Origin of the sequence: Streptomyces filipinensis (assembly GCF_014649495.1) — a bacterium.
GTDB classification, from domain to species: Bacteria; Actinomycetota; Actinomycetes; order Streptomycetales; family Streptomycetaceae; genus Streptomyces; species Streptomyces filipinensis.
In genome coordinates this window covers 57,672-113,062 of the sequence record NZ_BMTD01000005.1, presented here as the reverse complement: position 1 = coordinate 113,062, position 55,391 = coordinate 57,672, and the positions used below count along the sequence as shown (strand labels likewise).

Sequence of the window (55,391 nt, the reverse complement as noted above, 5' to 3'; positions counted from 1 at the left end):
GCACTGCCGGCCGGGCTGCAGGTCTCGGCCTACCGGGTCGTCCAGGAGGCGCTGACCAACGTGGTCAAGCACGCCGGTCCGGTCGGCGTGCGGATCGCCGTACGCGGTGACGAGTCGCGGCTGACGATCGAGGTGGAGAACGACGCGCCTGCCCCGGGGCACCGGCCGGTGCCCGGAGCCGGCCGCGGACTGGTCGGCATGCGGGAACGGGTGGCGGCCTTCGAGGGCGCGCTGCACGCCGGGCCCCGTGCGGACGGCGGCTGGCAGCTGCGCGCCGTGCTGTCCGCGCGCGGTCCCGGACCGGTACAGGGGGACGGATGAGCGTACGTGTGCTCGTCGTGGACGACCAGGAGATCGTGCGGACCGCGCTGCGTCTCGTGATCGACCGCCGCGAGGGTCTGTCGGTCGTCGGGGAGGCGGCCGACGGCGAGCAGGCGGTCGCCCGGGCCGTGGCGCTACGGCCGGACGTGGTGCTGATGGACGTACGGATGCCGGGCATGACCGGTGTCGAGGCGACCCGGCTGATCGTCCAGGAGTGGCCCGGCCCGGGGCCGGTGCCGCGGGTGCTGGTGCTGACCACCTTCGACCTGGACGAGTACGTGCACGCGGCGCTGCGGGCCGGGGCCGTCGGCTTCCTGCTGAAGACCAGCCGGCCCGACCAGCTCGCCGAGGCCATCCGCGCCGCGGCCGACGGCGAGGCGGTGCTCGCCCCGAGCGTCACCCGGCGGCTGATCGACACGGTCACGGCGCTGCCCCCCGCTCTCCTCGCCCCCGCGCCGGCTCCGGCACCGGAGGCCGGCATGCTCACCGAGCGCGAGATCCAGGTGCTCGTGCTGGTCGCGCGCGGACTGTCCAACGCACGGATCGCCACGGACCTCAGGCTCAGCGAGGCGACGGTGAAGAGCCGGGTCAACCGCATCCTGACCCGGCTGGGTCTAGAGAACCGGGTCCAGGCCGCCCTGTTCGCCCATCGCGCCGGTCTCGTCGCGGACGCGGTGGAGGTCAGGCCGCCCGGTCCGCCGGTCCGCGCCGATGGCTGAGAGAGCGGCTGCCGGACCCTCCGGGGCGGGCCGGGCCCGCTCGCCCAAACCATGTCCCCGGTGCCTGTGACACGCCTGTGACAGTCGGCGGACAGCGCCATGACGTCCGGAGAGCAGCCTGGAGCAATCAGGGCAAAACGCCCCAAACGGCAAGACATCTCGCCGGAGGACCCACCATGAGCCCCACTCTCGCCCTGCCGCACACCGAGGCCCCCGCCCCCGTCGCGCTGGCTCCGCGCGAGCGGGAGACGCTCCGGCACATCGCCGCCGGCCGCACCTATCTGCAGACCGCCCGCCACATGGGACTGTCCACCCACACCGTGGACGCCTATCTGCGCCGCATCCGGGCCAAGCTCAACATCACCAACACGGCCGAGCTGACCCGCATGGCGATCGCCCTGGGCCTGTGACGCACAGGGCCGTACGGCGGCGAATTCCTCCTCCGGGCCCACGCGCCGGCCGTGCGGAACGGGCGGAGGGGCAGCCGGCCACGAGGTTCCGTGGACCGGGCCGCTCCGCCGGGCAGCGGCGCGTGGCCCGTCTCCCGCGGGGGGTCAGCCGACGGTGAGGGAGAACGGTCCGGCCAGGACCGAGTAGCCGTCGTTGGCGAGGTAGTACACGTCGTACGTGCCCGCGCCGCTCAGTTTGCCGGTGGACAGGGTGACGGCGCCGCTCGCGTTCGGGGCGTAGGACCAGGCGAGCGAGGACTGCTTGCCGGGTGTGACGCCCGCGGGATAGACGCCGATCCAGTTCTTGGCACTCACCTGCGCCGCCGACGGCACCGAGTAGCGGAAGGTGACGTTGCCGCCGCCCGCGACGGCGTTCAGGTCGCCGGCGAGCGCCGGCACGGTCGCGGTGGACGGCGCGAACGCGGCGTTGAGCGGTGTCGCGTAGGTGTCGTTGGCCGTGAGGCCGGGCAGGCCGAGGGCGGCCTCGATGGTACGGCCGATGCCGTAGTGGTCGTAGTGCAGGGGGCTGCTGGTGCCGGCCGGGACGGTGCCCTGGGAGCCGACGAGGGTGGTGGCGATGTGGTTGTAGCCCTCGTTCGCGCTCTCGTCCCAGGTCAGCACGAGCAGCGAGCGCTGCTGGGTCCAGGCCGGGGAGGCGAGGACCGGGGCGAGGGTCTGCTTCAGCCAGCCGTCCTGGGTCTTCAGGCTGGTGGCGTTGCCGTTGCCCGAGGCCTCACCGTCGTAGTAGTCGTCGGCGGCGATCCAGGAGAAGTCGGGGGTGGTGGCCGCGGACTTCAGGTCGGTGGTCAGCTGGGTGGTGTCGAACAGGTGGGCCGCGCACCGCGAGGCGTCACCGCTGACGTCGGTGTAGTTGATGAAGGGCGCGTCGTCGGGCTCGTAGTAACTGTCGTTGTTGTTCTTGGTGTTGCAGGGCGTGCCCATGCCCTGCTCATAGGCCTTCCAGCTCTTGCCGGCCGCCTCGATGGTGTCGCCGAGGTTGCGCTGCGGGGAGTTGATGTCGGGCCAGTAGGTGGCACCCTTGGCGTAGGTGTCACCGCCGGCGACGGCGAGGTAGTTCTCGTCGCTCGGGTGGTAGACGCCGTGGAAGTCGGTGAGGGTGGCGCCCTGGGTCATGAGGCTGTGCATGTACGGCGTGTCCGCCGGGTCGTTCATGACCTCGGAGTAGTCCGTGTTCTCCATCATGACCATGAACACGTGGTCGTAGCCGGGGACCTTGGAGACGGGCGGGGCGAGCGGGGCCGGTGCGGTGACCGGGGTGTCGAGGCTGAGGGAGAGGTTGTCGAGGTAGCCGGTCTCGCTGCTCGTCGACAGGAACTGCACCTCGGCCTGGATGGACCGGGTGCCCGCCGGGACCGCTCCGGTGGTGCTGCGCGAGAGGAACTTGGTGGCCAGGCCCCGGTCGCTCGCGGACACGGTGGGCAGCTTGGCGGTGGCGCCGACCGGGCGGCCGCTGCCGTCGTGGAAGTGCAGGCTCACCGCGACGTATCCGCTGTGGGTGGTCCAGCCGCCGAGCCAGCCGGAGAGGTCGTAGTGCACGCCACCGCCGTCGATGGCGGAGGCGGCCGAGGAGACGTCGACGGTCTGGCTCATGGAGCCGTCGCCGAAGTTGCCGGGCCCGAAGAACGCCTTGCCCGGTGTGCCACCGTCGCCGGGCAGCCCGAAGGAGGCGACGCTGTGGCACATGACGTCCGGTCCGCCGGCCTGGGTGGTCCAGCCGGGGACCGTGGTGGCCGCCGACCAGTCCTGGGTGCAGTAACCACCGCTCTCCGCATCGCCGTTGACGATGAGGTTGCCGCTGCTCCCGGCCGCCCGGGCGGGGGCGGGAGCGACGACGATCAGTGCGCCGAGGAGGGCCAGGAGCCCGCCGAGGGATCTCCAGCGCAGTCGCATACGTGGTACCTCGTCCTGTGGGTGAGGATGCCGTGAGGGTGCTGGCCTCACGGCCTGACTGTGCGCAACGAACGGGACATGAGTACGGGACGCCGCTGTCGAGCGGAAGAACCACGACCAAACTTGACCAGACAAGTTCGCGGCGGACAGCGCTCGGTGCACGGCGGTGGCCGCGCCGGGCTTTTCGGTCGCGCCGGAAGGGGCACGCGGTGGGGGTACGACTCCCGAGCACAGGGGCGGTGACACCATGACCGAGTACGAATCGTCCCGCACGATGCCCGCACAGCCCGAGCACGTCTTCGACCAGGCGGCCAACCTCGGCCAGCTCGACGCGTGGCTCCCGGACGCCCTGCACGTGGACGCCGAGGATCCGCCCGCCGTGACCGTGCACGAGGACACCTCCGGCCACGACACCCCCGCGCTGCTGCGCGCAGCGCCCGACCAGATGCGCCTGGAGTGGGGCACCCGGGAGCAGGGCGGCTACGCCGGGTGGCTGCAGGTGGCCGGCCTCGGCAGCGGAGCCAGCGAGGTGACCGTGCACCTGTCGTTCTTCGACGCCGCTCACGATCCCGGCGAGGAGGCGGTGTGCGACGCACTGGACGACAGTCTGCGGCGCCTGGAGGAACAGGTGCGCCTACGCGTGGACCACACGGCCGGCTGAGCCGCCGGGCCCGGCGTACGACGTGGGCGCCGCGGTCCCACAGGGCCCGCTCGCGGGGCTGAGCCTGCGACGGCCACCGGGACCGAGCCCGCCACGGGAGGACTCCGCGCGGCGGGCGGACGGGCCCACCGACATGCTGTGCGGCCATGTCACCGAACCGCTGCAACACGGGCCTGTCTGTTGAGTCTTGAACCGGTCACGCGCAGGGCGGGCGGCGATCACCCCTACATGTTCCTTATTTGCCATACGCCCCATTTGTCCGACTATCCTGGGCGGCCTTGCCTGATCGGATACGGAAAGGGGACGGACGGGACATGCAGCGCGCACGGTTGCCCGCACTCATCGCCCGGATCGGACAGGCCGGCGGCGCCGAGGCCGCGCGCGCCACCGTGGCGGCCGGTCTGACCTGGCAGACCTGCGCGACGCTGCTGCACATCTCCGATCCCTACGCGGGCGCCGTCGCCGCTCTGCTCATCGTCGAGACGACGGTGGTCGCCACGGTCTCCGCCGCCGCCCGCTACGCCGCCGGCTGCCTGCTCGGCGTCCTGGTCGCCGTACCCGGCGCGCTCTACGCGGAGCCCGGCATGGTGGGCCTGGCGCTGGTCGTCTTCGCCTCGGTGCTGCTGGCCCGGCACGGCTTCCTCGGTCACCACGGCCTGCACGTGCCGACGACCGCCCTGATCACCTTCGCCCTGGTCCGTGGCCGCCACCCCGGTGAGCTGGCCGTCCACCTGGCGGAGATCGTGCTCGGCATCGGCTTCGGGCTGGCGTGCAGTGTGCTGCTGTTCCCCGCCGTGCGCGTCCGGTCCGCCGAGCGGGCGCTGGACGACCTGCGGCTCCTGGTCGCCCGGTACCTCGACGGCCTGGCCGACGCGGTCGTACGGCGCGAGCGGCCACGGAACAGGCTCGGTGCGGCCTGGGAGGACGACCTCGGTACGGCACTGAACCGGGCGCGCACCGCCGTGGACGAGGCGCACGAGAGCATGCGCTGGAACGTCCGGCCGACCGCCCGGCGCCGCCGCTGGCACCTGGACGACCGGGTGCTGTGCACCCTGTCCGACGTGGCCGTGCAGGTCACCGCGACGGGCCGGCTGCTCGACGCCCACCCCGAAGCGGCCGCGGGCTGCCGCCCCGGCTCCGGCTTCGCCCAGCCCTACGCCCGCCTGCTGCGCACGACCGCCCTGTGCGCCTACTCCTGCCGCGGCGGCCGGCCGCACCCGGCCCTGCCCGCCGCGCGCCAGGCCCTCGCCCGGCTCGGCACCCCCGGCTGCGATCCACCGGGCACCGCCGCCCCGGACCGACGTCTCCTGCGCCCCCTGGAGTCGGCCCTGACCTGCCTGTCGGCGCCCGCGCCCGCCCCGCCCGCCCGAGCCCACCGGCTCCTCGACCCGCTACGGCCCGCACCGCGACGATGACTTCTCACACCACCGACGTCCCGGACACGACCACGCAGCGGGCCGCCGCACCCGCGCCCGGGAAACCGCGGCGGCGGCTCCCGGCGCGCGGGACCCGGCGCCCCGGCTCCCGCGCGCTTCTGGCCCCGGCCCCCGTGCTGCTCATGGTGGTCGTCGCCCTCACCGACCTGTTCACCCCGGACTGGCTGCACGTCTCACCGGCGATGGCCGCCGTCCCGGTGCTGGCCGCCGCACTGCTGCCGTGGCGGGCGACGGCCGTGCTCGCCTGCGCCGTGCTCGTGATCACGGGGCTGCTCCAGTGGGACGCCGGCAGCTACGGACGCCCGGACTCCGACGTCACCCTCGGCAGTCTCTTCGTGGTCGGGCTCGCCTCACTGGCCGCGTGCTCCCTGCGGCAGCGCCGGGAACGGCAGCTCCATCAGATCCGTTCCGTCGCCGAGACCGCCCAGCGCGCCCTGATGCACCCGCTCCCCCACCGGATCGGCTCGCTGGCCCTGAGCGGTGTGTACCTGCCGGCCGAGTCGGAGGCGCGCATCGGCGGCGACTTCTACGAGGCCCTGCGCACGCCGTACGGAACGCGGATCGTGATCGGCGACGTACGGGGCAAGGGGCTGGAGGCCGTCGGCGCGTCGGCGACCCTGCTCGGCGCGTTCCGGGAACTGGCCTACCGCGAGCCGTCGTTGACGAGGGTGGCGGAGCAACTGGACGAGCGGGCCCGTCGGCACATCGCGACGCTGGACCGCGCGCCGGACGCGGACGGACCCGACGACGTCGGCACGGCCGCCCTGTTCACGGAACGGTTCGCGACGGCGCTCCTGGTGGAGTTCCCGCCCGGTGAGCCCGTGGCCCGCATCGTGCACTGCGGCCACCCCGAGCCGTACGTCGTCCACGCGGGCGAGGCCAGACCGCACCTGCCCGCCCGGCCCGGCGCGCCGCTCGGTCTGGGCGATCTGCTGGGGACGGAACCGGTCGCCCAGACCCTGCCGTTCGTTCCGGGCGACCGTCTCGTGCTGTACACCGACGGGTTCATCGAGGGCCGCGACCGCAGGGGCCGCTTCCACGACCTGGCCGCCCCCGTGCAGGCGCACGCCGGCCGGCCGCTGGAGGCGATGGTGGCCGCGCTGCGCCGCGGCCTCGTGCACCACGTGCACGGCGACCTGGACGACGACGCGGCCCTGGTCGTCCTCGAACGCCTGCCGGGCGAGGACGACCGGTGCGCGTGAGTGGTGTCCCGCGCCGGTCACCGGGTCGCCGCCAGCACCAGGGCCCCGGTCGCCGACGCGAGGAAGAGGCCCGGGAACGCGATGTTGTGGAAGACCCGCGCCCGTACATGGACGGTCACCGCCCCCAGGTGGAACAGCACCAGGCCGACGCCGGCCGCGATCCCGAGCGGGCGTACGCCGAGCAGACCGAGGAGCAGCCCGGCCGCTCCGGCCGCCTTCAGCAGCGCCAGTGCGGGAATCCAGGAGCGGGTCACGCCGACCTCGGCCGCGTTGGCGAGAACGAACGGCGCCTTCGCGAGGTCGGCCGCCGCGACGCCCGCGTTGGCCAGGACGGCGACGCAGGTGACGGTCGCATAGACGGGTTGCACGACAGCAGACCTTCCGGGCGGGGGGCGGGCCGGCGGGGTGGCCCCGGCGGGCGTGCCCCAGGTGGTCACAGGGCGCCCCCGGGGGCTCCCAAGGGGTGGCTCCAGCCTGCTCGGAAGGTCGGTGTGACGTCCAATACCAGTGTCTATAACCTGTTGGAATGGATGTCGACACGCGTCTGCTGCGTTCTTTCCTCGCCGTCGCCGAGGACGGCAGCCTCACTCGTGCGGCCGAGCGCGTGTTCGTGTCCCAGCCCGCCCTGACCAAGCAGATCCGGCAGCTGGAGACCCAGCTCGGGGTACGGCTCTTCGACCGCTCACGCACGGGCATGGCGCTGACGGACGCCGGCCGCGCACTGGCGCGCCGGGCCCCCGAGGTGCTCGCCTCCTGGGACGAAGCCCTGCGCGCCACGCAGGCCACCGGCCGGCGGGCCGCCCGGGTACTGCGCGTGGGATTCCTCGCGAGCGCGGCCAACGAGGCGACCCAGGAGATCGTCGCGGAGTTCGCCCGGCGGCGGCCCGGCTGGCGTGCCGAACTGCGGCAGGCGGCCTGGAGCAACCCGAGCGCCGGGCTGGCCGACGGCGACGTGGACGCGGCGCTGCTGCGCCTGCCCTTCCCCGGCCAGGCCGCGCTGCGGGTGGAGGTGCTGTTCAGCGAGGCGCGATGGGTGGCGCTGCCGAGCGGGCATCCGCTCGCCGGGCGCACCGGGATCGCCTTCCGCGAGCTGTGGGACGAGCCGTTCGTCGCCGCGCCCGAGGAGACCGGGGCGTGGCGCGACCACTGGCTGGCCGCCGACGAGCGCGAGGGCCGCCCGGTGCGCGTCGGCGCGGTCACCGAGCAGCCCGACGACTGGCTGAGCGCCATCGCCAACGGGTACGGCTCGCCCTGGCCCCGGAGTCCGCGGCGCGGTTCTACTCCCGCCCCGGCGTGGTCTACCGCCCGGTCACGGGAGTGAGCCCGACGCGGGTGGGTGTGGCCTGGTCGCCGGCCGGCGACCGGAATCCGGCCGTCCGGGACTTCGTCCGCTGCTGTCTGGAGCTCGCACGACCTGCCTGACGGGACGTCCTCGCGCGGCTCGGCCCGACACACGGACCCGGGTCCGTGTGTCGGTGTCAGTGTTCGGCGCCGTTCTCGCCCAGCTTCCGGACGAGGTCCTGCGCCTTGTCGACCGCCGTGTCGATCGTGTCGCTGTGCTTGCCCTCGGTCTTGTCGTCGATGAGGTCACCGGCCTTCTCCAGGCCGTCGGTGATCTTGTCTCCGTGCGCCTCGGCGATGTCCTCGGCCTTGTCCTTGAGGTTCTTCAGGGCGTCGAACACGTCCGGCTCCTCTCCGTCGGTCGTGTGGGCGGACCATGACCATGATCCCCGCGGGTGGGCCGACGGGGAAGGCGGCTCCGGGCGGCGTGCGAGGCGTCGGGGGGCGGCCGGAGGGCGCGAAACCCGCCGGGAAGGCCCGCCGTCCCCTGGTCGGCCCAATGGCAGTGCGCCGGAGGGGCGAGGAGCCGTGACGGGTGTGACCGTGGTGGAAGGAATCCGCAGGTGCACCGGTGACGAGGAGGCGGCATGGCGGACGGAGTCGGCGTGGGCGGTGGCGCGGTGGGTGCCGCCCTGGTGGACGGCGACGACGCCGGAGGGCCGCGTGACGCATTCGAACAGGTGGGAGCCGTAGCCGACGCCGTGCTCTACGAGGGGTACCTGCTCTACCCCTACCGACGGTCCTCGCCGAAGAACCGGGTCCGCTGGCAGTTCGGTGTGCTGCTGCCCCGCGCCTGGGTGGAACGGGACGGGCCGGTCACACCGGGGATCTCCGGTTCCGCGGACTCGTGGTACCAGCAGACCGAGTGCCTGGTGCGGGCATCGCGCGCCGACGCGGTCGTCCGGGTCCGGGTCCGCTGCCTGCAGATGCAGGACAAGCAGGTCGAGCAGGCCGACGGGGACGGACGGCACCGCCCGGTCGAGTCGTTGCGGACCGCCGACGGCACCGTGCACCTCTCCTTCGAGGAGGCGGTGCCGCGCGAGTCGGAGCTGGTGCTGCCGCTGGCGGAACTGCTGCGCGGCGGCCGTACCGCCCCGGTGGACGCGGCCGGCGGTGTGGAGTCCGAGCCGCTGCCGGGCGGTGCGGGGCGAACGGTACGGCGGCGCCGGGAGGTGCGGGCCGCGGTGACGGTCACGGCCGAACCGGTCGCGCCGGAGCTGTACCGGCTGCGGGTGCGCACCGAGAACACCGGGGAGGCTGTGGACCCGCGGGCCCCTCGCCACGAGGCGCTGCGGCAGGCGCTGATCGCCACGCACACGCTCGTGGGCGGCGACGGCGTGGAGTTCGTGTCCCTGATCGACCCGCCCGAGGGCCTCGCGGAGCCGGCGCGGCAGTGCCGTAACGCCTTCACGTTCCCCGTTCTCGGCGGCCCGCCCGCAGGGTCCGGGAGCGCCGGTGTCATGCTCTCCGCCCCGATCATCCTGCCCGACCATCCGCAGGTGGCGCCGGAGAGTCCCGGCGACCTGCACGACGCCGCGGAGATCGACGAGATCCTCACGCTGCGGACCATGCTGCTGACGGACGAGGAGAAGGCCGAGGCCAGGGCCACCGATCCGCGGGCCGCGCGGATCCTCGACCGGGTCGACACCATGCCCCGGGAGGTCTTCGAGCGTCTGCACGGCGCGATCCGTTCCCTGACGCCGGTGCCACCGCCCGCCGACCGGCCCGCCTGGTGGCAGGAGGGCGGCGACGACGGACTGTCCCCGGCGACCGACACGGTGTCCGTGGCCGGGGTGGCCGTCGGCGGCGGCAGCCGGGTGCGGCTGCGCCCGCGCGGCCGGGGAGCCGACGCACAGGACATGTTCCTGGACGGGCGGACGGCGCGGGTCGCCGGGGTCTTCCACGACGTGGACGGCAGCGTCCACCTGGCGGTCACGGTCGACGACGATCCGGCCGCCGAACTGCACGGCTGGTACGGCCGTTTCCACTACTTCCGGCCCGACGAGCTGGAGCCGCTCGGCCACTCGGACGTGCTGGAGCCCTCGGGCCCGGCGGGCTCGCCCGGGCCGCGGTCCCCGCGGTCACCGGGCCCGGCCGACCGGCCGCAGGAGCGACGGTCCGGGGGACGCCCCTGAGACGACGGCCCACGGCCGGCGCATGCCCGAGCGGCTGCTCCGCGCCTGCGACGCGACAACCCACGATCCACTCCGAGACCGGCTGCGACGGAGGTTGCAGACATGACCACACAGAGCGGTACCACCGAAGTCGGCGGCGAGCCCGGCCGGGCCGAGGCGCGGGAGGGCTTCGACGAGATCACCATCCTCTGGATCTCGGAGGGCATGAGCTGCGACGGCGACACGGTGTCGCTGACCGCCGCGGGCCAGCCGTCCATCGAGGACGTGGTGCTCGGCCTCATCCCGGGCCTGCCGAAGGTGAACCTCGTCAACAAGGTCCTCTCGCCCAGCCTGGGCGGCGAGGACTTCCTGGCCCCGTACCGGGCGGCGGCCCGCGGCGAACTGGAGCCGTTCATCCTCGTCATCGAGGGTTCGGTCCCCAACCAGAACATCATCGAGGGGGACGGCTACTGGACGTCGTTCGGCAACGATCCGGACACCGGTGAACCGCAGACCCTGAACTGGTGGATCGACCAGCTCGCCCCCAAGGCCTGGGCGGTGGTGGCCGCCGGGACCTGCGCCACCTTCGGCGGGATCCACGCGATGGCGGGCAACCCGACCGGCTGCATGGGCCTCGCGGACTACCTGGGCTGGGAGTTCAAGGCACGCTCGGGGCTGCCGATCGTCAACGTCCCCGGCTGTCCCATCCAGCCGGAGAACTTCATGGAGACCCTCGTCTGGGTGCTCCAGCACGCGGCCGGTGCCGCTCCCGCGCCGCCGCTGGACCACATGCTGCGTCCGCAGTGGCTGTTCGGCAAGACCGTGCACGAGGGCTGCGACCGAGCCGCGTACTACGAGCAGGCCGACTTCGCGCGGGACTACAACTCCCCCAAGTGCCAGGTGAGGGTGGGCTGCTGGGGTCCGGTCGTCAACTGCAACGTGCCCAAGCGCGGCTGGATGGCCGGCATCGGCGGCTGCCCGAACGTCGGCGGCATCTGCATCGGCTGCACGATGCCCAGCTTCCCGGACGCCTTCATGCCGTTCATGGACGAGCCGCCCGGCGGCACGCTGTCGACCCTGCTCGTCAAGCCGTACGGCGCGGTCGTCCGCCGACTGCGCGGGCTGACCAACGACGTGGTGAACCACGAGCCCAAGTGGCGTCACAACAAGCGCAAGCTCACCAGCGGTTACGACCCGCACTGGCGTGCCTGACGCCTGCCCACACCGTCCCGCCAACGAACCGCCCGACCCGAACAGCGAGGGGCAGTACCGCAGATGACCACCACCGAATCGCGGCCGACAGGACGCAAACCCGCCCAGATCGTGGACATGTCCTGGGATCCGATCACCCGGATCATCGGCAACCTGGGTATCTACACGAAGATCGACTTCGCCAACCAGGAAGTCGTGGAGTGCCACAGCACCTCGTCGCTGTTCCGCGGCTATTCGGTGTTCATGAAGGGCAAGGACCCGCGTGACGCCGGGTTCATCACCTCGCGGATCTGCGGCATCTGCGGCGACAACCACACCACCTGCTCCAACTACGCCCAGCAGATGGCCTACGGCGTCAAACCGCCGAAGCTGGCCGAGCACATCACCAACCTGGGCGAGGCGGCGGAGTACATCTTCGACCACACGATCTTCCAGGACAACCTGGTCTTCGTGGACTTCTGCGAGGCGATGGTCAAGGCCACCAACCCCGGCGTGCTGGCGCGCGCCGAGCGCACCGACGCGCCCCGCGGGGACGTGCACGGCTACCGCACCATCGCCGAGATCATGAAGGCCTTCAACCCGTTCGAGGGCGAGGTCTACAAGGAGGCGCTGAAGGTCAGCCGGATCACCCGGGAGATGTTCTGCCTGATGGAGGGGCGGCATGTGCACCCCTCCACGCTGTACCCGGGCGGCGTCGGCACGATGCCGCAGCCGAGCACCTTCACCGACTACCTCAGCCGCCTCATGCGTGTCATCGACTTCGTCAAGAAGGCGGTGGCGATGAACGACGACGTCTTCGACTTCTTCTACGAGGCGCTGCCCGGCTACGAGGAGGTCGGCAAGCGCCGCATCCTGCTGGGCTGCTGGGGCGCCTTCCAGAACCCGGACGTGGTCGACTACCGCTACGCGACGATGAACGAGTGGGGCCGGGCCATGTACGTCACCCCGGGCATCGTCGTGGACGGCAAGCTGGTCACCAACAACCTGATCGACATCAACCTGGGGCTGCGCATCATGCTGGGCAGCTCCTTCTACGAGGACTGGGTGAACGAGGACCCGTTCGTCACCCACGACCCGCTCGGCAACCCCGTCGACATGCGCCACCCGTGGAACCAGACCACGGTCCCGGTGCCCCAGAAGCGGGACTTCGACGGCAACTACAGCTGGGTGATGAGCCCGCGCTGGTACCACCCGGACACCGGCGACCACCTCGCCCTGGACACGGGTGGCGGGCCCCTCGCCCGGCTGTGGTCGACCGCGCTGAGCGGCCTGGTCGACACGCCGTACGTCAAGGCGACCGGCGGCGGCATCCGCATCACCCTGCCCAAGGGCGAGAAGCTGCCCGAGACGACCCTGGAGTGGCGCCCTCCGAAGTGGAGCAACACCCTCGAACGCGACCGTGCCCGGCCGTACTTCATCGCCTACGCCGCCGCCATGGCCCTGCAGTTCCTGGAGGAGGCGATGGGGATGCTCAAGAGCGGCGACACGAAGGTGTTCGAGAACTTCGAGGTGCCGGACGAGTCGATCGGCTGCGGCTTCCACGAGGCGGTGCGCGGCGTCCTCTCCCACCACCTGGTGATCAGGGACCACAAGATCGCCAACTACCACCCGTACCCGCCGACCCCGTGGAACGCCAGTCCGCGTGACATCTACGGCACGCCCGGCCCCTACGAGGACGCCGTGCAGGGCCAGCCGATCTTCGAGGAGAACGGCCCGGACGACTTCAAGGGCGTCGACATCATGCGCACCGTCCGCAGCTTCGACCCCTGTCTGCCCTGCGGTGTGCACATGTACATGGGCAAGGGCAAGACCCTGACCACCGTCCACTCCCCGACGTACGGGGCCAACCATGGCTGAGCCCGCCGGGCGGCTCGCGGATCGGGCGGTGGAGGCCCGGCTCGCCCGGCTCGACGAGGTGCTGGCCGGGCTGGAGGCCACCCCCGGGCCCGCCCTGGAGGCGGTGCGGCTGCTGACCGAGGTCTACGGCGAGGCGCTCGCCCGGGTGCTGGACCACGCGGACGAGCCGCTGCGCGAGCGGCTCGCCGACGACGAGCTGGCCGGGCATCTCCTGGTCCTGCACGGGATCCACCCCGAGCCCCCGGAGCGCCGGGCCGCCCGTGCGGTGGAGAAGCTGCGGCCGGCGGTCCGCGAGCGCGGCGGCGACCTGGCGTGGGCCGGTGTCGACGGGCAGGTGGCGCGGGTGCGGCTGAGCAGCGGTGGCGGGTGCGGCTCCGGGTGCGGTGGGGGCTCCTCGGACGTCACCGAGGCGGTCCGGGCGGCCGTACTGGCCGTGGCTCCCGAACTGACCGGGGTGGAGACGGTGCAGGACGAGCGCAGGGCGGCACCGGCGTTCGTACCGCTGACCACGATCAAGCGCCGGGCCGTGTCGCAGGAGGCGCGGTGAGCGCGGCCGGAGCCCTCGGCCGCGTCATCCGCTCCGCGGCCGACCGCGCGGCGACGGCCGGGTCCGAGGTCTGCGAGCTGTGCGCGGCCCGCCTGGCCGGGGAGCACCGCCACCTGTACGACACCGGGACGGCCGAGCCGCGGTGCGTGTGCGGCCCCTGTTCGGTGCTGTTCGCCGACGACACGGCGGGCCGCTACCGGCTGGTGCCCCGGCGGCGGCTGCGGCTGCCGCCGGTCGACACGGCGGTGCTGGGCGTCCCGGTGGGACTGGTGTTCTTCGTCCCGCGCTCCGACGGCACGGTCACCGCGCAGGGCCCGAGCCCGGCCGGGGCCATGCGCTGGGAGGTGGACGCGGCGGCCTGGCGCCGGCTGGCCGGCACGGTGCCCGAGCTCGCGTCCCTGGCACCGGACGTGGAGGCGCTACTGGTGAACACCGTGCGCGGCTTCGACGCACACTGGATCGTGCCGGTCGACGACTGCTACCGGATGATCGCCCTGGTCCGCCGCGAGTGGCGGGGCCTGTCCGGTGGCGGCCGGGTCTGGCCGGCCGTAGAACAGTTCTTCAAGGAGCTGACCGAGCGGTCGTGAGACCCGGAAGGAGAACCGACATGGGCAGCATCCGCGTGGGCCGCCCCCAGGCGAAGCCCGACACGCCCAGCCACGTACGGGGACTTCACCAGGGCAACAAGGGCCCGTACAAGCATCAGACCGGGCACCACAAGGACGGCACCTCCGATGCGCGCCGTTCCACGGGTATCCACTGGAAACGGCATGACGCCCTGGTGAAGGACATGCCGAACATCTCACCGGGATGAGAGAGCTGAACATGACAGCAATGAGCATTGGCATGCGCAGAAGGCCCCGACGAGCGGCGATGTCGGGACGGCAGCTCCTCGCGGCCCAGGCCGCGGTCGTCGGCAGCCTCGTGGCCGCCTTGATCGTCACGGAGCTCCCGAGCATCCTGCGCGAAGTGCGTATCTACCGGATGACCGGTGGGCTGCGCGCCAACCGCCGGTACCCGTGAGCCGCTCGTGCACGAGCTGTCGATCGCGACCGCGATCGTGGAACAGGCCGAGGAGATCGCCCGCGCGGACGGGGCGGACCGTGTGACCGCGGTGACCGTCCGCGTGGGCGAGCTGGCCGGTGTCGTGCCGGACGCGCTGCACTTCGCGTTCGAGGTGGCCCGCGACGGCACGGCGCTCGCCGGGGCGGACCTGGTCGTGGAGGAGGTCTCGGCGCGGGCCTGGTGCGGCGGGTGTGCCGAGGAGTTCGCGGTCGGCTCGCCGCCGTTCTTCTGGTGCCCGTCCTGCGACCGGCCCTCGCAGGAGCTGCGCAGTGGCCGGGAGTTGGAGATCACGGGTGTCGAGGGGTGACCCGGCCCCGCTCTCGGGGCGGGGCCGGGTCACCCGTTCAGCAGATCCGGGGCAGCTGTTCCCCGAGCGGCAGGTCCAGCACGCGGGTGCCGCCGAGGCCGGTGGCGACGACGACCATGCCCGGGTGGTCGGCGACGCACTCGCCGACGAGGGCGGCGCCGTGGCCCTGCGGGTGCGCCCGCATCGCCGCCAGGACCGCCTCGGCGTCCCGCGGTGGCACGAAGGCGACGAGCCGGCCCTCGTTGGCGACGTACAGCGGGTCCAGGCCGAGGAAGCCGCAGGCGTTCGCGACCTCCTCGGGGACCGGGATGGCCCGCTCGTGCAGCCGCACGCCGGTACCGGAGGCGCGGGCGATCTCGTTCAGGGACGCGCCGAGTCCGCCCCGGGTGGGGTCGCGCAGGACGTGGATGTCCGTCGTGACCGCCAGCATGGCAGCGACGAGATCCGCCAGGGGCGCGGTGTCGGAGACGATCTCGACGCCGAACTCCAGGCCCTCGCGGACGCTCATGATCGCCACGCCGTGCAGCCCGATGGGGCCGCTGACGATGACGGCGTCGCCCGGCCGGGCGCGCTGCGGGCGGATGTCGACGCCGTCCGGTACGAGGCCCACGCCGGCGGTGGTGACGTAGACGCCGTCGCCGTGTCCGGACTCGACCACCTTGGTGTCGCCGGTGGCGACGGTGACCCCCGCCGTCGAGGCCGCCGCGCCGATGGCCTGCGCGACGCGGCGGACGACGTCCAGTTCCACGCCCTCCTCCAGGACGAAGGCGGTGGACAGGTAGGCGGGCCGGGCTCCGCTCATCGCCAGGTCGTTCACCGTGCCGTTGACGGCGAGGTCGCCGAGGCTGCCGCCGGGGAAGAACAGCGGCCGTACGACGTAGGAGTCCGTGGAGAAGGCCAGGCGGGCCCCGCCCAGGTCGAGGACGGCCGAGTCGGTGAGGGCGGCCAGGGTGGGGTTGCCGTAGGCGGGGGCGAAGACGTGTTCGATGAGTTCGGCGGACAGGGCGCCGCCTCCGCCGTGGCCCATGACGACCACCGGCTGGTCGCGCAGGGGCGCGGGGCAGGTCCAGTTCGCGGGGTCGACGGCCTCTTCGGTAGCCAGGTCAGCCAACGGGGTTCATCTCCTCCTGCTGGGACTGCGGCACGCGGGGTCCCTGTGCTGCCGGGGCGTTGTTCATCCGGCGGTACAGGTAGTAGGCCGCGCAGGCGCCCTCGCTGGAGACCATGGTGGCGCCGAGCGGGGTGCGCGGGGTGCAGCTCGTGCCGAACGCCTCGCACTCGGTGGGCTTGATCAGCCCCTGGAGGACCTCGCCGGCGCGGCACTCGGCGGGCTCCTCGGTGCGGATACCGGCGACGTCGAAGCGGTGTTCGGCGTCGTAGGCCCGGTAGGCGTCGGACAGCCGCCAGCCGCTGGCGGGGATGCGGCCGATGCCGCGCCAGTTGCGGTCGTTGACCTCGAAGACCTCCTCCAGCATGCGCAGGGCGGCCGGGTTGCCCTGTTCCCGTACGGCACGCGGGTAGGCGTTCTCGACCCGGTGCTCGCCGCGCTCCAGCTGGTGGACGGCGAGGCGGATGCCCTCCAGGATGTCCAGCGGCTCGAAGCCGGTGACGACGATGGGCACCCGGTGCTTGTCGGCCAGCTCCGGGTACTCGGCCGTGCCCATCACGCTGCACACGTGTCCGGCGGCGAGGAAGCCCTGCACCCGGCATTCGGGTGCCGTCATGATGGCCTCGATCGCGGGTGGGACCCGCACGTGGGAGACCAGCAGGCTGAAGTTGTCCAGGCCGAGGCGACGGGCCTGGTGGACGGCCATGGCGTTGGCGGGTGCGGTCGTCTCGAAGCCGATGGCGAAGAACACGACCTGGCGGTCCGGGTTCTTGCGGGCGAGGTCGAGCGCGTCCAGCGGTGAGTACACCACGCGTACGTCACCGCCCTCGCCCTTGACCCGGAACAGGTCCCGGTCGGTGCCGGGCACGCGCAGCATGTCGCCGAAGGAACAGAAGATCACCCCGGGGCGGGCGGCGATCTCCAGGGCCTGGTCGATGACGTCGAGCGGCGTGACGCACACCGGGCAGCCGGGTCCGTGGATCAACTCGACCTTGTCCGGCAGGAGTTGGTCGATGCCGTGCCGGATGATGGAGTGGGTCTGGCCGCCGCAGACCTCCATCAGCGCCCACGGCCGGGTGACGATGGCGTGGATCTCGTCCAGCAGCCGGCGCGCCAGGTCGGGGTCGTTGAACTCGTCGATGTACTTCACCGGGCCTCACTCCCGCTCTCCTGCCGGGCCGCCTGCTCCCAGGCGTCCCCGAACTCCTCCTCCAGCAGCCCCAGTTGCTCGAACAGCTCCAGGGACGCACGGGCCGACGCCTCGTCCAGCCGCTGCAGGGCGAAGCCGACATGGACGATGACGTACTCCCCCACCCGTACGTCGGGCAGGTACTCAAGGCACGCCTGCTTGTGCACCCCGCCGAAGTCGATCATCCCGGTCAGGGGGTCGGCACGATGGTCGATGGACACGACCTTGCCGGGCACTGCCAGACACATGGGTCACTCCGTCTCGTGGTTGTTCGCTGTTCCCGCGACCATGAGCTGACCGAGCGCCAACCCTCCGTCGTTCGGGGGCACGGCGCCGTGCCGCAGGACCGTGAAGCCTGCCGCGGCCAGCCGCGCGGTGCACTCCTGTTCCAGCAGGCCGTTGGCGAAGACACCTCCGGTGAGGGCGACCGTGGTCAGTCCGGTCTCGGCGCGGGCGCGGTCACAGATCCCGGCGACGGCCGCCGCGACGCCCCGGTGGAAGCGGGCGGCGAGGACCGGTGCGGGGGTGCCGCGCCGCCGGTCCTCCAGGAGTGCGCGCAGCATGGGCGCCGGGTCGATCTCCCGCTGCCGCTCGAACCCGAAGGGGTACGCCACCTCGTCCGCGTCCCGGGCCTCGGTCGCCGCCGCCTCCAGTTCCAGCGCGGCCTGCGCCTCGTACCCCGCCCGGTGGCACACACCGGCCAGGGACGACACCGCGTCGAACAGGCGGCCCATGCTGGAGGTCGGCACACACGCCGCCTGCCGGTCCAGCTGCCTCCGCAGTACGGCGCGTTCGACGTCCGTGCAGGCCCGCGCGCTCGCCAGATCCGGTTCCCACGCCACGCCCGCCGCCCACAGCCGGGCCAGCGCCAGCCGGCACGGGTTGGCCACGCCGGCGTCGCCGCCGGGCAGCGGGGCGGGGCCGAGGTGGGCGTAGCGCCGGTAACCGGCGTAGTCGGCGAGCAGGATCTCGCCGCCCCACACCGTGCCGTCGTCGCCGTACCCGGTGCCGTCGAAGGCGACGCCGATCACCCGGGTCGTGCCGTCCAGGCCGTGCTCGGCCATCGCGGAGGCGATGTGGGCGTGGTGGTGCTGGACCAGCCGCAGGGAGCCGTCCGGCAGCCGGGAGGCGCGGCGGCGGGCCCGGCGGGTCGAGTGGTAGCCGGGGTGCCGGTCGGCGGCGACGAGGGCCGGGCTGACTCCGGTCAGGCCGGCCAGGTGCCGCTCGGCGCGCTCGGCGGCCTCCAGGGCGGCCAGTTCGCCCATGTCACCGATGTGCGGCCCGAACCAGGCGTGCTCGCCCTCGCCCAGGCACGGGACGTTCTTCAGGTCGCCGCCGACCGCGAGGACGGGCCGTACCGGCACCGGGAGCCGCACGGGGCGGGGGACGTAGCCGCGGGAGCGCCGCAGGACCTGTTCGGTGCCGTCGGGGCGGACCCGCAGCAGGGAGTCGTCGCAGGGCGCGGCGATGGGCCGGTCGTGGGCGAGCCAGGCGTCGGCCAGTCCGGCGAGCCGGGTCAGCGCCTCGGCGTCGTCGGTGACGATGGGTTCGCCGGAGCGGTTGCCGCTCGTCATGACCAGGACCCGGGGGCCGGGCGGGTCGCCGGGCAGCCCGAACAGCAGGGTGTGCACGGGGGTGTAGGGCAGCATCACTCCCACGTGCGGGCTGCCCGGGCAGACCTGGTCGGCGAGGAGCGGGCCGGCGGCCGGGGTGCGCCGGCGGAGCAGGACGATGGGGCGCCGGGCGCTGGTCAGCGCGGCCCGTTCGGCGGTGGAGAGGACCGCGAGCCGCTCGGCGGTGCCGAGGTCGGCGCACATCACCGCGAAGGCCTTGCCACCCCGTTCCTTGCGGTCGCGCAGCGCGGCCACGGCCCGGGCGTCGGTGGCGTCGCAGGCCAGGTGGTAGCCGCCGAGGCCCTTGACCGCGACGATCTTCCCGGCGGCCAGCAGCGCCCGCGCCGTCGCCAGGGCGTCCGCGTCCCGGGCCGGGCGGACGCCGAGGCCGTCGGCCGGGACCAGGGTGAGCCGTGGGCCGCAGTCGGGGCAGGCGACCGGCTGGGCGTGGAACCGCCGGTCGGCGGGGTCGCGGTACTCGTGGGCGCAGGACGGACACATGGGGAAGCCCGCCATGGTGGTGGCCACGCGGTCGTACGGCATCCCGGTGGCGATGGTGAAACGCGGGCCGCAGTGGGTGCAGGTGACGAACGGGTGCCGGTGCCGGCGGTCGCCCGGATCGGCCAGTTCCCGCAGGCAGTCGGCGCAGGTGGCGGTGTCGGGCGGGAGCTGGGTGCGGCCGCCGGCCCGTTCGGTGGAGCGGATGGCGAAGGCACCGGTGTCGCCGGTGGCGGGCAGGACGGCGTCCTCGACGGCGGTGACAGTGGCGAGCGGCGGCGGCTGTTCGGCGAGCAGGACGCAGAAACGGTCCACCTCCGGCGCCGGGCCCTCGATCTCGATGTGCACGCCGTCGCCGGTGTTGCCGACGAACCCGGCCAGGCCGAGTCCGGCGGCGAGGCGGTGCACATACGGCCGGAAGCCGACGCCCTGCACGGTGCCCCGCACGGTGAGGGCGCGTCGCACCGGTCCGGTGACGGGGGCGGTCATGTGACGGGAGCGGACGCGGTGTGGTGGTGGCCGTGCGGATGCGGGGCCAGGGGGGGCCGGTGCGGTACGCCGTCACGGGCGCCGAGGGCGCGCTCCAGGAGGGTGTCGACTCCGGCGCCGGTGCGGGCACAGGTCCGTACGATCTCCACGCCCGGGTTGACCCGGTGCACGTTGGTCCGGAAGGCGGTCTCGTCGAAGCCGGCCGGCTCGGCGAGGTCCGTCTTGGTGATCACCACCAGATGGGCGGAGCCGAAGGCGGTGGGGTACTTCAGCGGTTTGTCCTCGCCCTCGGTGACCGCCATCAGCACGACCCGCAGGGTCTCTCCGAGGTCGTAGGCGGCCGGGCAGACGAGGTTGCCGACGTTCTCCACGAACAGCACCGAGGTGTCCGCCGGCAGCCAGCCGTCCAGCCGGGCGCGCACCTGACGGGCCTCCAGGTGGCACAGTCCGCCGGTGAGCAGCTGCTGGACCGGGGCACCGGAACGGGCCAGGCGTTCCGCGTCGTTCTCGGTGGCCAGGTCGGCGGTCAGCGCGGCCACCGGCACCCCCTGCTCGACCGCACGGCCCAGGACCTCGCCGAGGAGTTCGGTCTTGCCGCTGCCGGGGCTGGACAGCAGGTTGACGACGGTCACGCCCCGTCGGGTGAGGTCGCCGCGCAGGTCTGCGGCCAGGTCGTCGTTCTTCGCCAGGACGGCCTGCTTGACGTCGGACCGGCACATGGGCGCTGCTCCTCGGGTACGGCGGTGGAGCCCGGGCCGCGTCTCTGTGGCCCGGGCTCCACCGATCTTCCGCTCAGCCGGCCGCTGTGCCGGGCAGCGCAGCCGGGTGCGGGGGCCCGGATTCCACCGGGCGGCCCAACGGGGGCGGGGGCGCCGCGGGGTCGGCGAGCAGGGCCGGGATCAGGGTGTGCAGCGTGTCGACGGCCCGGGGGACGGCTTCGCGGACCGGCGTGCTGAGCCCGGGCAGCAGGTCCTCGTCGGCGGCCGGCAGCACCTGCGGCTCGCAGGCCAGCACGAGGACGCGGGGCAGCGGCTCCTCGCCGAGGTGCGCGGCCAGGGCCAGCACCTTCGCCGGGTCCATGCCGTGGGCCTCGGGGACGACCGTGCCGTCGGGTGGTTCGGCCTCGATCAGCGAGAGGGTGCCGGGGCGGTGGCCGCGCCGCGCGGTGTCGACCAGGACGGCGGTGGCGCAGCCGTCCAGCAGGGCGTAGGCGAGGTCCATGCCCCGGATGCCGTAGTCGTGCACCCGCACCTCGGGCGGCAGCGGGCGTTCGCCGAGTGCGCGGATCACCTCGGGGCCGAAGGCGTCGTCGGCGAGGAAGATGTTGCCGACGCCCGCCACCAGCAGGCGCGGCGTCACCGGACGTCTCCGGCGGGCGCGGCCAGGGGCCGGGGGGAGCCGGACGGGGTCTTGCGTACGAAGGCCGAGCGCAGCTCGTGGTAGGGGGCCCGCGGGTCGAAGAAGATGGCGTGCATACGGGCCAGTTCGGCCGCGCGGTACTGCGCGAGGGGGCGCTCGCCTTCGTCCGCGGCGCGGGCGGCGGCCTTGGCGGCAATGCGCTCGTCCAGGCGGGGGTCCGCGGCGAGTTCGGCCGCCAGCCGTCCGGTCTCGGCCGGGAAACCGGCGGGTGTGGCCGGTACCAGCCGGTCCACGAGCCCGAGCCGCTCGGCGCGGGCGGCGCTGACCGGCAGGGCGTCGCCGGTCAGCCGGCGGGCCTGTACCGCCCCGGCGCGGCGCGGCAGGCTGTACGTCCAGAACTCCGAGCCGTACAGGCCCATGCGCCGGTAGTGCGGGTTGAGGACGGTGCCGGTGCGGCACCACACCTGGTCGGCGGCGAGGGCGAGCATGGCGCCGCCGGCTGCCGCGTTGCCGGCGAGGGCGGCCACGACCAGCCGGTCGGTGGTGCGCAGCACCGCCTCGACCAGGTCGTCCATGGCGTTCAGGTTGGTCCACGACTCCTTGGCCGGGTCAGGGGCCGCCTCGATGACGTTCAGGTGGATGCCGTTGGAGAAGAAGTCGCGGGACCCGCCGAGGACGAGGACGCGGGTGGGCCGGGCGAGTGCGTAGGCGTAGGCGGCCAGCAGGCGGCGGCACTGGTCGGTGCTCATGGCGCCGCCCGGGAAGGAGAAGCCGAGGAAGCCGGTGTCGCCGCGCTGCCGGTAGCGGATGTCGGTCCAGGTGCTGCGGCCAGGTGGCAGTTCCAGCGGGGCGGCGGCTTCCGGAAGCTTGAGGGAGGGTTCCCACGCGGTGAGCACGGAGGCGGCCGGGCGGCGGAAGGGCGCGGGGTCGCCGGAGTTCTTGCGGGGGCGCAGCTCGGGGATCCAGACGGCGCCGTCGCGGGTGGCCCGGCAGACGGCGCCCGTCCGCTGGGCCAGGAGTTCGCCGGGGCGGCCGCGCAGCTGGTCCTCGGGGTGCCCGCCGTGCAGGAACACCTCGTGGCCGAGGAGTTCGTCGAGGACGCCCGGCTGTGAGTCGGCGCCGCGGAGTTTACGCAGGACCGTTTCGGTGTCGTCCCGCTCCCAGTCGATGCGGCGCCGCTCCTGCCGGAAGGCGTCGCGCCAGACGACGCGGACCGAGTCGTCCGTCTGCGACTGGGGCTTGCAGGAGCCTTCGGCGTACCGGCGTACGGCGGTGAGGACGGCGGTGACGGCGGCGTCGGAGGCCTCGTTACGGTACAGGTCGCTCTTGCCGACGGGCGCCACCTCGAACGGCTCCGCCGCCCAGATCGCGCCCGCGTCCATCGCCGCCTCGGCCTGCAGGACCGTCACCCCCCAGTGCGTCGCGCCCTCGGCGACGGCCCAGTCCAGTGAGGACGGGCCGCGGTCACCGGGCGGCCCGGGATGCACGATCAGGCAGGTGTGGTCCCGCCACACGTCCTCGGGCAGGGCGGTCCTGAGCATCGGCGCGATGACCAGCTCCGGCCGCAGCTCACGCACGGCGGCCCGGACCGGGTCGGCGCCCTGTGCGGCGAGGACGACGTCCACGCGGTGCCCCAGGTCCGACAGTTCGGCGTACACACGCTGGGAGAGGCTGTTGAACGCGCTGGCAACGAGCAAAATGTCCATGACACGGCATGGTCGTCCCTGGCCGGGGTGCCGTGAAGAACCGGCGCGCGGTTTTGTCCCTCTCTGTCAGGTCTCTTCCTCCATACGGATCGCATGGCGCAGATCCTCGAAGGCCTGGCTGCGGTCGTCGGAGTGGGACTCCAGCAGGGCCCCGGCGATCGCGTCGAGCTTGCGCTGGATCGCGTGCTCGGCGCGCATCTCGGCGTTCTTCAGCAGCGCCAGGAGCAGCAGGGTGACCGCGGTCATGGACTCACCCGCGAGCAGCAGCAGTTCGATGCGCAGATGCGCGAGGTGCGCGGCGACGAAGAAGCCGACGAGCAGCAGGCAGAAGAGGAAGAACACCGGGGAGCTGGTGAAGTTGGAGGCGTACTCCGCGAACTGCTCGAACCGGCCGCGGCGCTCCCCGCCGCGGTGCACGGGATTCTTGAAGGTCATGACCGGGTCTTCCCCGTCGGCCGGCACCGCCGGCGCACCGGCCGCCGGCCGAGGCCGAGAGCCCGGGCGGGAGCGAGCCGGGGGCGGCCGGGAGGGTCGTGGGCGCCGCCGGGCGCCGCTGCCTCGTCGCCTTGCGCGCGCATCGACTTCTCCTGCCTGCCGTCGCTCGGGACCGGCCGCCGTCGGCGAACGGCCCATGGATCAGCTCCGCAGTACCCCTGCGGGGGCGTACGACACGGGCGCCGGCCGGGCGGGGCGGGAGGCGTTCGGGGCGACGGTGCGGACGGGTGCGACCGAGCGTTCAGGCGGCGAGGGCGCGGCCCGGTCCGAGACGGTCCACGAGCTGGTCGAGGTGCAGCTCGGCCACGGGGGCGAGGAGGTCGGGGTGGCGCAGCAGCGCGGCGGCGCGCCGGTCACCGTCGTCGGGCGCGAGCAGCCGCCGGAACTCCGCCGGTGGGGTGCCCGGGGTGTGCTCGCCGTCGGCGAGTGCGGCGACGGCCGTTCCGGCCAGCTCGGGGTCGGTGAGCAGGCCGGCCGCCCAGCTGGCGACGACCTCGTCGACCCAGGTGCGCCAGGCCCAGTCGTCCACGGGGCCCTCCTCGCCGGCGCGCTCGGTGCCGGTGATCCAGTCGAGCCGCGCGGCGCCGCCGGGACCGGCCATGGTGACCAGGGCCGCGTCGATCTCGGTGGGGTAGCGCAGCCACGCGGCGACGGTCACGGCCTGCCGGGCCTGCGCCTCGCACAGGGCGGAGGCCAGCGCGCCGCCGCTGGGCGGATAGGAGACCGTCAGCCAGCGCGCCGTCGCGGCGATGAGGGGGGACAGATCAGTGAGCACAGCCGGGCCGTCCGAGGGGCGAGGGGGAACAGGGGCTCGACGCAACGGTAGCCCGGTACCAGGCGCGAGGGGAGGCGTTGCGAACCAGGTCATATGTGGCATCGCACACGTCGTACCGGCATCGCCGTCTCCCGGGGGGTGCCGTTCGGGCGCGTGTCGCCGCCTAGGTCCGGGGAACTCGGGACGGGGCCCGGTGCGGGCCGGGTGCGCGCCCTGGGCAGGTATGGGAGGTCTCATGACGACGGACGCCGCGCGGTACGACGACCAGGGCGACGTCCCACTCGCCGGATACGCCGCTCTCGCCTCCCTCTTCACGGCGGGCACCGGCGCGTTCGCGGTGCTGGCCAGGCGCCGGGGTGTCCCGCTGCCGTCCGAGGTGCCGCCGTGGGACGTCGTCCTGATGGGCGCGGGGGCGTACAAGGCGTCCAGGCTGCTGACCCGGGACAAGATCACGAGCTTTCTGCGGGCGCCCTTCACCCGTCGCACGGACGCTGGCGAGGGCGGCGAGGTCGTCGACGAACCGCGGGGGCACGGTGTCCGGCGGGCCGTCGGAGACCTGCTGGCCTGCCCGTTCTGCACCTCGGCCTGGGCCGCCGGCATCCTGGTGTGCTCGTACGCCGCGGCACCCCGGCCCACCCGCCTGGTCTGCGCGGGCCTCGGCGCGCTGACGGTCTCGGACTGGCTGCAGTACGCCTGGACGTGGACACAACAGGCGGAGCAGGCAAAAGGAGGCTGAGCGGACCGGCGACCGCTGACCGCGGAGCTCAGCGGACCGCCCCACTCCAGCCGAGGCGATCCGGGCCGGGCAGGCCTGGTCACCCCTGCTGAGCTCAGTGGTCCGAGGGGCGGTTTCCGCCCGGTGGCCGTCGCACCACCTGTTCGTCTATTCGTCGTCCGCCGCGGCGCTCACCTCGACATCGAGCACCCCCGCGTCCTGGAACAGCTCCGACGCCAGCCCCGACGAGTCCCCGGTGCCCTCCAGCCCCAGCAGCACCCGGGCCGCGTCGTCCGCGCGGCCGGGCAGCCGTTCCACCTTGACCTGCACGATCCGGAAGCCGCTGCGGGTGCAGGTCTCCATCAGGCGCGGCAGAAGTGCCGCCCCGGTCCGGTAGGTAAGGCGCGCCTCGAAGGTGCCCCCGGCCGTGGCGGGGATCAGACGGGACGTCATGAGCGGATAGCCCCGCACCACCAGGAAGTGCAGGGCGGTCACCGCGAGCGCGAGGATGGGCAGCCCGCCGCCGCAGGCCATGCCGACCGCGCAGGTCAGCCAGATGGTGGCGGCCGTCGTCAGGCCCCGTACGGCGTCGCGCCGGACGAAGATCAGGCCGCCGCCGATGAAGCCGATGCCGGACACGATCTGCGCCGCGACGCGGGAGGGATCGAAGGAGACGTTCTGCAGCCCGAGCACCGCCGTGAACCCGTGCTGGGACACCTCCATCATCAGCGCGCTCGCGATGCCGACCAGCGTGTGGGTGCGCAGCCCGGCGCTCTTCTGCTGTGCCGCCCGCTCCCAGCCGATCAGGCTGGACAGCAGCAGTGCCAGCCCCAGCTCGGCCAGCTGCCGCAACCCCTGGCCGTTGTGCACGTCCCACAACGGCGCCGCAAGCCCCGCTCCCGCCATGAACACCTCACATCCCGGTCCGCCGGCGTCCACTTGTCCGATGGTCCGCTTCCGACGCCTACCCCGCGACGGAAGCGCGACTCCACCGGCGGCGGCCGGCCGTGACCGGGTACGCGGCCGCGGCATCCGGGTACTCGGCACGCGCAGGCACGCGGCCGGGTCGAGGCGCGTGGCCTCACCCGCGGCGAGGGACATACCGGACCGTCACGACTTCGTGAGGAAGGATGCGACCTCATGCGGCACGACGAGATGATCGGAAAGGTGCAGGAGCTGGCCCACCTGCCGGACCGGGGTTCGGCCGAACGGGCAGCGCACGCTGTCGTCAGCACGCTCTCGGAGCGGCTGCCGTCCGGACTGGCCCGGCATGTGGCCGCACAGCTGCCGCCCGACATGGCGACGGCGATGCGGGAGGCGGCCGACGCATCGGCCACCTCAAACGCCGGCGCGGCGGGCGAGCGGTTCGGGCTGACCGTCTTCGCCGGGCGCATCGCCGACCGGGCGGGCACCGACGAGGACACGGCCCTGCGGGAGGCCGCCGCCGTCATGGAGGTGCTCGACGCCGCGCTCGCCCCGGAGCTGACCGAGCGGATGGCCGGCGCGCTGCCCGCGGACATCCGCGACCTGCTGCCGGTGGGCCGGGCCACCGAGGACGCCGAGAGCACCCGCCCCTGGATCCAGGAGGGTTGACACCGGGGCACCCGCGCGACACGGACCGGCCGGCACCGGCGCACGGATGTACGGGCCGCGCGGCACGGGCCGTGCGACGTCACGGTGTCCCGCGTCGCTGGTTCAATCTGTGTGCCGGCGCCCGCCGAGGGCAGATGTAGCAGTGACGTCCCGACCTCGCAAAGGTGCTCCATGGCCTTCTTCACCCTCTCCCGGCACCAGCCGCTGGCCCTTCTCTCGTCCACCGACCTGGCAGCGGAGTACGACCGGCTGACGACCGAGAACCAGCAGTTGCGGCGTGCCGTGTCCTCGCACGCCGTGATCGACCAGGCCGTCGGAGCCGTCGTCGTACTCGGGCGGATCGCCCCGGAAGAGGCCTGGCGGGCACTGCGGGACGTCTCCCAGCGCACCAACACCAAGCTGCGGGCGGTCGCCGAGCACATCCTGGAGTACGTCCAGGGCGGGGCGCTCCCCGGACCGGAGCGGCTCGAACTCGGGCGGGCGATCGTGCGCTACCGGCGCTGCGCCGGCCTGGACGAGGCCGCGGCGACGGATCAGTGACGGTCCGCCTTCGCATGGCGAAGCCGGCGGTGCCTGCTGCGGCGGGCGGCCGGCGGCCGCAGGATCCATCGGTCCTCGACCTGGTCGAGCCCGTACAGGACGATGCTGAGGACGGGGAGCAGCAGTAGGGCGATGATGATCACTGGCGCATCCCTCTCTGCCGGCGACACCTGCCGAGTGCCCTGGCCGGTCCGGGCACACCCCCAGCGGCTGTGAAGGTCCTGTGACCGCTCTCCATCCGCGCCGGTCGTCGGCGTGAACGGCCGCGTTCCGCCGCCTCTTCACCCACTCCGGTCACATCCGCCGGCCCTTTTCCGTCAGTACGGCGGAGGACGGAGTCGACCACGGGTCAGGAGGTCATGCGGGTGGATGTGTACGAGGCGGTGCACAGCCGGCGGGCGGTGCGGGCCTTCACCGAGGAGCCGGTGCCCCGCGCGGCGCTGGAGCGGGTCCTGGCCGCCGCCGCCCGCTCCCCGTCGGGCGGCAACCTCCAGCCGTGGCACACGTACGTGCTCACCGGCGCCCCGCTGGCCGAGCTGAAGGAGCGCGCGCGCGAGCGGGGAGCGACCGGTGATCCCGGGGACGAGCGGCAGTACCGGATGTACCCACCGGAGCCGAAGTCGCCGTACCGGGAGCGGCGGTCGGCGGCGGCCGCCCAGCGGTTCGGCGCGCTGGGGATCCGGCGCGGGGACACGGAGGCCCGGCGGGCGGCCGTGGGCGAGAACTGGCGCTGCTTCGGCGCCCCGTGCCTCCTGCTGTGCTACATCGACCGCGACATGGGCGCGGCGCAGTGGGCCGACCTCGGGATGTATCTGCAGACGGTGATGCTCCTGCTGCGCGCCGAAGGGCTGCACAGCTGTCCGCAGATGGCGTGGTCGGTGTACCACCGGACGGTCGCGGACGTCGTGTCGCCCCCGCCGGAACTGGTCCTGTTCGCGGGCGTGTCGATCGGCTTCGCGGATCTGTCGGCGCCGTACGCCCGCGTCGACCGGGCACCGCTCGGCGAGACCGTCACGTTCCTGGACGACCGCGACCGCGGCGGGCCGCGTGAGCGTGCTTCGCCGTAGCCCTGCGCGCCTCCCGGGTGGTGCGCGGCTCGGTCCGCTGCGAAACGTCGCCATCCGGGGGACGCCGCAGGCGGCGCATTCCGCGCGCCCCACCCTCGACGTGCGCTTACGGTGCTGTACAGGTGACCGACCGTCATCAGGGATGACGGAGAGGAGTCGGAATCGGTGGTGGGCGATGCGCGTCGGCGGGCGGCCGGACCGGGCGGCCGGCGCCGGGCGAGGCAGGTGCTGGGCAGCCGGCCGGCGTACTCCGTGCGCATCCCGGTCGGCCTGCGGCCCGAGACGGTGCCGGTGGCCGTGCCCGTGCCGGTGGCCGAGCGGACGGTGCCATGGCTGCGGGTCGGCGCGGCCTACGCCTGGCGGCTCATCCTCGTCGGGCTCGTCGTCTACGGCGTCTTCAGCATCCTCGGCAGCTTCCAGCTCATCGCCGTCGCCCTCTTCCTCGCGCTGGTCGTGACCTCCGTCCTGCGCCCGCTGACGGACCTGCTCAGCCGGATCCTGCCGCGGTCGCTGGCCGTCGCCATGGCGCTGCTGGGCAGTGTGCTGCTCCTGCTCGGACTGCTCGCCCTGGTGGGCAACGCCGTGGCGGGCGAGTCGGCCCGGCTGACGGGCGAGTTCCGGGGCGGGGTGCACCGTATCGAGGAGTGGTTGCAACGGCCGCCGTTCCGGCTGAGTCCCGGCCGGCTGTCCGAGCTGGAGAACCAGGTGACGCATTACCTCTCCGCGCACCGCTCCAGCCTGCTCAGCCGAGCCGTCAGCGGGCTGAGCCGGGTGGTCGAGCTGGTCACCGGGGCCGCGCTGGCGCTGTTCGCCTCGGTGTTCTTCATCTATTCCGGTGAACGCCTGTGGGGCTGGATCCGCGACCAGTTGTTGCCGAGCGGCGCCCGTCCGGCGTGGGACCGGGCGGGGCACGCGGCGTGGCGGGCCTTCGCCGGGTACACGCGCGGCATCATCATCGTGGCCGCCACCAATGCCGTACTGGTCGGTGTCGCGCTGGTGGTGCTGCGGGTGCCGTTGGCGCTGCCGCTGACGTTGCTGGAGTTCTTCGCCGCGTTCGTGCCCCTGGTGGGCTCCCCCGTCGCCCTAGGCGTCGCCACGGTCGTCGCACTGGCCGGACGCGGGCCGATCACCGCGCTGGCCGTGCTGGCGCTGATCGTCGTCATCGGCCAGCTGGAGGGGCATGTGCTGCATCCGGTCGTGATGAGCTGGGCGGTACGGCTGCATCCGCTCGTCGTCGCGGTGTCGGTGATCGCCGGAAGCATCATCGCGGGGGTGATCGGCGCGGTGGTGGCCGTACCGCTGGTCTCTGTCGTCTGGGCGGTGCTGCGCGCCCTGCGCGCGGTACCCCCCTGACGGACGAACGGCCGCCGTCCCCCGGCCTCCGCCTCCGCGCCCGTCCAGGCAGGCCGCGCCGGCGTACCGCTCAGCGCAGAGCCGCTGCCACGAGCCCGCGTACCTCCTCCTCGCAGACGCTTCCGCCGTTCACGAGGCGGTCGAAGACCAGGCCGTCCACGCAGGTCAGCAGCGTCACCGTGCGGGCGTCCGGGTCCGCCACGCCCTGGGCGGCGAGAAAGGCGCACACCGCCTGCCGAGCCAGGTTCTCGCGCGGCACCAGGATCTCGCGCAGTTCGGGGTGCCGCGCGCTCTCGACGGCACAGGCGTAACGCGCCAGAGAGCGCGTACGCCCCTCCCCCGTGAGCCGCACCGCGGCGAACCCCACGATTCCGGTGACCAGTTCGGCGGCGGTGCGCGGCACCGGCACCCTGGCCCCGATCTCCTGCAGCTCGGCCTGGTCGAGTTCCACCAGGCGCCGGACCAGCGCGGTGAGCAGGGCCTGGCGGGTGCGGTAGTACGCGGACGTGGTACCGGCGGGAAGCCGCGCCGCCCGGTCCACGGCGCGGTGCGTCAGCCCCCGCATCCCGGTGTCGGCGAGCACGGCGATGGCCGCGTCGGCGAGGACTGTACGTCGGTCGGTCGGCATCCTCTCTTTCTACACCCCGCCTCTACACCTGTAGAAAACCCGCAGTAGGGTCTTCTACATCTGTAGAAGACCCTGAGGCGGCCACTTCTGCGGAGGACCGATGCGAACCGAGCTCGAAGGGGGACCGGCGTGGGCGGTACGGCAGTGGTGGTCGGGGGCGGCATAGGCGGGCTGGCGGCGGCGATCGGACTGCGCCGGATCGGCTGGGACGTACGGGTGGTGGAGCGGGCCGCCACCCTGGCCGACGCGGGCGCGGGCATCTCGTTGCACGCCAACGGACTGCGCGCCCTGGACGCGCTCGGCGTCGGCGCGGCGGTGCGCTCGGCGGCCCGTCCGCAGTACACCGGCGGCACCCGCACCCCGGGGGGTGGCTGGCTGGCCCGGATGGACGGCGCCGCCCTCGAACGCGCGCTGGGCACGCCGATCGTCGGCATCCGGCGCGCGGTCCTGCACCGTCTGCTGCGCGCGGCCCTGCCCGCCGAGTGCCTGCACACCGGTGTCACCGTGCCCGCGCTGGACCGCTCGGCCCCCGACCGCGTGGGGGTGCCGGTCGGGGACGCCGTCCTGGACGCCGACCTGGTCGTCGCGGCCGACGGGGTGGGCAGCCGGCTCCGCGGACTGCTGTTTCCCGGCCATCCCGGCCCGGTCTACGCCGGCTCCACGGTGCTGCGGGCCGTCACCGACCGGGCGCTGGAGCTGAGCGGGGACTTCGAGCTGACCTGGGGCGGGGGCGCGGAGTTCGGCCACATCGCCTTCGCCGACGGCCGGGCCGAGTGGCACGCGGTGCTCACCGCTGCGGCCGGTGTCCGGCACGACGATCCGCTCGGCATGCTGCGCCGGCGCTTCGGCGGCTGGCACGATCCGGTCCCCGCGCTCCTGGACGCGACCCGGCCGAAGGACGTGCTCCACCACGACATCCATGAGCTGGCCACGCCGTTGCGGTCGTTCGTCGCGGGCCGGGTGGCGCTCCTCGGGGACGCGGCGCACGCCATGACACCGAATCTCGGCCAGGGTGCCTGCCAGGCGCTGGAGGACGCGGTCACGCTGGCCGCGGCCGTCGCCACCGAGCCCTCGGTGGGCTCGGCGCTGGCCCGCTACGACGCCGAGCGCCGCCCGCGTTCCCAGGCGGTCGCCCGCGCCGCCCGGCAGGCCGGCCGGATGGGTCAGCGGCTGTCCCATCCGCTCGCCGTGGCCCTGCGCAACACGGCGCTGCGGCTCGCGCCGTCGCGGGCGACGACCCGGGCGATCCTGCGGCACGCCGACTGGACGCCGCCCAGCCTGGGGTGACCCGCCGACCGGGGCCCAGCGCTCATCGGCCGCCGCGTCCCGCTGCCCAGCCCTGCCATGCCCCGCCGACCGCGGCCGCCGTGCCGGATGACCGGGGCCGGTGGTGACGCCGCGGGCGGCGCAGAGGCCTGGCGGCGGTGCTGCGGCTCCCGGGCGGCCGGGCCCGTGCGACGCGTACGGCCGGCATGGGGTGGTGTCCCGCGTGGCACCCGGGCGTCGTGCGTGGCATGCGAGTGACGTGGCAGGCGCTGTGGTGTGAGGTGACGGCCGCGGCGCGCGGTGCGGCACGGGCCTGGGCGGGGCCGTGCCGGGAGCGGGACCTCGCCTTCCAGGCGGTCAAGGCGGCCCTGGCCGCGTGGCTGGCCTGGGCGGTGGCGGGCTGGTGGCTGCACGCGCCGGTGGCGTTCGTCGCGCCGTGGGTGGCGGTGGTCCTGGTGGAGTCCACCGTGTACCGGTCGATCGCGCACGGGCTGCAGCAGCTCTCGGCGATCGCGGCCGGCACGATCGTGGCCACCGCGATCGCGCTGCCGCTGCACGACACCGTGGCCGCGATGGCCGTCGTCCTGCCCCTCGCGATGCTGCTCGGGCAGTGGCGGGGCCTGGGCAGCCAGGGCATCTACGCCGCCACCGGGGCCCTGTTCGTGCTCACCAACGGGTCCGTCACCGTAGCCACCTCCGCTGCCCGGCTCGCCGAGGCCCTGTTCGGAGCCGTGGTCGGCATCACGGTCAACGCCCTGGTCCGGCCGCCGCTGTATCTGCGGGACAGCCGGGCCGTCCTCAGGGACGCGTCCGAAGAGGCCCACGCCATCCTGCGGGCCGTGGCGGAGGGGCTGGCCGAGGGGCGCTGGGACGCCGAGGAGGCCGGCGCCTGGCACGAGCGTGCCCTGCGGCTGCACCGGCTCGTGGAGCAGGCCCGCTCGGCGCTCGCGTGGAGCCGGGAGAGCCTGCGCGGCAATCTGCGCCGCCGACACCGACGTGCCCAGCCGCCGCCCGGCCAAGGGTACGACGACGCGATCGTGGTGCTGGACTACGCGGCCGTGCACACGGCGGGGGTGACCCGCACGGTGCTGGAGGCCGCCGCGCAGGAACGCCCGGCACCCCGACCGCACCCCGAACTCGCCTGCCGTTACGCCGAGTTCCTGCGCCGCACCGCACACGCGCTGCGGCTCTACAGCCACAGCCGGTTCGGCCACGAGGCATGCGAGGACGAGCTGGGCACGGCCGTCGCGCGGTTGCGCGAGACGTTGGAGGAGCTGCGCCGCGACCTGGTCCGCGCCACGACGGACGACCCCGACGAGGTCGCCACCTACGGCGCGCTGCTCACCCAGGCCCACCGGCTCGCCGACCAGCTGGCCGTCTCGGGCCCCTGACCGTGTCGGACTCGTCGAACGCCGTCTGTTCCATCCGTCCGCTCCCCCACAGCACCACCACGGCGACACAGCGCTGCAGGTCCTGACGCTAACGCGTCCCGGTCGCGGCACCCGGATCGCGCCGAGCGGCGTCCGGGGCCTCGGCGCGGCCCGGTTCCCGTACACCGAACAGGGCGGGGCCGACGGTGAGGGTGCCGTCGGTCAGCGGCCTGCAGCGCACGCCCCCGCCGCCACGCAGCGCACGCTGTGCGCCGGGGCCGAGGGTGGTGTCCATCCAGGCGCAGGGCCGGGCCGCACCGCGCACCGCGAGCTCCACGGGGCCGGCTCCGCAGTCGAGGAAGACGGTCGCGCCGACGCAGGCGTCGATGTCGACCCCCCTCAGCAGGACGTTGCGCCGGGTGCGCAGCAGGTCGGCGGCGTACGGCTCCCCTTGGGGGAACCGCTCGACGGCCATGAGGGTGATCGAGGCGTTGCGGTGGGCCGGCTGGTTGAAGTACCGGTCGCCGACCAGCCCCAGCCCGGCTCGCACCTGGACCGCCGTCACCAGTTCACCGGACGGCAGCTCGGGCATCCCGTCGCCCGGCCGGCCCGCGAGCCGGTGCACCGGGGAGACCAGCAGCTGGAGGATTTCGACACGCGGCACACACCGAGCCTACGACTGCCCACCGCTCGCGCCGCCCCTCAGCCGGCGCTCCGCGTCGCCTCGCCCGGACCCGCGTTCCCCCTGAGCAGCAATCGTCCGCTCGCCCCGGCGGCCAGCAGTCCGGCCACCATGACGACCAGGCTCAGGCCCGGCCCGGAGGACCAGTGGACGTGGGAGGCGCGGGCGGCCAGCACGACCGTCACGGCGAGGGCGGTGCCGGGCAGGGACAGCAGGGCGGGGCGCGTGCGGTCCAGGTCGTCCTCGGCGAGAGAGCCGAGGACGCCCACGCCGAGGGCGAGCCCCCAGACGCCGAGTGCCTGCGCGTCCACGCGGTTGGTCTGCCAGGGCACGAACTCCGCCCAGAATCCGGGGCGTACGAGCAGTCCGGTGCCGATGCCCAGCCAGGAGGAGCCGAGCACGGCGAGGGGCGGCTTGGCCCAGCCCGGCAGCGGCGCGGTGCGGGGGGAGGCCGTTGCGGCGGCCGGTCCTGACCGGGCGAGGAGCTGTCCCGCCAGGCATATCGCCGCCGCCACGCACAGCAGGCCGAGGGTGAACAGCCAGCCGAGGCTGAACAGCACGGACACGATCGGGCCGCCGTGGGCGATGTAGAGCCGGCCCGCGTTGAGCAGACTGACCGTGAAGAGGCCGGCCAGGACCACGGCGACCGGCAGGACGAGCGTGCGCGCCTCCTGCCACGTGGTCGCGCGGCCGAGCGCGAAGAGCGCCGGCGCGGTGCCCAGCATCGCGGCCCCGAGCAGTCCGGGGCTGATCGGGTCCGGTGACGGCCACGCCCCGAGGACGTGCCCGGTCAGGGCGACGACGGTCAGGACGGTCCCCACGAGCAGATTGATCACCGCGACGGCGATGGCCAGCAGCGCCACGCCGGCCGCGAGGGGGCGGCCGGACGGGGGCCCGGGAAGGGGCTGCCGCACCGGTGAGGTCGTCCCCGATACGGCCGGGCTGGTCGGATCGGTCGGGAGGGTCCGGTCGGTCGAATCGGCCCGGTCGGTCGAACCGGTCGAACCGGTCCGGTCAATCGGGTCGGTCCGGTCGGTCGAACCGGTCGAACCGGGCCGGTCGGTCGGGTCGACCCGGTCAGTCGAATCGGTCGGGTCGGTCGGGTCGACCCGGTCGGCCGGGTCGGTCGGACCGGTCGGACCGGTCGGACCGGTCGGACCGGTCGGGCCAGGCGAGCCATGCGGACCGGGCGGACCGGGCGGATCAGTCGGGCCGGGCGGATCAGTCGGGCCGGTCCCGCTGTTCGGATCGGTCGTATCGTTCGGGCCAGTCGGGCCAGTCGGATCAGCTGGGCCGGTCTGGCCGAGCGGGTCGGTCGGGCCGGGCGGTCGGACCATGGCTGCGGTTCCGTTTCCGGGAAAGCGGTGAGCGGTTCCGGGGGCGGGGGCGGGCCGAGTGGTGGCTCGGACCGCCGGTTTCGGGGAGCCGGCGCACCGGGGCGGGCTGCTCGGCGCCCCGTTCGTGGCCCAGGCCGCCGGGGCCGGCCGGGCGGGGGCGCGCGGTTACGGCACCGCCGTGGTCGTCCGGGGCACGGGCAGCGGGGCCGGGAGGGAGCGTTTGCGCACCTCGCGCGCGTACATCAGCCGCAGGCTCACCACGAGCGTGGCACCGAAGGCGGTGATCCCGCAGCCGATGGCGACGCCGGCGGTGAGCGCGGTGAACCGGCCGAGCCCCAGGCTGTGCTGGAAGACGGCGACCGCCCCGGCCGAGAGCACGGGTGCCAGGCAGAGACCCGTGAGGTGGATCCGCCACTCCTCGCACGCCCACAGCCGGCCCGCGCGGGCGGCACGCCGTGCGCCGAGCGCCATCACCGCGTAGGCCACGGCGAACGGCACCAGATAGGCGGCCAGCAGACGGTTTCCGGCCGTGCCGTACGCCGAGAGGGCGCGCGCGATCCAGAGCAGCGCCGCCGCTCCCCCCACATGGGCCGCCGCGGTGGCGGGCAGCTGGGCCCAGGACCGGCCGAGGCCGTCCACGCCGTCCCGGGAGTCCTTGGCCCGGGAGGCGAGCAGCGCACCGAACACGACGAGGGAGCCCAGGTGCATGATGGCCACCCGGTTGACCTCCGTCATCGGCAGCCCGGGCAGCACCGCCGGGAGGGCGCCCCACTCCAGCCGCAGCAAGGGAGCGGTCAGCAGGTATCCGTAGCACAGCAGCATCCAGCGCTGGTGGAGGTCGGGGAAGCCGCCGACGGCCGCGAGGATGCCGAAGGTGACGCTGAGGACGGTGCCGACGAGGATCGTGGCGAGGACGACCCAGAAGGCCGCCCCGCTGAAGGCGTCCTTCGGCGCGGTGCGGGCGAGATAGAGGCCGGCGCCCGCCATCGAGGCGTAGACGGTGACGGCGAACACGAGGCCCAGCGCGCGGTGCAGCCGTACGCGCCGGCGCGCGGCCGTCAGCAGCTGCGCGGGTCCGAGCAGCATGAGCAGCCCGCCGAGCACGGAGTGCACGATCATCGGGATCAGGCTGTGCCGGTAGGGGGCGACCCGGGTCGCCAGCGCGTCGGTGACGTACCGGGGCGAGACGGTGTGGGCCAGCAGCCACTTGCCCGGCGCCGGGGCGCCCGGGCTGGCGTAGGACCACAGTTCGGTCATCGCGAAGGGCGCGTACCAGAGGCACACCGCCGTCACGCTCACCCCGGCGGCTCGGCGCCAGGTGCTGCTCGTCCACGGACGCACGGCGTCCCCCTGTCCCTCACCGGTTCGGTCGCAACCCATAGTCTCTTCTGGACTATTGCGGGTTACCGACGGTAGAGCGGGCCGGCGGCGAGGTCAACGGTCCGGGGTGCGTGCGTCCCGCTGCCGGACCCAGTCCCAGAACTCGGTCATCATCCGCTCGTACCGGATGCCGAACTCCAGCGCCTCCCGCTGTCCCGGGGTCAGCAGCTCGCCGACACCGTCCGCGAGTTCCTCGTACTCGCCCAGGGTGCGCCGGTGTTCGGCGAGCTGGACCGGGGCGATGTGGTCCGGGCGGGCGCCGAACCAGAGTTTCAGGATGCCGCGCTCGCGGGCCTCGACCGGCACGAACTCCGGGTCGGCGAGCCAGTCGCGCAGGGTCTGGCGGCCCCGGTCGGTGAGCGCCAGCACCCGGCGGCCCCGCCCGCTCTCCTGCCGCACCTGGGCCAGCAGACCGGCGGCGAGCAGCCGGTCGCACTGCGCGTACACCTGCGCGTGCGGCACCGACCAGAACGGGGCGACGGTGCGGCCCGCCTCCACCTTCACGTCGTACGCGCTGGCTTCGCCCAGCTTGTCGATGATGCCGAGGACGAGGAAGGAGGAGGTGGTCAGCCGAGCGTCAGCCATGGGGGTGACCGTACCGCGCCGGGCGGTGCGGCCGACGGCGGGTTCGGACGCTCAGCCGTCCGGTCGCCCCTCGAACTTCAGGATGGTGGCGTCGTCGCGGAGCCGGCTGTCCTCGGAGTCCAGCAGCGAGTGGATCAGGCGCCGGAGGGTCTCCGGGGCGAGCTCGTCGGTGGCGCTGGCCCGTGCCGCGCACCGGGAGTTCGGCGACCGTACGACCGCGCTGGTGGGGCGGCAAGCGGGCCGCCGTCGCGGCCGGCACGGTGGTCGAGGGTGAGGAGGACCTGCTCATCCTGCTGCTCCGGGCCACCGACGCCGAAGGCGGAAGGCTCCGGTGCCTGGTCGACGGGAGGGTGCGTGAGTACCCGTACTCATGCGCCCGGCCGGTCGGGCGGGCACCGTGAAGGCCATGAACCTCCCTGTCGCCCCACCCGCGTTCGACGCCACCCGAGGTCCCCGGCGGTGCGACCGCGCCGACACCGGTGCCGACATCGGAGTCGGGTGCGGTCTGGTGCTCCTGGAGCTGACGGCGCTGGTGATCGACTTCGGGCTCTGGTTCCTGTCCGGGGTGACCCTGGATCCGGTCGAGATCGTCAAGGCGGACCCGTTGTGGGGCTATCTGACCGCCGCGGCGGGAGTGGCCGCCTTCGCCCTCGTGGCGGCCCTGGTCGCGGCGCGGGCCCGGGCGGTCGTGACCGTCGTCAGCCAGCTCGTCATGGCCGTCCTGATCACCGTCGTGATCTGCGTCGGCGCCCTGGGCCAGGCCCACGACGACAGGGCGGTCGACGACGGCGCACGCTCCTGCCCGACCGGACCGGCCACGCCGCGCTGCGACTGAAGCAGAAGCGCGCTCTCCGGCTGTGGCGTGCGGACGGTCCGCCGAAAAGGAGTTGTCCGGGCGGGCGTGCTGCCGCCACGATCAGCGCATGACCTCGCTGACCGCCTTCCTGCCGCTGACCGCCGCCGACCGATCGGTGCGCGGCCGACAGCAGCGGGCCGGTCGATCGCTGAGGCCGACACCCGCACCCGCATGACCGCCGCGCTGGTCGCGGGGCTCCTCGCGGGGTACGGCATCGCCGTACCCGTGGGGGCCGTCGGGACGTATCTGGTGGCGTTGACCGCCCGGACCTCGTGGAGGATCGGTGCGTGCGCCGCGCTGGGGGTCGCGACCGCGGACGGCCTCTACGCGCTGATCGCGGTGCTCGGGGGCTCCGCGCTGGCGCACGCCCTTGAGCCGATCACACACCCCCTGCGCTGGGTCGCCGGCTCGGTGCTCGTCGTCCTGGCCGTGCGCGGCGCGGCGCAGGCGCTCGCCCACCACCGCGAGCCGCACTCGGCCGCCCCGCCCGACGAGGCTCCGCCCCGTCCCGCGCGGGCCTTCGTCGGGCTGTGGGGTGTCACGATGATGAACCCCGTCACCGTGGTGTACTTCGCGGCTCTCGTGGTCGGCAGCCAGGCCTCGGCGCGCCCCGGTCACCTCGAACGGGCCGTGTTCGTCCTGGCCGCCTTCGCCGCATCCGCCAGTTGGCAGCTGCTCCTGGCCGGCGGCGGAGCCCTGCTCGGCCGGCTCCTGACCGGCAGCCGCGGGCGGCTTCTCACGGCCCTGGCGTCCAGCGCCCTGATGACCGTGCTCGCCGTGCGCATGCTCGTCGCGCACGCCCACTAGCAGCCGGTCGGGGGCGGGCCTCAGCCGTTCGCGAGGGCCTGCAACCGGTCCAGGGCGCCGTTGAAGCGGTCCCGGTCCCCGACGGTCTTGCCGGACGAGGTGTACTGCCACATCGTGTGATACGGCCAGCCCGCCGGCAGTGTCCCGGCGGTCGAGGCGTAGCGGGCGATCCACAACGGGTTGGTCTTGCCGAAGCCCGAGTAGTTGCCGGTGCACTCGGTCCACCAGCTGGTCGCCGTGTAGATGACCGCGTCGCGGCCGGTGCGGGACTTGTAGCGGTTCACGAAGTCCCGGATCCAGCTGACCATGCTGGTCTTGGACTTGCCGTAGCAGGAGCCGCCGTACGGATTCCACTCGATGTCGAGCACGCCGGGCAGGGTCTTGCCGTCCTTGGACCAGCCGCCGCCGTGCGCGAGGAAGTAGTCGGCCTGAGCGGCGCCGCCGGCCGTGTCCGGGGTGGCGAAGTGGTACGCGCCTCGGATCATGCCCACCTTGTAGGCGCCGTTGTACTGCTGACTGAAAGAGGGGTTGGTGTAGGACGTCCCCTCGGTGGCCTTCGTGTAGGCCCACTTGGCGCCGCCGCTCCACAGCGTCGTCCAGTTGACGTTCCCCTGATAGCTGGAGACGTCGACGCCTTCGATCTGGTTCGCACGGGCGGGAGCGGGTGTGGCGTCGGGGCCACTGGCGCGTCCGTCATGGGCGAGGACGCCCATGCCCATGTACGCGCTGCCGCGTGGGGGGACGACCGGGGCCGGCGCGGAACGGGCCGCGGGGCCGGGCACGGTGAGGAGAAGGCCGGTCAGGACGCCCGTGACGGCAAGGCGTGAGCGGCCGCGAGGGAAGGACATGACGCTTCGCACGAACACCATCTGACCCGTGATCGGGCCGTGGCGCACTTCGGGTTGCGCCCAACGGAGCTGTTGCGCGCCGCGTTTGGTCCGTTCGGGTGGCGTGCGGACCGGTCGTGGGAGTCGCCCTGGGCGGCTCCGACGACCGGCCCGCGCCGGATCAGCCGTCGATGCGGTGCTGGGTCCAGAAGGAGGTGAGGTCGGTGCTCGTGGCGGCCTGGGCGGCGGCCTTGAACTCCGCCGTGGTCGACACGCCGTACCAGTGGGCGGTCGCGTAGTCCTTCATCAGTTTGGTCATGGCGGTGTCACCGAGGACGCGGCGCAGGTCGTGCAGGGCGCACTTGCCGTAGCCGTAGACGACGGTGGAGTAGCGGGAGGAGTGCGCGTCCCAGTAGGCCATGGAGTTGGTGATCTTCTCGGCACTGGAGGCCCAGGAGACGCTGCTCCAGCAGTTGCTGCCGGTCTTGCCGAGGGCGAGGTCGGTGGAGTAGTCGGCGAAGGCCTCGTCCAGCCAGGGGCTGTTGTACTCGTCGTCGCCGACGATGCCGTACCACCACTGGTGGCCTATCTCGTGGGTGAGGGCGGTGGTGCTGACCAGGTCCAGGACGAAGCCGGGGTACTCCATTCCGCCGAACCAGTAGTTGTTGTCGATGACGGCGTCCAGCTCGCCGTAGGGGTAGGCGCCGAAGCGGGCCGCGTGGGCGTCCACGGCGGACTTGGCCGTGTTCAGCATGGACTGGGCGCTGGAGGAACTGATGCCCGAGACGGAGTAGACGTTCACCGCGACACCGGCCGGCGAGGTTCCGGAGATCTTGGTGAAGGGCCCGGCGGCCCAGGCGAAGTCACGGACCTTGGACGCGGTCGCCGTCGTGACGGTACGGCCACTGGAGCCGGGGGTTTCGGTGGAGGTGCCGGTGGCCGGGACCAGCAGGCTGCTGGGGTGGTCGAGGGTCACCTTGAAGTCGGCGGCCAGCGAGTAGAACGACTCGCCGTTGTCCGTGTACGGGTCCAGGTGCCAGCCGCTGCTGTCGCGGACCGCGAGGACGGGCAGGGCGTTGCCGATGAAGCTGAAGGCGCCGTCGTGGCCGAAGCGGTCGGCGCCGCTGGGCACGGTGATGCCGAGGTCGAAGCCGATGGTGGCGCTCTGGCCCTGGCCGAGCGGCGCCGGAAGGTCGATCTTGAGGGCGGTGCAGGCGACGGAGGGCGCGCCCGCGGTGCCGCCGGTGACGTTGCTGACGCGGATCGGCATGGCGTCGCAGGTGCCGTGGTAGTTGTCCCACAGCCTCAGATAGACCTCGTTCAGCGCGGTGGCCGAGGCGTTGGTGAAGGTCGCGCTCTCGTGCCCGGTCCAGACGGTGCCGCTCGTGTCGCTGCTGAGGCTGACGGTGTACGCGGGCGCGGCCGGGGTGCGCGTGGAGTCGGACGGCGGTGGCGTGGTGCCGCCTGAGGTGTCGAGCGCCACGTCGTCGAGCACGAAGCTCGTCTGGAGGCTGGAGTCCTCGGTCCCCGTGAAGGAGAGGCTGACGGTCTGTCCCGCGTACGCCGACACGTCGACGGACTTGCGCACGTAGCCGGTGTTCTCGTCGAGGTTCGAGTAGGTGGCCAGCGTGGTGCCGCCGATCTTGGCGGTGAGCTTGTCGTATGCGATGGACGAGGTGGTCTCGGCGGTGTCGATGTGCAGCCAGAAGGTGAGGGTGGCCGCGTCGCACCCGGCGGGGATCGTGACGCTCTGGCTGAGGGTGTCCGTATGGGTGCTGCCGACGCCGTCCAGCCAGGCGAAGGAGCTGCCGCCGTGGGCGGCCTCACCCGAGCGGCTGGTGATGACGGTGGAGGAGGACGTCGACCAGGGCGATGTCCCGCTCTCGAATCCGCCGTTGCCGACGACCTGCGCCGGGGTGCAGGCGGCGGGAGCCGCGGCCGGGCCGGCTGCGGCGGGCGTGCCGGGGAGCACGAGGGCGGCAACCGCGGCGACGGTGAGCGCACCGGCGCCGAGGGCCTTGTGGGGGGTCGATCTCACACGCTACTCCTTTGCGGCGGCCGGGATTCCCGGCCTGCTCGATGGCCGCCTGCCGGCTGGGGTACGCCGGGGCGGCCGCGGACGGGGCTTGCGCGATCGCTGCACCGAGTGGTGCGCCGCGCCCTCACCGGACAGGGCACGGGATGCCGAAAGAGTGACAGATTTGACCGGACCATGCCAGAAGCGCGACACGCTTGGCCGGTGAGCCGGGTGGGGTTGCGGCTCAGGCGGTGCGCAGCGTCGCGAAGACCGCCGTCAGCCCGGCGCCCCGCGGGTCCTGCCAGGCGCGCGCCACATGGCCGATGGATCCCTCGGGGCACAGCGGCGGGTTCTCGGAGGCCGGGGTCAGGACGCGATGCACATGAAGGACCGTGCCGTGCGGCGCGCGCACACGGGTGCCCGCCTGGTCGTCGGCCGGTTCGGGTGTGAGGCCGTCCAGCGTGAGGGGGGCGCCGGTGTAGGAACGGACCACCTCGGGGTCGAGGGCACCGTCGATGCTCTGGGCGTGCGCCTGCGCCCTGCCCTCGATCAGCATCAGCAACCCGGTGACCAGTACCGGGTCGTGGCAGCCGTCGTACACCCAGCGCTTGCCCAGCACGCCGTGCTCCATGGTGCCCACCAGCGCGTGGCCCGTGTCGTCCAGCGGTGCGCCACGATAGGTCAACGGCGTCAGATAGGCGGTCGGTTCGGGGGCGGAGGTGTCCGTGGCCACCATGAACTCGATGCCGACCTCACCCGCGGGGTCCTCCAGCCGGAAGCCGCCGGACTTGGTCAGCGCCGGGGCTTCCGCTGTGCCTCGGTACCAAGGACGGGTGGGCAGCCAGCCGGTGAGCAGCTCCAGCTTCGTGGGTTTGAGGGTGGTGTGGTGGATGACGGCCATGCCGGCCGCTCCCTTCCGTCGTACGAAAGCTGACCCGCGCAGCTTCGCACACCGTTCTCGCAGGTCATCCGGCCGCCCTCGCCGTGCGGGCGGCTCAACACGGGCCAGGACGCGAGCGGTTGCGGCGGAACGCGCGGCTGGGCCGCCCTTGCGGGGCGGCCCAGCACTCTGTTGCGGATGTGGCAGCGAACCTCAACGGGCCGTTGTCACGGGCGTTCACTCCTCGGGCGCCTCCTGGTGCCCACCGCTCGACTTCGCGTGCTTGGGGTAGTCGGGCTTCACCGGGTGCTGCGGATACTCGGGCTTCACCGGGTGCTGCGGGTAGGTGGGCTTGACGGGCCGCTCCGGATACACCGGCTTCACCGGAACCACCGGCTTCTCCGGGTACACGGGCTTCACCGGGTGCTCCGGGTACACAGGCTTGACCGGCCGCTCCGGATACACCGGCTTGACCGGCCGCTCCGGATACACCGGCTTGACCGGGTGCTCCGGATACACCGGCTTCACCGGAACCACCGGATGCTCCGGGTAGACGGGCTTGGCCGGCTTCTCCGGGTACACAGGCTTCACCGGGACCGCAGGCTTCTCCGGATAGACAGGCTTCACCGGGTGCTGCGGGTAAGCGGGCTTGACCGGCTTCTCCGGATACACCGGCTTGACCGGAACCGCAGGCTTCTCGGGGTAGACGGGCTTGGCCGGCTTCTCCGGGTACACGGGCTTCGCCGGCCGCTCCGGATACACCGGCTTGACCGGAACCACCGGCTTCTCGGGGTACACCGGCTTGACCGGATACACGGGCTTTTCAGGACTGCGCGGGTAAGCGGGCTTCTCCGGATAGACGGGCTTGACCGGCTTCTCCGGGTACACCGGCTTCACCGGCCGCTCCGGATACACCGGCTTCACCGGCCGCTCCGGATAGACAGGCTTCACCGGCTTCTCCGGATAGACAGGCTTCACCGGATGCTGCGGATAAGCGGGCTTGACCGGCCGCTCCGGATACACCGGCTTCACCGGATGCTCCGGGTACACGGGCTTCGCGGGCCGCTCCGGATACACCGGCTTGACCGGAACCACCGGCTTCTCCGGGTACACCGGCTTGACCGGATGCTCCGGGTACACAGGCTTGACCGGATGCTCCGGGTACACGGGCTTGACCGGCTTCACCGGGTACACAGGCTTTTCCGGATGAGCCGGGTACATGGGCTTCACCGGCGCCGCGGGCTTCTCGGGGTGATGCGGGTACACGGGCTTCACCGGGTACGCGGGCTTCTCCCGGTGATGCGGGTAACCGGCGTTCTTCGGATACGGCGGGTTCGGGGTGGTGTGGTCCTGCGCGTAGGCGCCTCCCGCATTCGCCAGCGTGGCTGCGGCGAACGCGGCGACGGTGGCGGCCGACGCCAGAACGTATCGCCGTCTCGGCGATGTCGTCATTCTCTCCACTCTCCTCGACTTGGGTCAGAGCTTCATGACGGCTGGTCAGTCCCAAGGGCTCGATAGTGGAATGATCAGGAAATCCGAGACATGAATAACGCTGCGGAGGCCATAAGCCACCGGATGGGCGAGCACAGAACACCACTTGGCCCGGTGATCGGCGAAAATCCGCTGCCGCACCGGTGCCGGTTCGAGATCCTGGCCGACGCCTCGTCCGGGCACCGCGGGACCGGCGATCCGCCGGAGGTGGCATGCCGCGCGCCGGTGCGGGTATTCGCGCTGCGACTTCGTACACCGGCGACCCCCCTGGGAGGCGGAACGCATGCTGATGGCACACCCGGCGGTGCTGAAGGACCTCATCACCCAGTACGAGACCCTCACCCTGCTCGGGGCCGGGAAGAGCACCCCGCAGGCCCGGCAGCGGCTCGCGGACATCTCGTACACGCTGTGCGTGGCCACCGGGACCGGGGACGTCGACATGGCGCTGATCGCCGCCCGGCACCGTCTGTCCGGGGCCCGGCCGGACGACGACTCCCTGCTCCAGGCGTCCGCGTCGACGCCGGAGCCGTCCGGAGTCTGACGAGAGAGACCACAGACGGTCCCCCTGCCGGCCCGGCGCGCCCCGCTGAATGCGCCCGCGGTTCCGCGCCGTTGAGAGCCTCCCCTGAACTCGTCGGCTCCCGCTTCTGGTCGGCGAGACCTACCGGGCGGTATACAGGGCCGGTCGAACGCGTGACGGAGCACTCGCCAGTGCCGCCGCCACGCGAGGTACCGGCCTCAGGGGGGAACCATGGCGAACGACACGCGCGCGGCGGACGGGGCGAGAGGCCGGCGGCGGGTCGCCGTGCTGGGGGCGGCGCTGGGCGGATGCGCCCTGGTCGCCGCCTCCACCACACCGGCCGCCGCGCACTCCGCCGGACACGGCCGCGGCCTCGGTTACGTGGCCCTCGGCGACTCCTACACCTCGGGCCCCGGCATCCCGCGCCAGGTGGACGCCGGCTGCGCCCGCTCCGACCACGACTACCCCTCGCTGGTGGCGGCACAGCGGCAGCCGACCGAGTTCACGGACGTCAGCTGCGCCGGAGCGACGACGGCCGAGATGTGGCGGGCGCAGGGCGCCAACGAGCCGCAACTCGACGCTCTGGGACGGGGCACCGGTCTGGTGACCGTTCAGATCGGCGGCAACGACGTCGGCTTCGGCTCGATCATCTCCACCTGCGCCCGTCTGGCCGCCCAGGATCCGACGGGCAACCCGTGCGAACGCTCCTACCGGGCGTCCGGGTACGACGAGTTGGCCCTCGCCGTCCTGCGAACCGCCCCGAAGGTCGACCGCGTGCTGCGGGCCGTGCACGCGCGGGCGCCGCACGCGCGCGTGGTGGTCGTCGGCTACCCGGACCTGCTGCCCGACGACGGGAGCGGCTGCTTCCCGCAGGTGCCCTTCGCGCAGAAGGACTTCGCCTACCTACGCGACACCGAGAAGCGGCTCAACCTGATGCTGCGCGTCGTGGCCGGCGTCAACCGGGCCGAGTACGTCGACACCTACGGCCCCACGGTCGGCCACGACATGTGCAAGGCACCCGCGGACCGCTGGATCGAACCGCTGCAGCCGGCCTCGCCCGCGGCCCCGGCGCACCCCAACGCCCGGGGCGAGCAGGCCATGGCGCAGGCGGTCCTGGACCGGCTGGACCGGCGGCACGGGCGCGGCTGAGCCGCCGGCGGCCGCCGGAGTCCGTGCCGGAGGCCGCCGTACCGGGGGCTCAGCCGCCGAGCGCGGCCAATACCACGGCCTGGGCCTCTTCCTGCACGCGGGCCAGGTGGCCGGGGCCGAGGAAGGACTCGGCGTACACCTTGTACACGTCCTCGGTGCCCGAAGGGCGGGCCGCGAACCAGGCGTTGTCGGTGGTCACCTTGATGCCGCCGATGGCGGCGCCGTTGCCGGGCGCCTCGGTGAGCACGGCCGTGACCGCCTCTCCGGCGAGCGTGTCGGCGGTCACCTGGGCCGGTGACAGCTTGCCGAGCAGGGCCTTCTGTTCACGGGTCGCGGGCGCGTCGACGCGGGCGTAGGCGGGCGCGCCGAAGCGGGCGGTCAGGCCGGCGTAGTGCTCCGACGGGGTGCGGTCCGTGACGGCTGTGATCTCGGAGGCGAGGAGGGCGAGGATGATGCCGTCCTTGTCGGTGGTCCACACCGAGCCGTCGCGGCGCAGGAAGGACGCGCCGGCCGACTCCTCGCCGCCGAACCCGAGGGTGCCGTCGGCCAGTCCGTCCACGAACCACTTGAAGCCGACCGGGACCTCGACCAGTTGCCGGCCGAGGTCGGCGGCCACCCGGTCGATCATGGTGGAGGACACCAGCGTCTTGCCGATCCCCGTGCCGGCGGGCCACTGCTCGCGGTGCCGGTAGAGGTAGGAGATGGCCACCGCCAGATAGTGGTTGGGATTCATCAGGCCCGTGTCCGGGGTGACGATGCCGTGCCGGTCGGCGTCGGCGTCGTTGCCGGTGGCGATGCGGTACCGGTCGCTCTGCTCGATGAGCGAGGCCATCGCGTACGGCGAGGAGCAGTCCATGCGGATCTGACCGTCCCAGTCCAGCGTCATGAAGCGCCAGGTGGGGTCGGTGTGCGGGTTGACCACGGTGAGGTCGATGCGGTGCTGTTCGGCGATGCGGCCCCAGTAGGCGACGGAGGCACCGCCGAGCGGGTCGGCGCCGATGCGCACGCCGGCCGTGCGGATGGCCTCCAGGTCCAGCACGCCGGGCAGATCGGCGACGTAGGAGCCGAGGAAGTCGTACCGCCCGGTGGTGTCCGCGGCCAGCGCCCGGGTGTACGGAACCCGGCGTACGTCCTTCAGACCGCCCGTGATGATCTCGTTGGCCCGGTCCTGGATCCAGGAGGTGGCGTCGGAGGCCGCGGGGCCGCCACTCGGCGGGTTGTACTTGAAGCCGCCGTCGGCGGGCGGGTTGTGCGAGGGGGTGACCACCACGCCGTCGGCGAGGCCGGAGGTGCGCTCCCGGTTGTGGGTGAGGATCGCGTGGGAGACGGCGGGGGTGGGCGTGTAGCCGTCGGCGCTGTCGATGAGGACGGTCACACCGTTGGCGGCGAACACCTCCAGCGCCGTGACCTTCGCCGGCTCGGACAGGGCGTGGGTGTCGGCGCCGAGGAAGAGGGGGCCGTCGGTGCCCTGGGTCGCGCGGTACTCGCAGATGGCCTGGCTGGTGGCGGCGATGTGGTCCTCGTTGAAGGCGCTCGCCAGGGACGAGCCCCGGTGTCCGGAGGTCCCGAAGGCCACCCGCTGTGCCGGGTCGGCCGGGTCCGGATGCAGTGCGTAGTACGCCGTGACCAGCCGGGCCACGTCGACAAGGTCCTCGGGACCGGCCGGCCGGCCGGCTCGCTCGTGCGGCATGAGTCCGCTCCTCCGCGTCGTCTGGTCGATCGCTCACCGCCCATCTTTCCTCGTCAGGGGCCTGACATGCGAGAGCGCCCCGCCCTGTGATCCAGTGCACCGATCTTCGCGCGCGCCGCCGGCCGAGCGGACGCCCTGCCAGACGGGTCTTCGACCGTGACCGGTTCCGCCGCCCGTGCTCCTTGGCTCCTCGCTCGTTCCGCCGGTTCGCCATGGCGGCGGCGGCCGGCGCCGAGTTGATCCGGGCGCTGAAGGTCCGGGCCCACCTGCTGCATCCGTCGACCGCGTCCGCCTCCGGATCGGGCCGGCAGGATGCGCGGCTCGCCCGCGTGGGGCGTGCTCGCGTGGCTGATACCGGGCGTCCGCTTCTGGGCTCCGCGCGGGCTGCTGCGGGACGTGGGGCGCGCGAGCGGCTCCGCCGGGACGGGCCCGGACCGCGCGGACGTCCTGGTGAACGCGTGGGGGCGGCCTGGCCCGGGCACGTGGTGCTGAGCCTGGTGAGCACGCGGGTGGGTGACGGCACCTCGATGCCGCTGCTCGTGACCGCGCAGGCCCCCGACCTGCTGGCCGCGGTGCCGGCGGTCACGCTGATCGAGCGCATCACGAGGCGGCAGGCCGACGGGCTGCGGTCCGCGGTGCCGTGGTCCGCGCCCCGCCGACCTGCCGCACGCTCCGTAGCGGCCGCGGTCAGCCGATGTGGTAGCTGTCCCCGTACACCTTCCAGTCGAGCGGGGTGTTCAGGTCGAGGTTGCCCTTGCGCAGGAACACCCGCTGCTCGGTGTCGACGCGGGTGGTGTCGCTGTGTGCCTCCTCCTGCTTCATGGCCCACACCCGGGCGTCGAGGAAGGCGTTGAGGTACGTCGTCTCGTTGCCGCCCTGCGCCGGCGGCTTGGCGCTGCGCAGGGCGCGCTTGCGGATGTTGCGGAAGCTGGTCGGGTCGTCCCCGTCGCCGTGCATGACGAGGGCGTCGTAGTAGCAGAACTGGCCCAGGGCGCGCAGGCCGTCCGCCTTGCCCTGGGCGACCGCGGGGTTGAAGTAGACGCGGTCGCGCTCGTCGTTCTGACACTGCTGGAAGGCGGAGTCCTGGGCGGCCTTGCGCCAGTCCTTGGGGTAGTTCGGGTCCAGGCCGGCGTGCGAGTCGGAGCCGTTGACGTTGCGCAGTGCGGGCAGGTACTTGGCGAGGACGTTGCCGGGCTTGCGGTCGGCGTAGAGCTGGACCAGGTCGAGCATGTCGCCGGTGCCGGAACAGAAGCCGATGATGCCCGCGGTGTAGCCGCGGCCGTCGCCGATGTCCTCGATGTACTTGTACTGGGCCTTCCAGTCGAGCGAGGAGTTCTCCGCGCTCGACACCAGTTCCATGGCGATCTCCTTCTTCGCCGGGTCGTCGAGGCCCGGCGCGGCCGCGGGGGCGGCGAGGGCGCGCTGGGTGCCTATCAGGGCACCGGAGGCGACCGCGCCGAGCACGGCGACGACGGTCCGGCGGGAGACGCGGGCGGGGGCAGGGGTTTCGCGGTCTGCGTGCACCACAGGGGCTCCAAACAAGGGTGGGGGGTGGCGAGTTGGTCCGTGCCGCTTACTGGTAGGAAAGTTTCCTATCAAATCTAGCGGGACGCGGTAACCGCCCTGCGTGAAGTTCGTAGGATCGAACAGCCCGGTGCGAGGAACCGGCCGGCTCAGCCGCGCCGCTGCGGCTCCCGCGCGCACGCGTGGAGTTCCTCGGAGGCGAGGATCAGTTCGCGCCGCTCCGCACGCGAACCGACCATCGGCTGCGAGCCCTTGAGCGGCACCTGGGCGCTCTCGGGAAGGAACTTGACGGTGAGCAGGCCGATGGCACCCGCCAGCATCAGGTAGTACGCCGGCATCAGGTCGTCCCCGGTGGCGGTGACCAGCGCGGCCGTGACCAGGGGCGTGGTGCCGCCGAACGCGGCGACGGCGAAGTTGAAGCCGATACCCATCGCCGCGTAACGGACGGCGGTCGGGAACAGGGCGGGCAGCGTTGCCGCGCTCGGCGCGGCGAAGCAGGCGAGCAGCGTGGACAGGATCAGGACCCCGAGGATCGGCGGCCAGGTGCCGTGTGCCTTGACCAGCAGGAAGGCGGGCACGGACAGCACGATCATCGCGGCGGCGGCGACGGCGTAGACGGGCCGCCGGCCGACGCGGTCGCTGAGCCGCCCGAGGAAGGTGACCAGTACGACGATCCACAGCATGCCCACCAGCACCAGGACGTCCGCGGAGCTGCTGGACCGGTTCAGGGTCTCGGTCTGATAGGTCGGCAGATAGCCGGTGACCATGTAGTTGGTGACGTTGTACAGCAGCACCAGGCCCATGCAGACCAGCAGCGGCCGCCAGTGGTTGCGGACGATGTCCTTGAACTCGCTGCCCGCGGACTCCTGCGCGAGGCTCTTCTCGTGTTCGTCCAGCTGCTGCTGGAAGGCCGGGGACTCCTCCAGCCGGAGCCGCATGTAGAGGCCGATCACGCCGAGCGGTCCGGCGATCAGGAACGGGACGCGCCAGCCCCAGGACAGCATCTGAGCATCCGTCAGGGAGAGGTTGAGCACGGTGACCAGGGCGGAGCCGAGGGCGTAGCCGACGAAGGTGCCGAAGTCGAGCCAGCTGGAGAGGAACCCGCGCCGGCGGTCCGGCGAGTACTCGGCGACGAAGGTGGTCGCACCGCCGTACTCACCGCCGGTGGAGAAGCCCTGGACCATACGGGCCAGCAGGAGCAGCAGGGGTGCGGCGATGCCGATCGTGCCGTACCCGGGGATGACACCGATGGCGAAGGTGCCGACCGCCATCATGATCATGGTGGTGGCGAGCACCTTCTGCCGGCCGATCCGGTCGCCGAGCGGTCCGAAGACCAGACCGCCGATCGGCCTGACGACGAAGGCCGCGGCGAAGGTCGCGAAGGAGGAGATGACCTGGGCGGCCGGGGACGCGCCCGGGAAGAACACCTTGCCGATGGTGGCGGCGAGGTAGCTGTAGACCCCGAAGTCGAACCACTCCATGCAGTTGCCGAGAGCGGAGGCGCCGACGGCGCGCCGGAGCAGTGGACGCTCGACGACCTGGACGTCGTCCTCACCGAAGGCGCTCCGCCTCCGGCGCAGCCTGCGGATGAGGTCCTCGCGGACCGGGCGGGGCAGTCGTGCCACGGCCTCGGGGACCGGCGGCCGATCGGGGCCCGGCCGCTGCTCGTCCGACGTCACACCGCTCACGAGCGCCTCCTTCTCTCGCTCCACCGGTCACCGCCTGCCCCCATGGCCGGTTCGGAAACGGAACCACTCGACCCCGCCTTCGCCGTGGCAGCGGCTGCTCGTCGCGCACCGTCAGACCGCGAACCGGCGGACCGTGAGGACGGCGGCGGCGACCATCAGGGAGTAGCCCGTCAGCTCGCCCGCCGCACAGAGGACGACTGCCTCGGTGTAGGAGGACCTGGAACCCAGCAGCGGCCCCCCGATCCCGTCGGCGCTGTAGACCATGGTGACGGGCGTCCCCTCCGGGTGCGGGCAGGCGCCGCCGGACGGCAGTTGATCGACATTGCCGTCGGGGTCCTGGACGTAGCACTGCATGTACGTCCCGTGGCTGCCCTGCCGACGGTCCTGGTAGTCGATGGAGCCGACACCTTGCTTGCCGAAGGCGACCAGTCTGGCGGGTGAAGCGTAGACGGCGCCCGCGGCGAGCGCGATCGACGCCAGCGCGTAGCAGACCTTGACCCGCCTGGGCACCGCGTTCCGGTGCAGGATCAGGCGCCGGACGATCAGGTGGTAGCTCAGGAGGAGGGTGATGGCACCCAGCACCCCGCCCAGTCCGGCGTCGAGGGCGCCCAGCAGCGAGGTGGTCGGGGCGGCCAGCAGCACGACCAGGAGCCATCCGACGACCATGCGGCTCCGCGTCGGCACCGGCAGGTCACTCACCGCGCCGGGCTCCGTCGTCGCCACTGTCGCCCGCCCCTCGCCCGTACCGGTGATCGGCGAAGACTCTAGCCCGCCCCGGTCCGAGGCCGCGCGGCCCGTGCCCGGCAGCAGGCCGACACCTCTGCGACCAGCTCGTGGCCTGGGACCCGGACCTGTAGGACGCGACGGCGCGCCACCTCGCAGCGGCAGCACGTGGGGCACTCGGTGCCGGAAAAATCCGGCACCGAGTGCCAGGAACACTGGACATACTAGAAAAGTAGGACATAATGGAGACAGCTCGGACAGCGTTGTCACCAGCTCCCCACCGATTCCCTTGCCCTCTTCCCCTTGCGTCCGTCCGCGACTTTCGAGGAGCCGCTCACCGCATGGCATACGGAGTCCACCGCAGCCCCCTTCTGCCTCCCCACCCCGACCTGACCGTCGCCCGCGACTGCGAGCAGTGCCTCGGGTGGGGAACGGTCGTCACCCGCGACGGGGACCATGAACTGTGCCGCACGTGTCAGCCCGCCGCCGGTGACGACGAGGGCACCGACCCCGTCGGTCCCTAGCGCACTCCCCTGTCCTGCCACCCGTCGTCGCCGGCCCCGGCGCAGGTCGCCCCCGGAGCCAGGCACAGGCCCGCTGATCGCGCCGACGTACCGTGGAGGCATGGCCGCCCCTCCGCTTCCGGGTCCGCTGGCGCATCTGGCGCCGCTCCTCGGCCACTACGGCTACTGGGCCGTGGGGGCCGTGGTCTTCGTGGAGGACTTCGGCGTCCCCGCCCCCGGCGAGACCATCCTGCTGGCCGCGGGGGTGTACGCGGGCGCGGGTCGGCTGAACGTCGTCGCCGTGGCGGTCATCGCGTTCACCGCCGCCGTCATCGGAGACAACATCGGCTATCTGATCGGCCGGATCGGCGGGCGGCCCTTCGTGCACCGGTGGGGACGATACGTCTTCCTGACGCCGAAGCGGTTCGAGGCCGCCGAGGAGTTCTTCGGCCGGCACGGCGGCAAGATCGTGACCGTGGCCCGGTTCGTCGAGGGCCTGCGCCAGGCCAACGGCATCATCGCCGGCACCACGCGCATGCACTGGCGCCGCTTCCTCGCCTTCAACGCGCTCGGCGCCGCCCTCTGGGTCGGCCTGTGGACGACCCTGGCCTACCTGGTGGGCAACCACATCACGACCGTCTACGACGAGGTCTCGCGCTACCAGCTCTACGTCCTGTTCACCGCCGCCGCCCTGGTCGCGGCCTTCGCCGTACGGCATGCCCTGCGACGGCGACGCGAGTGCTGACCCGACCGGCGCCGCCCGCTCAGTCCTCGGCGCACCGCGTGTGCAGGTACTCGAGCGCGTCCTGCACCACGGTGCGCCGGTACCACGACCGCCACGCCGCCAGGTTGCGCGCCAGGCCGTCCAGGCCGGCCTCCTGACCTGGTTGCAGCCAGGCGCCGGGGTCCGCACGGTGCAGCGAGACCACCCCGTTGCAGTCGCCGTCCTCCGTGACCATCGGCACACCGTGCAGCGCACGGGTGCCCACCGCGAGCGCCGCCCGGCCCACCGGATGACCAGCCAGATCCGGCTCGGCGGCCACGTCCGGCACGGTCACCGGCCGCCCTTCGCCCCGAGCCCGCGCGCACACGGCGGGCGGTCCGTCGACCAGCGCCAGGCAGTCGCGGTAGGCGGCGTCCAGTCCGTGGTGGGCCTCCAGCACGAGCGCCTCGTCCTGCACGCTGTCGGTGAGGTGGATCTCGGCCGCGTCGGCGTCCCCCAGTGTCACCGCCGCGTACACGGCCGCTCTCAGGACGTGCCGTCGGTCGCGTGGGTCGACCCGGTCGGCCTGCGGCAGCCCTAGGACCGGCGGCGGGGTGTGCCGGCGCCCGGGGAACCACTGCTGGGCCGTCCATGGCGGTGGCGCGGTCACCACCGCCGAGGCCACCACGCGCACGGGCACGTTGTGGTGCTGGGAGGCCGCGCGCAGCAGGGCGAAGGCGTCGGCCGGGCCGGTCAGGGCGTAACGGGCGATCAGGATGCCCTGGGCCATCCCGATGATCCCGCTGGTACGGGCCTTGGCCCGCAGCCCGAAGACCTCGCCCGAGGTGTTCTCCGCCGGGTAGGACGGGGGCTTCTCGGCCTGGTCCGCGCGAGTGCCGCACACGACGGCGAGGGCGCCCTCAAGGCTCGGGTACAGCCGGATGCCCGGCAGGGATGTCGTCGTGAGCACCCGGCGGACCTGGGCGGTGGCTCCCGTCACCAGGACGGGCTCGGCGGCGCGGTGCCGGGTGTGGGCGTCGAGGGTGTGCACCGCGGTGCCGCTCACGCGATGCACCGCCGACATGTCCAGGACGAGCCGGAGGCCCCGCTCGTCGGCCCTCCTCAGCCGCACGGCCAGCTCGCGTCCGAGCACTCCGGCGTCCTGGGCGTCGAGAGTTCCCGACAGTCGCAGCACCACCGCCCGCTCGGTCACCGGCTGCACGGTCACCGTGGCCCTCCCCGTCACGGTGCACCACCCACGGACTGCGCACACTGGCTCACCACACACCTCGATCAGCTCGCCGGCCCCCGGCCGCTTCCTGACCGTCACCTCTTCCCACCTTGTTCCGTCATATGACGAAAAGGCAAGCAGCCCACCCGGCGCGTTTCCCCTCCCCCCCTGGCCGGAGTGCGTGTCACGCGCCCCGTTCCTCCACCGGCGGCCAACTGGTGCGCTCCTGGGTGTTACCTGTGGGTAATCCGCAGTGGTTTGATGTGCGGCGCCACTCAGCCCCTTCATCGACAGGGAGATCCAGTGACGTCCTTCGCACCGCGCCGCGCTCTCGCCGCTGCCGTGCTCGCCCTCGCCCTGCCCGCCGCCGCGCTCGCCGGCCCCACGCCCGCGGCCGCGGCCGCACCGGCACCCGCGCTGAAGGTCCTGACGTACAACGTCTTCCTGATGAGCAAGAACCTCTACCCGAACTGGGGGCAGGACCACCGGGCCGCCGAGATACCGAAGGCGTCCTTCTTCCGGGGCAACGACGTGGTGGTGCTCGAGGAGGCGTTCGACAACTCCTCGTCGGACGCGCTGAAGAGCGCGGCGGCGGCCCAGTACCCGTACCAGACCCCGGTGGTGGGGCGGAGCCGCGACGGCTGGGACGCGACCGGCGGGGCGTACTCGTCGACCACGCCGGAGGACGGCGGGGTGACCGTGCTGAGCCGGTGGCCGATCGTGCACCGGGAGCAGTACGTCTACAAGGACGCGTGCGGCTCGGACTGGTGGTCCAACAAGGGCTTCGCCTATGTGGTGTTGAATGTGATCGGCACCAGGGTGCATGTGATCGGCACCCATACGCAGTCCACGGACTCGGGCTGCGGCGCGGGTGAGGCGGCGCGGGATCGCAGCCGTCAGTTCCAGACCGTCGACGCCTTCCTGGACGCCAAGAACATCCCGGCGGACGAGGAGGTACTGGTGGCGGGCGACTTCAATGTCGACTCGCGCAGCGCCGAGTACGGCTCGATGCTCGCCGACGCCGGTCTGGCCGGGGCCGACGTGCGGACCGGGCACCCGTACTCGTTCGACACCCGGGAGAACTCCGTCGCCCGCTACCGCTACCCGGGCGATCCGCGCGAGGACCTGGACTACGTCCTGCCCCGGGCCGGCCACCCCCGTCCCGGCGGGTGGACGAACGAGGTCGTCAAGGAGGAGTCGGCGCCCTGGACCGTGACCAGCTGGGGCACGTCGTACACCTACACCGACCTCTCCGACCACTACCCGCTGCGGGCCTACGCCGGCTAGGACGACGTGCGTGTGGGCCGGGCCGTCGCCGGGTGGCCCGGCCCTGGCTGCCGGGGGTCGTCGTCGGCGCGCTCGTGACGACCGCGCAGGGCGGAGGCGACCGCGGAGACCAGCGCCATGCCCGCGGCCACGGTGAAGACGACGGCCAGGCCGTGGTGGAAGGGCCCGGAGACCAGTTCCGGGAAGAAGGTGTGGCCGGTCAGGGTGGCCCGCTGGGCCGCGGTCAGGTGGTCCAGGGTGCCGCCGTCGCCGAGCAGATGGCCGACCGGGTTGTTTCCGAGGAACGTGGCGAACAGGGTGCTGACCGGCGGCAGCGCGGCCACCTGGTGCGCGGTCCCGGCGGGCACGCCGTGCGCCTGGAGCCCGCTGCTGAGCGTCTTCGGCAGCGTGCTCGCGAGACCGGAGACCATCAGCGAGAAGAAGACGCCGATGGACAGGGCGGTGCCGGAGTTCTGGAAGGTGGAGCGCATCCCGGAGGCCACGCCCCGGTGGCGGGCCGGCACGCTGCCCATGATGGAGGAGGTGTTCGGCGAGGAGAACATGCCCTGGCCCACGCCGTTGAGGAGCAGCAGCGCCGCGAAGGGGCCGTAGCCGAAGTTCACCGG

59 protein-coding genes and 1 pseudogene (2 of these 60 cut by a window edge) are annotated in these 55,391 nt (G+C 73.0%); 31 read left to right on the top strand and 29 right to left on the bottom strand.

All coding sequences use genetic code 11. The features are described from left to right. The 3 genes from IE244_RS13830 to IE244_RS13820 form a co-directional block, all read left to right on the top strand. Positions 1-321, top strand: the end of a protein-coding gene (locus IE244_RS13830) for a sensor histidine kinase (protein WP_191873810.1). It extends 906 nt beyond the left edge of the window; only the last 321 of its 1,227 coding nucleotides appear in the window; its start codon lies beyond the left edge, outside the window; its stop codon occupies positions 319-321. Further along, entirely contained in the window at positions 318-1,040 is a 723-nt protein-coding gene (locus IE244_RS13825) for a response regulator transcription factor (RefSeq protein WP_191873809.1), read from the top strand. Before IE244_RS13830 ends, IE244_RS13825 begins: the two co-directional genes overlap by 4 nt. A gap of 176 nt (positions 1,041-1,216) precedes the next feature. Then, complete coding sequence (locus tag IE244_RS13820) at positions 1,217-1,450, top strand: response regulator transcription factor (protein WP_191873808.1); 234 nt, start codon at positions 1,217-1,219, stop codon at positions 1,448-1,450. A 144-nt stretch (positions 1,451-1,594) separates the two neighbouring features. Here the strand turns inward: IE244_RS13820 and IE244_RS13815 are convergent, their stop codons facing one another. Next, complete coding sequence (locus IE244_RS13815) at positions 1,595-3,400, bottom strand: alkaline phosphatase family protein (protein ID WP_191873807.1); 1,806 nt, start codon at positions 3,398-3,400, stop codon at positions 1,595-1,597. A gap of 247 nt (positions 3,401-3,647) precedes the next feature. Here IE244_RS13815 and IE244_RS13810 point away from each other — a divergent pair, with 247 nt between their 5' ends. The 3 genes from IE244_RS13810 to IE244_RS13800 all read left to right on the top strand — a co-directional run bounded on the left by IE244_RS13810 (position 3,648) and on the right by IE244_RS13800 (position 6,699). Continuing rightward, positions 3,648-4,061 (top strand): SRPBCC family protein, encoded by a 414-nt coding sequence (locus IE244_RS13810; protein WP_191873806.1) that lies wholly within the window; start codon positions 3,648-3,650, stop codon positions 4,059-4,061. A 314-nt stretch (positions 4,062-4,375) separates the two neighbouring features. Beyond that, the gene (locus tag IE244_RS13805; RefSeq protein WP_191873805.1) at positions 4,376-5,476 is read left to right on the top strand and encodes an FUSC family protein; all 1,101 of its coding nucleotides are present in this window, start codon (positions 4,376-4,378) and stop codon (positions 5,474-5,476) included. Beyond that, on the top strand, positions 5,473-6,699 hold the full coding sequence (locus IE244_RS13800; RefSeq protein ID WP_191873804.1) for a PP2C family protein-serine/threonine phosphatase: 1,227 nt from the start codon (positions 5,473-5,475) through the stop codon (positions 6,697-6,699). Before IE244_RS13805 ends, IE244_RS13800 begins: the two co-directional genes overlap by 4 nt. A 17-nt stretch (positions 6,700-6,716) precedes the next feature. Here the strand turns inward: IE244_RS13800 and IE244_RS13795 are convergent, their stop codons facing one another. Beyond that, complete coding sequence (locus IE244_RS13795) at positions 6,717-7,067, bottom strand: DoxX family protein (RefSeq protein ID WP_191873803.1); 351 nt, start codon at positions 7,065-7,067, stop codon at positions 6,717-6,719. Between the two features lie 158 nt (positions 7,068-7,225). On the opposite strand from IE244_RS13795, the pseudogene IE244_RS13790 reads away from it, so the two are divergent. After that, positions 7,226-8,121, top strand: a pseudogene (locus IE244_RS13790) (LysR family transcriptional regulator). A gap of 56 nt (positions 8,122-8,177) precedes the next feature. Here IE244_RS13790 and IE244_RS13785 read toward each other — a convergent pair. Continuing rightward, on the bottom strand, positions 8,178-8,381 hold the full coding sequence (locus IE244_RS13785) for an antitoxin (RefSeq protein ID WP_191873802.1): 204 nt from the start codon (positions 8,379-8,381) through the stop codon (positions 8,178-8,180). Positions 8,382-8,627: 246 nt separating this feature from the next. Between IE244_RS13785 and IE244_RS13780 the strand changes: the two genes are divergently transcribed. From IE244_RS13780 to hypA, 8 genes are all read left to right on the top strand, one after another. Then, positions 8,628-10,175, top strand: coding sequence for a hypothetical protein (locus IE244_RS13780; protein ID WP_229854087.1), 1,548 nt, complete (start codon positions 8,628-8,630; stop codon positions 10,173-10,175). 102 nt (positions 10,176-10,277) lie between these two features. Further along, complete coding sequence (locus tag IE244_RS13775) at positions 10,278-11,366, top strand: NADH-quinone oxidoreductase subunit B family protein (RefSeq protein WP_191873801.1); 1,089 nt, start codon at positions 10,278-10,280, stop codon at positions 11,364-11,366. Positions 11,367-11,429: 63 nt separating this feature from the next. Next, positions 11,430-13,223 (top strand): nickel-dependent hydrogenase large subunit, encoded by a 1,794-nt coding sequence (locus tag IE244_RS13770; RefSeq protein WP_191873800.1) that lies wholly within the window; start codon positions 11,430-11,432, stop codon positions 13,221-13,223. Beyond that, the gene (locus IE244_RS13765) at positions 13,216-13,770 is read left to right on the top strand and encodes a NifU-related iron-sulfur-binding protein (RefSeq protein WP_191873799.1); all 555 of its coding nucleotides are present in this window, start codon (positions 13,216-13,218) and stop codon (positions 13,768-13,770) included. The genes IE244_RS13770 and IE244_RS13765 overlap by 8 nt, the downstream gene beginning before the upstream one ends. Continuing rightward, positions 13,767-14,357: a DUF5947 family protein gene (locus IE244_RS13760; protein WP_191873798.1), complete on the top strand. Its 591-nt coding sequence runs from the start codon at positions 13,767-13,769 to the stop codon at positions 14,355-14,357. The genes IE244_RS13765 and IE244_RS13760 overlap by 4 nt, the downstream gene beginning before the upstream one ends. A gap of 20 nt (positions 14,358-14,377) precedes the next feature. After that, positions 14,378-14,584 (top strand): hypothetical protein, encoded by a 207-nt coding sequence (locus IE244_RS13755; RefSeq protein WP_031161272.1) that lies wholly within the window; start codon positions 14,378-14,380, stop codon positions 14,582-14,584. 20 nt (positions 14,585-14,604) lie between these two features. Further along, positions 14,605-14,793, top strand: a complete 189-nt coding sequence (locus IE244_RS13750; RefSeq protein WP_229854086.1) for a hypothetical protein — start codon at positions 14,605-14,607, stop codon at positions 14,791-14,793. Between the two features lie 7 nt (positions 14,794-14,800). After that, entirely contained in the window at positions 14,801-15,142 is a 342-nt protein-coding gene (hypA, locus tag IE244_RS13745; protein ID WP_191873797.1) for a hydrogenase maturation nickel metallochaperone HypA, read from the top strand. Positions 15,143-15,179: 37 nt separating this feature from the next. On the opposite strand, the gene hypE is transcribed toward hypA, so the two are convergent. The 9 genes from hypE to IE244_RS13700 form a co-directional block, all read right to left on the bottom strand. Then, the gene (gene hypE / locus IE244_RS13740) at positions 15,180-16,253 is read right to left on the bottom strand and encodes a hydrogenase expression/formation protein HypE (RefSeq protein WP_308436261.1); all 1,074 of its coding nucleotides are present in this window, start codon (positions 16,251-16,253) and stop codon (positions 15,180-15,182) included. Then, entirely contained in the window at positions 16,246-17,400 is a 1,155-nt protein-coding gene (hypD, locus tag IE244_RS13735; protein ID WP_191873796.1) for a hydrogenase formation protein HypD, read from the bottom strand. The genes hypE and hypD overlap by 8 nt, the downstream gene beginning before the upstream one ends. Then, complete coding sequence (locus tag IE244_RS13730; protein WP_191873795.1) at positions 17,397-17,687, bottom strand: HypC/HybG/HupF family hydrogenase formation chaperone; 291 nt, start codon at positions 17,685-17,687, stop codon at positions 17,397-17,399. The genes hypD and IE244_RS13730 overlap by 4 nt, the downstream gene beginning before the upstream one ends. 3 nt (positions 17,688-17,690) lie before the next feature. Beyond that, positions 17,691-20,039: a carbamoyltransferase HypF gene (gene hypF, locus IE244_RS13725; RefSeq protein WP_191873794.1), complete on the bottom strand. Its 2,349-nt coding sequence runs from the start codon at positions 20,037-20,039 to the stop codon at positions 17,691-17,693. Further along, positions 20,036-20,758: a hydrogenase nickel incorporation protein HypB gene (gene hypB, locus IE244_RS13720; RefSeq protein ID WP_191873793.1), complete on the bottom strand. Its 723-nt coding sequence runs from the start codon at positions 20,756-20,758 to the stop codon at positions 20,036-20,038. Before hypB ends, hypF begins: the two co-directional genes overlap by 4 nt. Before the next feature lie 73 nt (positions 20,759-20,831). Further along, positions 20,832-21,398, bottom strand: coding sequence for a hydrogenase maturation protease (locus IE244_RS13715; protein WP_191873792.1), 567 nt, complete (start codon positions 21,396-21,398; stop codon positions 20,832-20,834). After that, entirely contained in the window at positions 21,395-23,104 is a 1,710-nt protein-coding gene (locus tag IE244_RS13710; RefSeq protein WP_191873791.1) for a hydrogenase maturation protein, read from the bottom strand. Before IE244_RS13710 ends, IE244_RS13715 begins: the two co-directional genes overlap by 4 nt. Positions 23,105-23,170: 66 nt before the next feature. Further along, on the bottom strand, positions 23,171-23,539 hold the full coding sequence (locus IE244_RS13705) for a hypothetical protein (RefSeq protein ID WP_031161253.1): 369 nt from the start codon (positions 23,537-23,539) through the stop codon (positions 23,171-23,173). A 301-nt stretch (positions 23,540-23,840) separates the two neighbouring features. After that, the gene (locus IE244_RS13700) at positions 23,841-24,374 is read right to left on the bottom strand and encodes a hypothetical protein (RefSeq protein ID WP_191873790.1); all 534 of its coding nucleotides are present in this window, start codon (positions 24,372-24,374) and stop codon (positions 23,841-23,843) included. A 235-nt stretch (positions 24,375-24,609) separates the two neighbouring features. On the opposite strand from IE244_RS13700, the gene IE244_RS13695 reads away from it, so the two are divergent. After that, positions 24,610-25,110, top strand: a complete 501-nt coding sequence (locus IE244_RS13695) for a DUF1360 domain-containing protein (protein ID WP_191873789.1) — start codon at positions 24,610-24,612, stop codon at positions 25,108-25,110. 147 nt (positions 25,111-25,257) lie between these two features. Here the strand turns inward: IE244_RS13695 and IE244_RS13690 are convergent, their stop codons facing one another. Next, positions 25,258-25,995, bottom strand: coding sequence for an MgtC/SapB family protein (locus IE244_RS13690; protein ID WP_191874063.1), 738 nt, complete (start codon positions 25,993-25,995; stop codon positions 25,258-25,260). 234 nt (positions 25,996-26,229) lie between these two features. On the opposite strand from IE244_RS13690, the gene IE244_RS13685 reads away from it, so the two are divergent. Both IE244_RS13685 and IE244_RS13680 read left to right on the top strand, forming a co-directional pair. Then, a complete protein-coding gene (locus IE244_RS13685) occupies positions 26,230-26,682 on the top strand; it encodes a DUF2267 domain-containing protein (RefSeq protein ID WP_191873788.1) in 453 nt (150 codons plus the stop codon). A gap of 171 nt (positions 26,683-26,853) precedes the next feature. After that, a complete protein-coding gene (locus IE244_RS13680; RefSeq protein WP_191873787.1) occupies positions 26,854-27,222 on the top strand; it encodes an ANTAR domain-containing protein in 369 nt (122 codons plus the stop codon). On the opposite strand, the gene IE244_RS13675 is transcribed toward IE244_RS13680, so the two are convergent. After that, positions 27,216-27,365 carry a hypothetical protein gene (locus IE244_RS13675; protein WP_191873786.1) on the bottom strand — a complete coding sequence of 50 codons (150 nt, stop codon included), beginning with the start codon at positions 27,363-27,365 and terminating at the stop codon, positions 27,216-27,218. The two genes, IE244_RS13680 and IE244_RS13675, sit on opposite strands and share 7 nt — an antisense overlap. A 222-nt stretch (positions 27,366-27,587) precedes the next feature. Between IE244_RS13675 and IE244_RS13670 the strand changes: the two genes are divergently transcribed. Both IE244_RS13670 and IE244_RS13665 read left to right on the top strand, forming a co-directional pair. Then, complete coding sequence (locus IE244_RS13670) at positions 27,588-28,289, top strand: nitroreductase (protein ID WP_191874062.1); 702 nt, start codon at positions 27,588-27,590, stop codon at positions 28,287-28,289. 165 nt (positions 28,290-28,454) lie between these two features. After that, positions 28,455-29,642: an AI-2E family transporter gene (locus tag IE244_RS13665; RefSeq protein WP_191873785.1), complete on the top strand. Its 1,188-nt coding sequence runs from the start codon at positions 28,455-28,457 to the stop codon at positions 29,640-29,642. Positions 29,643-29,712: 70 nt separating this feature from the next. Here the strand turns inward: IE244_RS13665 and IE244_RS13660 are convergent, their stop codons facing one another. Next, positions 29,713-30,270 carry a TetR/AcrR family transcriptional regulator gene (locus tag IE244_RS13660; RefSeq protein WP_191873784.1) on the bottom strand — a complete coding sequence of 186 codons (558 nt, stop codon included), beginning with the start codon at positions 30,268-30,270 and terminating at the stop codon, positions 29,713-29,715. 129 nt (positions 30,271-30,399) lie between these two features. Between IE244_RS13660 and IE244_RS13655 the strand changes: the two genes are divergently transcribed. Further along, positions 30,400-31,557 (top strand): FAD-dependent monooxygenase, encoded by a 1,158-nt coding sequence (locus IE244_RS13655; protein WP_191873783.1) that lies wholly within the window; start codon positions 30,400-30,402, stop codon positions 31,555-31,557. Between the two features lie 227 nt (positions 31,558-31,784). Next, the gene (locus IE244_RS13650) at positions 31,785-32,927 is read left to right on the top strand and encodes an FUSC family protein (RefSeq protein WP_191873782.1); all 1,143 of its coding nucleotides are present in this window, start codon (positions 31,785-31,787) and stop codon (positions 32,925-32,927) included. A gap of 88 nt (positions 32,928-33,015) precedes the next feature. Here the strand turns inward: IE244_RS13650 and IE244_RS13645 are convergent, their stop codons facing one another. From IE244_RS13645 to IE244_RS13630, 4 genes are all read right to left on the bottom strand, one after another. After that, complete coding sequence (locus tag IE244_RS13645) at positions 33,016-33,570, bottom strand: molybdenum cofactor biosysynthesis protein (protein WP_191873781.1); 555 nt, start codon at positions 33,568-33,570, stop codon at positions 33,016-33,018. Positions 33,571-33,608: 38 nt separating this feature from the next. Further along, on the bottom strand, positions 33,609-34,502 hold the full coding sequence (locus IE244_RS13640; RefSeq protein WP_191873780.1) for a hypothetical protein: 894 nt from the start codon (positions 34,500-34,502) through the stop codon (positions 33,609-33,611). Between the two features lie 588 nt (positions 34,503-35,090). Beyond that, on the bottom strand, positions 35,091-36,266 hold the full coding sequence (locus tag IE244_RS13635) for a DUF2306 domain-containing protein (RefSeq protein ID WP_229854085.1): 1,176 nt from the start codon (positions 36,264-36,266) through the stop codon (positions 35,091-35,093). Positions 36,267-36,359: 93 nt separating this feature from the next. Continuing rightward, positions 36,360-36,890, bottom strand: a complete 531-nt coding sequence (locus tag IE244_RS13630; protein WP_191873778.1) for a PadR family transcriptional regulator — start codon at positions 36,888-36,890, stop codon at positions 36,360-36,362. A 182-nt stretch (positions 36,891-37,072) separates the two neighbouring features. Between IE244_RS13630 and IE244_RS13625 the strand changes: the two genes are divergently transcribed. From IE244_RS13625 to IE244_RS13615, 3 genes are all read left to right on the top strand, one after another. Then, entirely contained in the window at positions 37,073-37,291 is a 219-nt protein-coding gene (locus tag IE244_RS13625) for a hypothetical protein (protein WP_191873777.1), read from the top strand. Between the two features lie 5 nt (positions 37,292-37,296). Continuing rightward, complete coding sequence (locus IE244_RS13620; RefSeq protein ID WP_191873776.1) at positions 37,297-37,725, top strand: DUF6234 family protein; 429 nt, start codon at positions 37,297-37,299, stop codon at positions 37,723-37,725. A gap of 192 nt (positions 37,726-37,917) precedes the next feature. After that, positions 37,918-38,553 carry a LysE family transporter gene (locus IE244_RS13615; RefSeq protein ID WP_191873775.1) on the top strand — a complete coding sequence of 212 codons (636 nt, stop codon included), beginning with the start codon at positions 37,918-37,920 and terminating at the stop codon, positions 38,551-38,553. Positions 38,554-38,573: 20 nt separating this feature from the next. Here the strand turns inward: IE244_RS13615 and IE244_RS13610 are convergent, their stop codons facing one another. The 4 genes from IE244_RS13610 to IE244_RS41880 form a co-directional block, all read right to left on the bottom strand. Beyond that, on the bottom strand, positions 38,574-39,401 hold the full coding sequence (locus IE244_RS13610; RefSeq protein WP_229854084.1) for a lysozyme: 828 nt from the start codon (positions 39,399-39,401) through the stop codon (positions 38,574-38,576). 160 nt (positions 39,402-39,561) lie between these two features. Continuing rightward, entirely contained in the window at positions 39,562-41,418 is a 1,857-nt protein-coding gene (locus tag IE244_RS13605) for a M1 family aminopeptidase (RefSeq protein ID WP_191873773.1), read from the bottom strand. A 223-nt stretch (positions 41,419-41,641) separates the two neighbouring features. Further along, positions 41,642-42,298, bottom strand: coding sequence for a maltokinase N-terminal cap-like domain-containing protein (locus IE244_RS13600; protein ID WP_191873772.1), 657 nt, complete (start codon positions 42,296-42,298; stop codon positions 41,642-41,644). A 216-nt stretch (positions 42,299-42,514) separates the two neighbouring features. Continuing rightward, positions 42,515-43,729 carry a hypothetical protein gene (locus IE244_RS41880; RefSeq protein ID WP_229854083.1) on the bottom strand — a complete coding sequence of 405 codons (1,215 nt, stop codon included), beginning with the start codon at positions 43,727-43,729 and terminating at the stop codon, positions 42,515-42,517. A 322-nt stretch (positions 43,730-44,051) separates the two neighbouring features. Between IE244_RS41880 and IE244_RS13580 the strand changes: the two genes are divergently transcribed. Together IE244_RS13580 and IE244_RS13575 are read left to right on the top strand one after the other, a co-directional pair. Beyond that, positions 44,052-44,309, top strand: a complete 258-nt coding sequence (locus tag IE244_RS13580; RefSeq protein ID WP_191873768.1) for a DUF5133 domain-containing protein — start codon at positions 44,052-44,054, stop codon at positions 44,307-44,309. A 210-nt stretch (positions 44,310-44,519) separates the two neighbouring features. After that, positions 44,520-45,437, top strand: a complete 918-nt coding sequence (locus IE244_RS13575) for an SGNH/GDSL hydrolase family protein (RefSeq protein WP_191873767.1) — start codon at positions 44,520-44,522, stop codon at positions 45,435-45,437. A gap of 49 nt (positions 45,438-45,486) precedes the next feature. Here IE244_RS13575 and pgm read toward each other — a convergent pair whose 3' ends face one another. Continuing rightward, entirely contained in the window at positions 45,487-47,127 is a 1,641-nt protein-coding gene (pgm, locus tag IE244_RS13570; RefSeq protein ID WP_191873766.1) for a phosphoglucomutase (alpha-D-glucose-1,6-bisphosphate-dependent), read from the bottom strand. Positions 47,128-47,439: 312 nt separating this feature from the next. On the opposite strand from pgm, the gene IE244_RS43130 reads away from it, so the two are divergent. Next, positions 47,440-47,619, top strand: coding sequence for a DUF4328 domain-containing protein (locus IE244_RS43130; protein WP_191873765.1), 180 nt, complete (start codon positions 47,440-47,442; stop codon positions 47,617-47,619). A 195-nt stretch (positions 47,620-47,814) separates the two neighbouring features. Here IE244_RS43130 and IE244_RS13560 read toward each other — a convergent pair whose 3' ends face one another. From IE244_RS13560 to IE244_RS13550, 3 genes are all read right to left on the bottom strand, one after another. Further along, positions 47,815-48,654: a chitosanase gene (locus tag IE244_RS13560; RefSeq protein ID WP_191873764.1), complete on the bottom strand. Its 840-nt coding sequence runs from the start codon at positions 48,652-48,654 to the stop codon at positions 47,815-47,817. A 146-nt stretch (positions 48,655-48,800) separates the two neighbouring features. Continuing rightward, positions 48,801-50,339, bottom strand: a complete 1,539-nt coding sequence (locus IE244_RS13555) for an MFS transporter (protein WP_191873763.1) — start codon at positions 50,337-50,339, stop codon at positions 48,801-48,803. Between the two features lie 111 nt (positions 50,340-50,450). Beyond that, positions 50,451-51,038 carry a hypothetical protein gene (locus tag IE244_RS13550; RefSeq protein WP_191873762.1) on the bottom strand — a complete coding sequence of 196 codons (588 nt, stop codon included), beginning with the start codon at positions 51,036-51,038 and terminating at the stop codon, positions 50,451-50,453. A 365-nt stretch (positions 51,039-51,403) separates the two neighbouring features. Between IE244_RS13550 and IE244_RS13545 the strand changes: the two genes are divergently transcribed. Beyond that, positions 51,404-51,586, top strand: coding sequence for a hypothetical protein (locus tag IE244_RS13545; RefSeq protein WP_191873761.1), 183 nt, complete (start codon positions 51,404-51,406; stop codon positions 51,584-51,586). A gap of 100 nt (positions 51,587-51,686) precedes the next feature. Then, a complete protein-coding gene (locus IE244_RS13540; RefSeq protein ID WP_191873760.1) occupies positions 51,687-52,310 on the top strand; it encodes a DedA family protein in 624 nt (207 codons plus the stop codon). Positions 52,311-52,329: 19 nt separating this feature from the next. Here IE244_RS13540 and IE244_RS13535 read toward each other — a convergent pair whose 3' ends face one another. Continuing rightward, complete coding sequence (locus IE244_RS13535; protein ID WP_191873759.1) at positions 52,330-53,496, bottom strand: ANTAR domain-containing protein; 1,167 nt, start codon at positions 53,494-53,496, stop codon at positions 52,330-52,332. A 264-nt stretch (positions 53,497-53,760) separates the two neighbouring features. On the opposite strand from IE244_RS13535, the gene sph reads away from it, so the two are divergent. Continuing rightward, a complete protein-coding gene (sph, locus tag IE244_RS13530) occupies positions 53,761-54,786 on the top strand; it encodes a sphingomyelin phosphodiesterase (RefSeq protein WP_191873758.1) in 1,026 nt (341 codons plus the stop codon). Here sph and IE244_RS13525 read toward each other — a convergent pair. Next, positions 54,783-55,391: the 3' portion of an MFS transporter gene (locus IE244_RS13525; RefSeq protein ID WP_229854132.1), read on the bottom strand. Its footprint extends 1,047 nt past the window's final position; only the last 609 of its 1,656 coding nucleotides appear in the window; its start codon lies beyond the right edge, outside the window; its stop codon occupies positions 54,783-54,785. The genes sph and IE244_RS13525 overlap by 4 nt on opposite strands.

Coding starts and splice junctions, on each gene's coding strand:
- IE244_RS13575 (WP_191873767.1), top strand. CDS start 44,520: ATGGCGAACGACACGCGCGCGGCGGACGGGGCGAGAGGCCGGCGGCGG.
- IE244_RS13825 (WP_191873809.1), top strand. CDS start 318: ATGAGCGTACGTGTGCTCGTCGTGGACGACCAGGAGATCGTGCGGACC.
- IE244_RS13730 (WP_191873795.1), bottom strand. CDS start 17,687: ATGTGTCTGGCAGTGCCCGGCAAGGTCGTGTCCATCGACCATCGTGCC.
- IE244_RS13755 (WP_031161272.1), top strand. CDS start 14,378: ATGGGCAGCATCCGCGTGGGCCGCCCCCAGGCGAAGCCCGACACGCCC.
- IE244_RS13820 (WP_191873808.1), top strand. CDS start 1,217: ATGAGCCCCACTCTCGCCCTGCCGCACACCGAGGCCCCCGCCCCCGTC.
- hypB (WP_191873793.1), bottom strand. CDS start 20,758: ATGTGCCGGTCCGACGTCAAGCAGGCCGTCCTGGCGAAGAACGACGAC.
- IE244_RS13775 (WP_191873801.1), top strand. CDS start 10,278: ATGACCACACAGAGCGGTACCACCGAAGTCGGCGGCGAGCCCGGCCGG.
- IE244_RS13615 (WP_191873775.1), top strand. CDS start 37,918: ATGACCGCCGCGCTGGTCGCGGGGCTCCTCGCGGGGTACGGCATCGCC.
- IE244_RS13545 (WP_191873761.1), top strand. CDS start 51,404: ATGGCATACGGAGTCCACCGCAGCCCCCTTCTGCCTCCCCACCCCGAC.
- IE244_RS43130 (WP_191873765.1), top strand. CDS start 47,440: ATGCGCGGCTCGCCCGCGTGGGGCGTGCTCGCGTGGCTGATACCGGGC.
- IE244_RS13690 (WP_191874063.1), bottom strand. CDS start 25,995: ATGGCGGGAGCGGGGCTTGCGGCGCCGTTGTGGGACGTGCACAACGGC.
- IE244_RS13620 (WP_191873776.1), top strand. CDS start 37,297: ATGAACCTCCCTGTCGCCCCACCCGCGTTCGACGCCACCCGAGGTCCC.
- IE244_RS13610 (WP_229854084.1), bottom strand. CDS start 39,401: ATGTCCTTCCCTCGCGGCCGCTCACGCCTTGCCGTCACGGGCGTCCTG.
- IE244_RS13770 (WP_191873800.1), top strand. CDS start 11,430: ATGACCACCACCGAATCGCGGCCGACAGGACGCAAACCCGCCCAGATC.
- IE244_RS13805 (WP_191873805.1), top strand. CDS start 4,376: ATGCAGCGCGCACGGTTGCCCGCACTCATCGCCCGGATCGGACAGGCC.
- IE244_RS13660 (WP_191873784.1), bottom strand. CDS start 30,270: ATGCCGACCGACCGACGTACAGTCCTCGCCGACGCGGCCATCGCCGTG.
- IE244_RS13680 (WP_191873787.1), top strand. CDS start 26,854: ATGGCCTTCTTCACCCTCTCCCGGCACCAGCCGCTGGCCCTTCTCTCG.
- IE244_RS13630 (WP_191873778.1), bottom strand. CDS start 36,890: ATGGCTGACGCTCGGCTGACCACCTCCTCCTTCCTCGTCCTCGGCATC.
- IE244_RS13685 (WP_191873788.1), top strand. CDS start 26,230: ATGCGGCACGACGAGATGATCGGAAAGGTGCAGGAGCTGGCCCACCTG.
- hypF (WP_191873794.1), bottom strand. CDS start 20,039: ATGACCGCCCCCGTCACCGGACCGGTGCGACGCGCCCTCACCGTGCGG.
- IE244_RS13750 (WP_229854086.1), top strand. CDS start 14,605: ATGAGCATTGGCATGCGCAGAAGGCCCCGACGAGCGGCGATGTCGGGA.
- IE244_RS13765 (WP_191873799.1), top strand. CDS start 13,216: ATGGCTGAGCCCGCCGGGCGGCTCGCGGATCGGGCGGTGGAGGCCCGG.
- IE244_RS13710 (WP_191873791.1), bottom strand. CDS start 23,104: ATGGACATTTTGCTCGTTGCCAGCGCGTTCAACAGCCTCTCCCAGCGT.
- IE244_RS13780 (WP_229854087.1), top strand. CDS start 8,628: ATGGCGGACGGAGTCGGCGTGGGCGGTGGCGCGGTGGGTGCCGCCCTG.
- sph (WP_191873758.1), top strand. CDS start 53,761: ATGTGCGGCGCCACTCAGCCCCTTCATCGACAGGGAGATCCAGTGACG.
- IE244_RS41880 (WP_229854083.1), bottom strand. CDS start 43,729: ATGACGACATCGCCGAGACGGCGATACGTTCTGGCGTCGGCCGCCACC.
- IE244_RS13540 (WP_191873760.1), top strand. CDS start 51,687: ATGGCCGCCCCTCCGCTTCCGGGTCCGCTGGCGCATCTGGCGCCGCTC.
- IE244_RS13695 (WP_191873789.1), top strand. CDS start 24,610: ATGACGACGGACGCCGCGCGGTACGACGACCAGGGCGACGTCCCACTC.
- IE244_RS13815 (WP_191873807.1), bottom strand. CDS start 3,400: ATGCGACTGCGCTGGAGATCCCTCGGCGGGCTCCTGGCCCTCCTCGGC.
- IE244_RS13705 (WP_031161253.1), bottom strand. CDS start 23,539: ATGACCTTCAAGAATCCCGTGCACCGCGGCGGGGAGCGCCGCGGCCGG.
- pgm (WP_191873766.1), bottom strand. CDS start 47,127: ATGCCGCACGAGCGAGCCGGCCGGCCGGCCGGTCCCGAGGACCTTGTC.
- IE244_RS13810 (WP_191873806.1), top strand. CDS start 3,648: ATGACCGAGTACGAATCGTCCCGCACGATGCCCGCACAGCCCGAGCAC.
- IE244_RS13600 (WP_191873772.1), bottom strand. CDS start 42,298: ATGGCCGTCATCCACCACACCACCCTCAAACCCACGAAGCTGGAGCTG.
- IE244_RS13650 (WP_191873782.1), top strand. CDS start 31,785: ATGCGAGTGACGTGGCAGGCGCTGTGGTGTGAGGTGACGGCCGCGGCG.
- IE244_RS13800 (WP_191873804.1), top strand. CDS start 5,473: ATGACTTCTCACACCACCGACGTCCCGGACACGACCACGCAGCGGGCC.
- IE244_RS13580 (WP_191873768.1), top strand. CDS start 44,052: ATGCTGATGGCACACCCGGCGGTGCTGAAGGACCTCATCACCCAGTAC.